Genomic DNA, 56,805 nt, shown 5'->3' with positions numbered 1-56,805 from the left:
CGACGCCCACCTCGACTCCGGCGCGCGAGCCACGGTCGCCGGCATCCGCCAGCCGATCTCGCTGGCCGATCAGTTCGGTGTCATCGACGTGGATCCCGAGGACCCCACCCGCATCCGCGACTTCCTCGAGAAGCCCACCGACCCCACCGGTCTCGCCGACGCTCCTCACGAGGTGCTTGCATCGATGGGCAACTACATCTTCGACGCGGACGCCCTCATCGAGGCGGTCGAGGCGGACGGTCAGGTCGCCACGTCGAACCACGACATGGGCGGCGACATCGTGCCGTACTTCGTCGAGCGGGGCGAGGCCGGTGTCTACGATATGAAGCGCAACGATCTGCCCGGCGCCACCGACCGCGATCGGGCGTACTGGCGTGACGTGGGCACGATCGATTCGTTCTTCGACGCGCACATGGACCTGATCTCGACGCTGCCCGTGTTCAACCTCTACAACATGGACTGGCCGATCCACTCGCAGGCGATCAACTCGCCGCCCGCGAAGTTCGTGCGGGACTCGGTGGGCCGGATCGGGAACGCGATCGACTCGATCGTCTCCCTCGGCTCGGTGCTCTCCGGCACCCACCTCGAGCGCAGCGTCGTCGGCCCGTGGACGCTCGCCGGCGGCGGATCGACGATCACGGACTCCGTGCTGTTCGACTACGTGCACGTCGGTCCCGGCGCCCGCATCCACCGCGCCATCCTCGACAAGGGGGTGGTGCTCGACGCCGGCGCCACCATCGGCGTCGACCGCGAGCGGGACCTGGCCCGGGGCTTCACGGTGACGGACTCGGGCATCACGGTCGTCGGCAAGAACGTCCGCGTCGACGTCTAGCGACCGGGCTCGGCGGATCCCACGCAGGCGGGCGGCTAGCCTCGGAGAGTGATCACCGAACGACCGCGCCTGCTCGTCGTGCTCGACGCCGACTCCACCCTCATCCGCAACGAGGTCATCGAGCTTCTCGCCGATGAAGCCGGCCGGGGACCCGAGGTGACCGCCGCGACCGAAGCGGCGATGCGCGGCGAGGTCGATTTCGCCGCGAGCCTGCGCTCGCGGGTGCGGGCGCTCGAGGGCGTCCCGGTGTCGGCGATCGAGCGGGTGATCGCGCGGGTGGAGCCCACACCGGGCGTCGACCGGCTCATCGCCGCGGCGCATGAACGCGGCGGGATCGTCGCCGTGGTCTCGGGCGGCTTCCACGAGATCCTCGACACCGTCGCCCCCGGACTGGGCGTCGACCGCTGGCGGGCGAACCGCCTGTCCCAGCGCGACGGTGCGCTGACGGGGCAGGTCGACGGCGAGATCGTGGATGCCGCGGGCAAGGCGCGCGCGCTGCGCGCCTGGGCGGACGAGTACGGCGTTCCCCTCGCCCGCACCATCGCGATCGGCGACGGCGCGAACGATCTCGAGATGATGGGCGTCGCCGGGCTCGGACTCGCCTTCAACGCCAAGCCGACGGTGCGCGCACAGGCCGACCTGGTGATCGGCCGCGTCGACCTGGCCGAGGTGATCCCCCTTCTGCCCGCATAGGCCGCAGGTAGGCTGGTCCGGTTCGACCCCAGAGCACCCGGGAGCAGCATGACCTCAGCACGTGTCGTCCTCGTCACCGGCGGGAACCGCGGCATCGGCCGCGCGATCGCCGAACGATTCATCGCGCAGGGCGACAGCGTCGCCGTCACCGCGCGATCGGGCTCGGGACCGGAGGGCGCCCTCACCGTGCACGCCGACGTCACGGATCCCGAGAGCCTCGACCGTGCGTTCGCCGAGGTCGAGGCCGAGCTCGGCGCGGTCACCGTCGTCGTCGCCAACGCCGGCATCACGCGCGACACGCTGCTGCTGCGCATGAAGGACGAGGACTTCGACGATGTCGTCGACACCAACCTGGGTGGGGCGTTCCGCGTCGTCAAGCGCGCGACGAAGGGCATGATGAAGGCCCGGTGGGGCCGGGTGGTCCTGGTCTCGAGTGTCGTGGGGCTGATGGGTTCCGCCGGCCAGGTCAACTACGCGGCATCCAAGAGCGGCCTGGTCGGGATGGCGCGGTCGATCACCCGGGAGCTGGCCGGGCGCGGAATCACCGCGAACGTCGTCGCCCCGGGTTTCATCGAGACCGACATGACGGCCGCATTGCCCGAGCAGACGCAGAACGACTACCGCAGCAGCGTCCCGGCGGGGCGCTTCGCGTCGCCCGACGAGGTCGCCGGCGTCGTCGCGTGGCTGGCGTCGGACGATGCGGCCTACATCAGCGGCGCCGTGATCCCGGTCGACGGCGGCCTGGGCATGGGGCACTGACCACGACGCGCCACAGCGTCGCCACATTGACACCGGACCTGCGGCACTGGGATTCTGGCCTTCTTCCCGCATGAGAGGACGTGCCCGTGAGCACTGAAAACCCCGGCAGCTCGACGCCGCAGAACCCGACTTCCGGCGGCTATCCCCCGCCGCCGCCCGCAGCGACGGGCCCGGCAGCCCCCACCACGAACACCCTGTCGATCGTCGCGCTCGTCGCCGGTCTCGTCGGACTGTTCATCCTGCCGTTCATCGGATCGATCGTGGCCGTCATCACGGGACACATGTCGCTCGGGCAGATCAAGCGCACCGGTGAGCAGGGCCGCGGTCTCGCCCTTGCCGGCACGATCATGGGCTGGGTCGGAATCGGGCTCGCCATCCTGGGCGTCATCCTCGTGCTCGCCCTGCTGCCGGCGTTCCTGACGATGGCCTCGACATCGGGGTCGATGTCCTGATCCGACGGGTCTCCCCTCCGGAGTGCGGCGTACTCTGGAGGTACCGTGAGAACCTCGTCGTCACACCTGTCATCCACGTCTCTGCCGCGAGCGCCGCAGGACGAGGCGGCGTCGCGTCTGCGCAAGTACACGATCACGATGGGCATCCGCATCGTCTGCTTCCTGCTGATGGCCTTCGTGACGCCGTACGGCTGGTGGACGTGGGTGTTCGCCGCGGGCGCGATCCTGCTGCCCTACGTCGCCGTCGTGCTCGCCAACGTCGGCAGCGACGCGCGAGAGGTGAGCGCCGAACCGCCCGGACGCGCCCTCACCGCTCCGGAGGCCCCCGCACCCGCGGACGCCTCCGAGCCGGTGCGCGTGATCCAGGTGGTCGAGACGCCTCGTCGCTCATCGGATCCGACGTCGTGACGGCCGCGGAGCCGTGCTCGCGGGCAGGATGCCGGGAGCCGGCGCACTGGCAGGTGCAGTGGCGCAACCCGCGCATCCACGGCCCGGAACGACGCAAGGTGTGGCTGGCATGCCCTGCCCACGTCGAGTATCTGCGCGACTATCTCGCAGCGCGGGACTTTCCCGTCGCGGTCGAGCCTTTCGGCGATGAAGCGGGGGCCGCCCCGCAGGAGGCCCCCTCGTGAGCCGGCGCGCGCGCAGCATGCAGAGCCTCCCGACCGCGGGCCGGTGGAGCGTGTACATCGCCCTGGCCGTGCTGTTCGCCGTCGCCTGCGCCTTCCTGGCGCACTGGCAGTTCGAGCGCAACGAAGAACGCGCCGCACAGCTCGCCCTGGTCGAGACCAACTACGACGCCGAGCCGATCGCGTGGGAGCAGGCGCTGGCCCAGGGACGCTTCGATCCGGCCCAGGAGTGGCTCCCAGTGGTCATGACGGGTCGCTACCTCGAAGCCGACCAGCTCGTCGTGCGCAACCGGCCCCACGGCGGCACGAGCGCGTTCGAGGTGCTCACTCCCCTGCTCACCGACGAGGGCGGCATCGTGATCGTGGACCGCGGGTGGGTGCGGCCCGCCGACGAAGGCACCGGCCCCGCAGCCATCCCCGCCCCGCCCTCCGGCGAGGTCACCGTCGTGGCGCGTCTGCGGCCGAGCGAGCCGCTCCCGACGTCAGGGCGCAGTGCGCCCGAGGGGCAGGTGCCCACCATCCACCTGCCCGTCGTCGCCACGCAGACGGGCGATGAGACGATCACCTCCGCCTACGGCATCCTCGTGTCGGAGGACCCTGCTCCCGCCGATGCGCCGCAGCCGCTGGAGGCGCCGACGGCCGATCCGGGACCGCACCTGTCGTACGCGATCCAGTGGATCCTGTTCGCCGTCATGGGCTTCATCTTCATCTTCTACGTCATCCGCACCGAGACGCGACACCGTCACGAAGACGACGAGGACACGTCCGCCCCGGGCCGACGCGACCGGGACGCCGACGACGAGGATGCGATTCTCGACGCCGCCGGCCCGCGGCGCTGAGCGAGCGTCAGGCGAGCGCGATGAGGTCCGCGTACTCGCGGTTCCAGATGTCCTCGACGCCGTCGGGAAGGATCAGCACACGCTCTGGGTTCAGCGCTTCGACGGCGCCCTCATCGTGCGAGACGAGCACGACGGCGCCCTCGTAGTGCGACAGGGCCCCGAGGATCTCTTCGCGAGAGGCCGGATCGAGGTTGTTCGTCGGCTCGTCGAGCAGCAGCATGTTCGCGCTCGAGACGACGAGAGTCGCCAGCGACAGCCGCGTCTTCTCCCCCCCGGAGAGGACACCCGCGGGTTTGAGCACATCGTCTCCCGTGAACAGGAACGACCCGAGCACCTTGCGCGCCTCGGTCGCCGTGATGTCGGGCGCGGCGGACATCATGTTCTCGAGCACACTGCGCTCCACGTCGAGATTCTCGTGCTCCTGGGCGTAGTAGCCGATCTTCAGGCCATGCCCGGGTTCGAGCTGTCCCGTGTCCGGCTTGTCCACGCCCGCAAGCATCCGCAGGAGCGTGGTCTTGCCCGCGCCGTTGAGCCCCAGCACGACGACCTTCGACCCGCGGTCGATGGCCAGGTCCACGTCGGTGAAGATCTCCAGTGACCCGTACGACTTCGACAGGCCCGAGGCCATCAACGGCGTCTTGCCGCAGGGCGCGGGTTTGGGGAACCGCAGCTTGGCGACGCGCTCTTCCTGCCGCACCTCGTCGAGCCCGGACAGCATCTTCTCGGCGCGCGCGACCATCTGGTGCGCGGCAGCCGCCTTCGACGCCTTCGCACCGAATCGGGCCGCCTGGTTCTGCAGAGCGCTGGCCTTCTTCTCGACGTTGACGCGCTCCTTCTTGCGGCGCTCCTCGTCGGCCACGCGCTGGCGCTGGTAGTTCTTCCAGCTCATGTTGTAGATGTCGATCACCTGGCGCGTCGCGTCCAGGTAGAACACGCGGTTCACCGTCTCGCCGACGAGCTCCACGTCGTGGCTGATCACGACGAGGCCGCCCCGGTAAGCGCCGAGGAACTCGCGCAGCCACACGACGCTGTCGGCGTCGAGGTGGTTGGTGGGCTCGTCGAGGATCATCGTCTCGGCATCCGAGAACAGGATGCGGGCGAGTTCGATACGGCGCCGCTGCCCGCCCGAGAGCGTGCGCAGGGGCTGATCCAGGATGCGATCCGGCAGCGACAGGTTGTGCGCGATGGCCGCCGCCTCCGCTTCGGCCGAGTAGCCGCCGAGCGTCTCGAACCGCTCCATCAACTGCCCGAAGCGGCGCATCGCGCGGTCGGCCGTCTTCGCGTCCGGATCCCCCATCGCCTCGGTGGCCCGCTGCATCTCCAGGGCGAGATGGCCCAGGCCCCGTGCGTCGAGGATGCGCGTGCGCGCCAGCTCGTCGGGGTCGCCGGCACGGGGGTCCTGCGGGAGGTAGCCCAGCTCACCGCTGCGGTCCACACGCCCGTCCGCCGGTGGGATGTCGCCCGAGAGCACTTTGGTGAGCGTGGTCTTGCCGGCGCCGTTGCGTCCGACCAGGCCGATCTTGTCGCCGGGGCCGACACGGAAGGAGACCCCGGACATGAGCATGCGCGCGCCCACGCGGATCTCGAGGTCGTGCACGGCAAGCACAGCGGATATCCGTTCTGTCGGTGGGTGGGAGACAAAGAGGCTTGAAGGCCAGCCCCCTAGTATAAGTCGGGAGCGGTCCGCGTTCTCCGCGGACAGCCCTCGCCTGTTCGACGCCGAAGGAGCCCCATGTCGTCCCTCGCCGCACCATCCTCGTCGCCGTCGCCCCGCCGCGTGCTGGTCGATGTCCTCTCCCGGCCGTCTTCCCGCGCTCGCGCGCTCGCCACCGATGCGGCTCTCGTCGCCGCCGGCGTCGCCGTCGTCGCGCTGCTCGCGAAGGTGTCGTTCTTCATCGGCCCTGTCCCGATCACGGGACAGACCCTCGGCGTCATCCTCGTGGGCGCTGCGCTCGGGTCCGCGCGCGGCGCGGCGAGCCTGACCTCGTACATGCTGCTGGGGCTCGCGGGCCTGCCCATCTTCGCCGGGCCGATCGCCGGACCGGCCTACGTGCTCTCGCCCTCGTTCGGCTTCATCCTCGGCTTCATCCCCGCGGCGTTCCTCGCGGGTTGGTTCGCCGAGCGCGCCTGGGACCGCCGACCGGTGCTGGCCTTCGTCGGCTTCGTCACCGCGAGCATCGTGCCGTTCCTCGTCGGCGTGCCGTACATGGCCCTCATTCTGGCCACGGTGGTCGGCTCCGAGATCACGTTCGGGTCGGTGATGGCCGCCGGTGTGCTGCCCTTCATCCCCGGCGGCATCCTCAAGGCCGCCGTGGCGGCCCTGCTGATCCCGCTCGTCTGGCGCGGCGTGCACGCCCTCGACACGCGTCGCTGACCGGGCCGGACGCCGCTCAACGACCCTTCAGGTGAGGGTGCCGATGCGCTCCACGGCCTCACGGAGCACATCGGGCGAGCACCCGATGTTGATGCGCACGTGCCCGCGTCCCTCCTCGCCGAAGGCGGGGCCGGGGTTCAGGGCGACGCGCGCGTCCCGCAGGATGCGCGCCGACGGGTTGTCGCCCCATCCGGCGGCGCGCAGGTCGACCCAGGCGAGGAAGCCGGCATCCGGCATGCGGTAGACCGCGCCGGGGAGGTGACGCTGCAGAAGATCCGCGAGCAGGCGTCGGTTCTGGTCGATCGTGGCGAGCAGCCCGTCGAGCCAGGCATCGCTGGCCGGGTCGAACGCCGCGACGGCCGCCATCGCGCCGAACAGTCCTGTGCGCCACTCCACCTCGGCGGGCATTCCGCGCACGGTCTTGGCGCGTTCTGGATCGGCCGTCACCATCAGTGCGCACTTCAGTCCGGCGAGGTTGAACGCCTTGCTGGCGCTGACGACGGCGAACCCGACCCTCGCGGCAGCGTCCGAGGCGGTGAGGAACGGCACGAACCCGGCGCCCGGCTGCGTCAGCGGCGCGTGGATCTCGTCGCTGACGACGTACGCCCCGTGCTTCTCCGCGATCTGCGCCAGTCCCGCGAGCGACTCACGGGAGTGCACGGTGCCCGTCGGATTGTGGGGACTGCACAGCAGCACCGCACGGGCCCCGGCGGCCAAGGCACGGTCGATGCCCTCAAGGTCGAGCGTGTGCCCCTCCGAGCCGCGCAGCAGGGGCACCCGCTCGACGATCGCGCCCGCCTCGGGCACCGCGTCGTAGAAGGGCGGGTACACGGGCGGGGTGATCACGACACGGTCGCCGGGGGCGACGACGCGTCGCAGCACCTCGACGACGCCCATGACGACGTCACCCGTCGACCGCACCTGCGCCGGGTCGACCTCCCACCCGAAACGGCGGCGGGCGAAGCCGGCGAACCCCTCCCGCAGACCGGGCTCGGGCGGTGTGTAGCCGGTGTCACCGAGCGCTACGGCCTGTTCGAGGCGGCGCGTGATGGCCGGCGCGAGGGCGAAATCCGTCTCGGCCACGAACAGCGGCAGCACGTCGTCGGGGTACACCCGCCACTTGGTGCTCGAGCGTTCGCGCAGGCGTTCGAGAGGGAGGGCTTCGAGGGGCTGTGCGTCGACAGGCAGTGCAGTCACGCCCCGAGCCTACCGACCTGCGTCAGATGGCGAATCCCAGCGCGCGCATCATCTCGCGGCCGTCGTCGGTGATGCGCTCGGGCCCCCACGGCGGCATCCACACCCAGTTGATGCGGAAGCGATCCACCACATCGTCGAGCGACTGTGCCGTCTGCTCCTCGAGCACGTCGGTCAGCGGGCAGCCCGCACTCGTGAGGGTCATGTGGATCACCAGGGCGTCGTTCTCGTCGTCCCAGGAGAGGTCGTAGATCAGGCCGAGGTCGACGACGTTGATCCCCAATTCGGGGTCCATCACGTCCTTCAGCGCTTCGGTGACCTCGTCGAACTTCTGCGGATTGAGCGTCGCGGTCATGGCAGAAGCCTACGCCTGTACGCCCGCGGTGGGCTCGATGAATCGGTCGTAACCCTCATCCTCGAGACGGTCGGCAAGCTCCGAGCCGCCCTCTTCGACGATCTTGCCGGCGATCATGACGTGGACGAAGTCCGGCTTGATGTAGCGCAGGATGCGGGTGTAATGCGTGATCAGCAGCACGCCGAGGTCGCTCTCGGCCTTGGCGCGGTTGACGCCCTCCGAGACCACCTTGAGCGCGTCGACGTCGAGGCCGGAGTCGGTCTCGTCAAGCACCGCGATCCGCGGCTTGAGCAGTTCGAGCTGAAGGATCTCGTGACGCTTCTTCTCGCCCCCCGAGAAGCCCTCGTTGACGTTGCGCTCGGCGAACTTGGGATCCATGCGCAGATCGGTCATCGCCCCGCGCACGTCCTTGATCCACGTGCGGATGCCGGGGGCCTCGCCGTCGAGGGCGGTCTTGGCGGTGCGCAGGAAGTTGCTCACCGTGACGCCGGGGATCTCGACCGGGTACTGCATCGCGAGGAAGAGCCCGGCGCGGGCACGCTCGTCGACGGTCATCTCGAGGACGTCTTCGCCGTCCAGCGTGATCGAGCCGGAGGTGACGGTGTACTTGGGGTGACCCGCGATCGTGTACGCCAGGGTCGACTTGCCGGAGCCGTTGGGACCCATGATCGCGTGCGTCTCGCCCGTGCGGATCGTGAGGGTGACGCCGTTGAGGATCGGCGAGGGCCCCGCCTCGGTGCTGACGGTGACGTGGAGGTCGCGGATTTCGAGGACAGACATAAGGAGGTTCCTAACGGTCAGACGGCGAGAGTGGCGTCGGGGTCGATGAGCACGTCATCGCCGTCGATCTGAACGGTGTACACCGGAACGGGCTCGTACGCCGGGAGGTTGAGGGGCTTGCCGGTGCGCAGCGAGAAGGCGGAGCCGTGCGCCCAGCATTCGAGGGTGTCGCCTTCGACGAAGCCGTCCGAGAGCGAGATGTCGCCGTGCGTGCAGGTGTCGCCGATGGCATGCACGACGCCCTCGGCATCCTTGACGACCGCGATCGGCACGCCGCCCAGTTCGACACGCATGGCGGTGTCCTGTTCGAGTTCGCTCAGCGCGCAGGCACGCTGCAGGGTCATTCGCCCTCTCCCTCCGCCAACTCGGCCTCGATCAGTTCGAAGAGTTCTGCTTCGAGGGAGGGGATGCCGATCTTCTGGACGATCTCGGCGAGGAAGCCGACGACGACGAGCCGGCGGGCCTCATCCTCGGGAATGCCCCGCGCCTGCAGGTAGAACAGCTGCTCGTCGTCGAAGCGCCCGGTCGCGCTCGCGTGCCCGGCGCCGGCGATGTCGCCGGTCTCGATCTCGAGGTTGGGGATGGAGTCCGCCCGAGCGCCCTCGGTGAGCACCAGGTTGCGGTTGGCCTCGTACGAGTCGGTTCCGACCGCGTCGGCTCCGATCAGCACGTCGCCGATCCAGACGGTGCGGGCACCCACGCCCTGCAGTGCGCTCTTGTAGAGAACCTCGCCGCGGGTGTGCGGGCCCTTGTGGTGCAGAAAGACCTGACTCTCGAGGTGCTGCGGCGCGTCGGCGAACGACACCCCGTACAGCTCGCCCTGCGCGCCGGCGCCGGCCAGTTCGACCGACGGATCGACCCGCACGACGCCGCCACCGAAGGTGACGACCGTGTGGCGCAGGAAGGCGTCGCGCTCGACGCGCGCCTGGTGGGATGCCGCATGCACGGCGGTGTCGTCCCAGCCCTGCACCGAGACGACGTCGAGCTTCGCGCCGTCACGGACAATGATCTCGACGTTCTGGGCGAAGCGGGCCGCGCCGCTGTGGCGCAGCACGACGGTCGCGCGCGAGTTGACGCCGGCCTCGACGACGACGTGGGCGTGCGCGAGCAGGTCGGCGCCACCGCCCGTGAACTCGACGAGGATCGGCTCGTCGTACTCGGCGTCCGCGGGCACCGCGATGTAGAGCGCTTCGGCCGCGCGGGCCCAGGCGATCGCGGCGGGCAGGTCCTCGGGAACGAAGACCTCACCGCGAGGGGCGGTTCCGATCGCGAGGCCCGCACCGGCGACGGGCCCGGTGACCGAGACGCTCACGGCGCCTTCGTCACCGGCGGCGTCGTCGAGCAACGGGGCGAGCTGGGTCAGCGGCGTGTGCTTCCAGTTCACCTCGCGACCGGTCGGTTTCCCGAAGTCGGACGGGGTGTAGGAGCGCGGGCGCTGCGATCGGGTCTGCACCGGAACGAAGGGCGCAGCATTCTGCCCCCATCCTCCGTCGGCGTGCGGCTCGGATCCGGGCACGGGGCGGGGGGTGGTTGTCGTGGTCATCTAGCCGACGGATCCTTCCATGCCCATCTCGATGAGCTTGTTGAGCTCGAGTGCGTATTCCATCGGCAGCTCGCGGGCGATCGGCTCGATGAAGCCGCGCACGATCATGGCCATCGCCTCGTCCTCGGGCAGACCGCGCGACTGCAGGTAGAACAGCTGCTCCTCGCTGACCTTCGAGACCGTCGCCTCGTGGCCGAGCTGCACGTCGTCCACGCGGATGTCGATGGCGGGGTAGGTGTCGCTGCGCGAGATGGTGTCGACCAGCAGGGCGTCGCACCGCACGGTGTTGGCCGAGTGGTGGGCCTGCGGCTCCACACGCACCTCGCCGCGATAGCCCGCTCGCCCGCCGCCGCGCGCGATCGACTTCGACACGATCGACGACTGGGTGTACGGCGCCATGTGCACCATCTTCGCGCCGGCATCCTGGTGCTGACCCGGGCCGGCGAAGGCGACCGACAGGGTCTCGCCCTTCGCGTGCTCGCCCATCAGATAGATCGAGGGGTACTTCATCGTCACCTTGGAGCCGATGTTGCCGTCGACCCACTCCATCGTCGCGCTCTCGTGGGCCACAGCCCGCTTGGTGACGAGGTTGTAGACGTTGTTCGACCAGTTCTGGATCGTCGTGTACCGCACGCGGGCGTTCTTCTTCACGACGATCTCGACGACGGCGGAGTGCAGCGAGTCGCTCTTGTAGATCGGGGCGGTGCAGCCCTCGATGTAGTGCACGTAGCTGCCTTCGTCGGCGATGATCAGCGTGCGCTCGAACTGCCCCATGTTCTCGGTGTTGATCCGGAAGTAGGCCTGCAGCGGGATGTCGACGTGCACGCCCTTCGGCACATACACGAACGATCCGCCCGACCACACGGCCGTGTTCAGCGCGGCGAACTTGTTGTCGCCGGAGGGGATCACGGTGCCGAAGTACTCCTCGAAGAACTCGGGGTGCTCGCGCAGCGCCGTGTCGGTGTCCATGAAGATGACGCCCTGGGCCTCGAGGTCCTCGCGGATCTGGTGGTAGACGACCTCGGACTCGTACTGGGCAGCCACGCCCGACACGAGGCGCTGACGCTCGGCCTCGGGGATGCCGAGCTTCTCGTACGTGTTGCGGATGTCCTCGGGGAGGTCCTCCCACGTCTGCGCCTGCTTCTCCGTCGACCGCACGAAGTACTTGATGTTGTCGAAGTCGATCTCGGAGAGGTCGGCTCCCCACGTGGGCATCGGCTTGCGGCCGAACAGCTTGAGGGCCTTCAGACGGCGCTCCAGCATCCATTCGGGTTCCTGCTTGAGAGCCGAGATGTCGCGCACGACGGCTTCGTTGAGGCCACGCTTGGCGATGGACCCGGCGGCATCCTCGTCATGCCAGCCGAACTCGTACTCCCCCAGGCTCTTGAGCTCGGGTCGGTCGATCAGTACCTCGGTCATGTCACACTCTCCTCTCGAGCCTCAACGGTGTCATCCGCCCCGGTATTCCGTCCTCACCCGGGCGCGTGGGCGAGGCGTCATGCCGTCGGTGGGCCCTCTCAGAGGCGCTGGTGTTCGCGCCTACACTGGTTGCGGCACGTGTCATTCATTCGCGCGCGCACTGCAACCCCTCGAATTCTACAGGTACGGCTCCGGCCGCCGGGCCGGTCCGCCCGAGCGACGAGCGTCCTCGCCAGGAGGCGACCCCGCATGCCCGACTCCCCCGCCGTCAGCGACGCGCCCGGCCTCGCCCAGCGACTGTGGCGGATGCTGCCGGAGCACGTCGACCGCCGCGTCATCGCCGCCGTGTGGGCGACGTTCGTCGTGCAGGTCGCGATCGTCGGCACGGGCGGCCTGGTGCGTCTGACCGCCTCGGGGCTCGGATGCCCCACCTGGCCGCGCTGCACCGACGAGTCCTTCGTGAACACCCCGGAGATGGGCGTGCACGGCGTCATCGAGTTCGGCAACCGGCTGCTCACCTTCGTGCTCGTCGCCGTCGCGATCGTGACGTTCGTGCTGGTGCTGCGAATGCGCCGCGAACGCCGTGACCTCTTCTGGCTCGCCCTGCTGATCGGCCTCTACGTGCCGCTGCAGGCCGTGATCGGCGGCATCACCGTCCTGACGCAGCTCAATCCCTATGTCGTGGGGCTGCACTACTTCGCGTCGGTCGTGCTCGTCGCGCTCGCCGCCGCACTGGTGTACCGCGCGTACACGGGACCGGGTGCACGCGTGCGCGCCGTGCCGGGGTGGTATGCGGGCCTCGCGCATCTGACGAGCGCCGCCGTGCTCGTGACGGTCGTCGTCGGCATCCTGGTCACCGGCTCGGGCCCGCACGCGGGCGACGCGGGAGCGGCACGCAACGACCTCGATCCCGAGCTGATGCAGCACCTGCACTCGTGGCCGGCGTACGTCACGCTCGCACTGACCGTGGCGCTGCTCGTCACAGGATGGCGGCTGCGGCGACCGCTGCGCTTCTGGGTCGGGATGCTGCTCGCGGTCGAGGTGCTGCAGATCGCCATCGGCCTGTGGCAGGCTCGGACCGGCCTGCCCATCGTCCTCGTGAACATCCACATGGTCCTCGCCGTGCTGCTGGTGGGTGCGATGACGGCCGTCGTACTCAATCTGAAGCAGCCGGAGGAATCCACAGCCCACGCATAGGCAACGGATAGTCTGTGCTCGCCACGGAGCGCCAGAGTCGGTACCCCAGGCACCACAACGAACGGGAGAACCATGACCATCCGCCCCCGCCTGAGCCGCAGCATCCCCTTCTGGATCCTGCTCGTCGGCTCCGCCCTCGCCACCGCGCTCGGCGCATGGTTCACGTTCGACACGCTCGGCACCATGTCGACCACGCTGCTGGATGGGACGGCCACCGGCGTCGACGTCTATGTCGGGCAGGTCTGGGCCGTCTTCGGCGCGATCCTGCTCGCATCGGGTCTGATCGGCTTCGCCCTGGCCCTCACCCTCGGCGCGGCATCGACGCTGCTGCGCCCCACGGTCGCAGCGCTCACGGATGCCGAGCCCGAGGCCGTGAGCGTTCCCGACCAGCGCGCCGAGACCTCGGCGCTCGAGACGTCCGACGCGCGGGACGACGAGCCCGCCGAGCAGGAGCAGCCCCTCACGCACGACGAGCCCGCGATCCAGGACGGCACGACCGGCGCCACGCCGACGCGCGAGACAGACACCCGCTGACGCGGCTGCTCGATGCGCCGCGGCCGCAGCTGCGCATCGAGCGTCGGAGATGAGATCGGGGTCGGAACTCCTCTTGGGGGGAGGTTCCGACCCCCGACTCATGCCCGACGCCCGTCGCACGTCACGGTGCACGCCCCACGGTGCACGCCACGATGCACGCCCCACGGTGCACGCGGATGCCGACAGGCGTGGCGCGGCAGTGGGTCAGGACGCCCGGTGCCGACCCGCGGCGACGGCACGTGCGATCACGTCCTGGACGGCCGGCCAGTCGTCGATCACCTGCTCGTACGACAGCCGGATGACGTGGTAGCCGGCGGCGAGGAGCGCCGCGTGGTGGGCGATGTCGCGCGTGCGCTGCGCACCCACGTGGTGTCCCCCGTCGATCTGCACCACCAGGCGCTCCCCGATGAGGAAGTCGACCCGGTGGCCGAGCAGCCATACCTGCGGGATGATGCGCACACGCAGCCACCGCAGCCGCACGCAGAAGAGCGTCTCGAGCCCTGAGTCGGAGAAGGGCGTGGCGGTATCGAGAAGCTCGCGGGCGGGCGCCTTCAGCGGCAGCGCGGCGAGCTGTGCGCGATCGACGAGGCCGGCGTTCAGGGCGGACTCCCACACCACGAGTGCACGCTCGCGGGGCTGGCACGAGGCGACGAGCGCGAGCACGTTCTCGATCGGGTCCTCGAGGTCGTCCGGATGCCGGGGCACGAGCGGTGCGGACCAGTGCACGATCGCGTCGGCCGACCTGGCCCCGCGGGAATGGCGCCCCGCCGCGACATGCGGGCATTCCTCGCCCAGGACCCACAGCCCCCGACGGCGAGCCTGCGTGAGGCAGGACAGCACCACGCCGTGGCGCGCCGCCGATACCCGCTCTACGTCGGCGTCGGGGAGCGCGACCCAGACGCGGCGCACGCGCTGGAGCAGACCGGCATCCACGGCCTCGGCGATGCGCCGGGGTGAGTGTCCGGTGTGACGCAGCGTCATCGCCCGCGCGACGCCGCCGCGGCGCCGCACCTCGGCGAGCAGTCGGGCGGTCGCGGGTCCCGCAGATGGCAACGGCTCCATGCGCCGATCTTGACGCGCGTCCCGAAGAAGCGGCCCGCGGCATCCGACCTCTTGGGGACTCATCCGGAGTTGCGGGGCGGGGCAGGACGACTCAAGCGCGTCGAGCGTCGGAGATGCACCGGACGTCGGATGAGAGCCCGCGGATGCGTCCGACGCTCGACGCATCGCCGACGCCGGACGCGGCGGCCCACGCGCGACCGACCGACGCCGGGCTCAGCTTTGCCACCGGGGCACGGGCGCACCCGGCTGTGTCAGAAGGGCAGCAGCGGGTCGACCGCGATGGCCACGAACAGCAGCGTGAGATAGGTGATGGATGCGTGGAAGACACGCATCGGCGCCGGCTCGGTGCCGCGGACGGCACGGTTGTAGAGCCGGTGGGACTCGTAGATGAACCAGCCTCCGAAGACGAGCGCCGAGGCCGTGTAGACCAGGCCCATCCCCGCGACGGGGATCAGCAGCAGCGAGCACGCCACGGTCGCCCAGGCATAGAGGATGACCTGCAGCCCCACCTGCGCGCCCGAGCGAGTCGCCCCGAGCATGGGCACGTGCACCTCGTCGTACTGGGCCTTGTACTTCATCGACAGCGGCCAGTAGTGCGGCGGCGTCCAGAGGAACACCAGCGCGAAGAGGATGAAGGGCGTCCACGACAGCGAGCCCGTCACCGCGGACCAGCCGATCAGCACCGGGAAGCATCCGGCGATCCCACCCCAGACGATGTTCTGCTCGGTGCGCCGCTTCAGGATCATCGTGTAGATGACGACATAGAAGAAGATCGCCCCCGCCGAGAGCGCGGCCGCGAGGATGTTCGCCGTCGCCGCGAGCCAGAGGGTCGAGAACACGGCGAGAGTCCACGCGAACACGAGCGCACCGCGTGGCGACACCTCGCCCGTCACGAGCGGCCGATTCTCGGTGCGCTGCATGTGCGCGTCGATGTCGCGGTCGAGGTACATGTTGAACGCGGCCGCCGAGCCCGCACTCAACGAGCCGCCGATGACGGTGGCGAGCACGAGGCCGAGGTGCGGCATCCCGCCCTGGGCGAGGATCATGACCGGAACGGTCGTCACCAGCAGAAGCTCGAGCACGCGCGGCTTGGTGAGCGCGACGTAGGCGCGCACCGTACGGCCGACGGAACGCGGACGAACGGATGCGGGTGCCTGAGGCGCCGTCGAGATGTCCATCGCCCCCCAGTCGTCCCGCATGACAGATCCGCCCCTCAGTCTATGCCAACGCCGGGGGTGGCACGCGCGGCGTCGACGCCGTGCCGAACAGCAGACGGATGCGGCTCTCGGGGTGGCCCGCACGGGCCCCTTCGCTATGCTGAAAATGCACGCGCGCCCTCGCGCCGAAACCCCGCACCCCCGCTGACGCGGTGAGCGAGCGCGGACTCGCGACGGGCGCTCCCCACAAACGACGAAGGGCGGTCCCGTGTCGGAACTGCGTTGGGACGAGATCGATGACCAGGCCGTGGACACCGTCCGCGTACTGGCGGCGGATGCGGTGGAGAAGGTCGGCAACGGCCACCCCGGCACCGCGATGAGCCTGGCGCCGGCGGCGTACCTGCTCTATCAGAAGGTGATGCGCCACGACCCCGCCGACACCGGCTGGCTGGGCCGCGACAGGTTCATCCTGTCCGCCGGCCACTCCTCGCTGACCCAGTACATCCAGCTCTACCTGGGTGGATTCGGGCTCGAGCTCGATGACCTGAAGGCGCTGCGCACCTGGGGCTCCCTGACCCCGGGGCACCCGGAGTACCGGCACACCCGCGGGGTGGAGATCACCACCGGTCCGCTCGGGCAGGGGCTCGCGTCGTCGGTCGGATTCGCCTACGCCGCCCGCTATGAGCGCGGCCTGTTCGATCCGGATGCCGACGCCGGCACGTCCCCGTTCGACCACTTCGTCTACGTGATCGCGTCCGACGGAGACATCCAGGAGGGCGTGACGAGCGAGGCGTCGTCGCTCGCCGGTCACCAGCAGCTCGGCAACCTGATCGCGATCTACGACGCGAACCAGATCTCGATCGAGGACGACACCGACGTTGCGTTCACCGAGGACGTCGCCGCCCGGTACGAGGCCTACGGGTGGCAGGTGCAGACCGTCGACTGGAAGAAGACCGGCGAATACGTCGAGGACGTCGCCGAGCTGCATGCCGCGATCGAGGCGGCCAAGGCCGCCACGGACAAGCCGTCGCTGATCGTGCTGAAGACGATCATCGGCTGGCCCGCTCCGAACAAGCAGAACACGGGCAAGGTCCACGGATCCGCTCTCGGGGCGGACGAGCTCGCCGCGACCAAGAAGGTGCTCGGCTTCGATCCCGAGACCACGTTCGAGGTGCGCGACGAGGTCATCGCCCGCACCCGCGCGCTGTCGGATCGGGTCTCGGCGGAGCGCACCGCCTGGCAGCAGGACTTCGATGCGTGGGCCACGGCCAATCCCGACCGCAAGGCGCTCCTCGACCGGGTGCTCGCGGGCGAGCTCCCCGACGATCTCGAGGAGGCGCTGCCGTTCTTCGAGTCCGACAAGGACGTCTCCACGCGTGCCGCGTCCGGCAAGGTCATCAACGCGCTCGCCGCGAAACTGCCGGAGCTCTGGGGCGGATCGGCCGACCTCGCCGAGTCGAACCTCACGACGATCAACGACGCCCCCTCGTTCATCCCCACGCAGTGGTCGACGGGCGAATGGTCGGGCAACCCGTACGGCCGGGTGATGCACTTCGGCATCCGTGAGCATGCCATGGCCGCCATCATCAACGGCATCGTGCTCCACGGTCCCACGCGGGCCTTCGGCGGCACGTTCCTGATCTTCAGCGACTACATGCGGCCGTCGGTGCGGCTGGCGGCGCTGATGGACATCCGCAGCATCTTCGTGTGGACGCACGACTCCATCGCGCTCGGCGAGGACGGCCCCACCCACCAGCCCATCGAGCAGCTCGCCACGCTGCGGGCGATCCCGAACTTCACCGTCGTGCGCCCGGCGGATGCCAATGAGACGGCGGCGGTCTGGCTCGAGCTGCTGCGCCGTCAGGGCGGACCCGCCGGGATCGCGCTGACGCGGCAGAACATCCCCGTGTTCGAACGCGGCTCGGGCGAGGCCACGGGCGACACCCTCGCCGCAGCCGCCGGCGCCGCACGCGGGGCCTACATCCTCGCCGAGGCGGCGAACGGCTCCCCCGACGTCATCCTCATCGCCACCGGTTCCGAGGTGCAGATCGCCGTTGCCGCCCGCACCGAGCTGGCGAAGCAGGGCGTGCACGCCCGGGTCGTCTCGGCACCGTCGCTGGAATGGTTCGCCGAACAGGATGCCGCCTACCGCGACGCCGTGCTGCCGCCCCACATCGGCGCACGGGTCTCGGTCGAGGCGGGGATCGCCCTGACCTGGCGGGACATCGTCGGGGACAAGGGCCGCTCGATCTCGATCGAGCACTTCGGCGCGTCCGCCGACTACAAGACCCTCTTCGCCGAATTCGGCTTCACTCACGAGGCCGTCGTCGCGGCGGCTCACGAGACCATCAAGGAGAACGCATGACCACTCCCACCGCACGTCTGGCCGAGCACGGTGTCAGCATCTGGCTCGACGACCTCTCGCGCGACCGCATCCTGACGGGCAACCTCGCCGATCTGATCGCCACGCGCAACGTCACGGGCGTCACGACGAACCCCACGATCTTCGCGTCGGCGCTCAGCAACGGCGCCGCCTACGAGGCGCAGGTCTCGACTCTCGCCGCCCGGGGTGCCGACACGGCGGAGGCCATCTTCGAACTGACCACCGACGACGTCCGCTCCGCCTGCGACGTCTTCGCCCCGGTGTTCACGGCCACCGACCGCGTCGACGGCCGCGTCTCGATCGAGGTCTCCCCCGACCTCGCCCACGACGCCGACGCCACGATCGCCGAGGCCAAGAAGCTGGCCGCGACGGTCGACCGCCCCAACGTCCTGATCAAGATCCCGGCGACCATGGGCGGGCTGCCGGCGATCACCGAGGTGATCGGTGCCGGGATCAGCGTCAACGTGACCCTGATCTTCAGCCTCGACCGCTACGCGGCGGTCATCGACGCCTACCTGGCGGGCCTCGAGAAGGCGCAGGCCGCCGGCATCGATCTGGCCGGCATCGAGTCGGTCGCCTCGTTCTTCGTCTCGCGCGTCGACACCGAGGTCGACAATCGCCTCGACGCGATCGGCGGCGACAAGGCCGCCAGCCTGAAGAGCAAGGCCGGGATCGCGAATGCGCGGCTCGCCTACGAGCTCTACGAGAAGGCCTTCGCGACGGATCGCGCCAAGGCCCTGCTCGAGGCCGGCGCCAACCTGCAGCGCCCGCTCTGGGCCTCGACCGGCGTGAAGGACCCCGCGCTGCCCGACACGCTGTACGTCACCGAACTCGTCGCACCCGGAACCGTCAACACGATGCCCGAGAAGACCCTCGAGGCGACGTTCGACCACGCCGACGTCACGGGCGACGCCGTGACGGGCGCGTACGACGGGGCACGGGAGGTCTTCGATGCGCTCGCTGACGCCGGCGTCGACCTCGCTGACGTGACCGAGGTGCTCGAGCGCGAGGGCGTCGAGAAGTTCACCGCGTCGTGGCGCGAGCTGGAGCAGACCGTCACGGCCGCGCTCGAGAAGGCGACGGAGAGCGCGCGATGAGCTTCGAGATCCACCTGTCGGGCGCGCCGAAGGCGGCAGCCGACGAGCTGGTGCCGACCCTGGTGGCGGAGCTCGTCGCCTCGGGGATCACCAACGGCGACTCCTCGCTGTGGGGCGCCGCGGCCGAGGACGAGGCATCCAAGCGCCTGGGGTGGGTCAACGCGGTCTCGGTGTCGCGTCCGCTCGTCGACGAGATCCTGCGTGTACGCGCGGAACTGCACCACGGTGGAGTGGACCGGATCGTGCTCGCCGGCATGGGCGGGTCGTCGCTGGCCCCAGAGGTCATCGCCCAGACGGCCGGCGTCCCGCTCGTGATCCTCGACTCGACCGCGCCGGGGCAGGTGCTGGCGGCCATCGACGGAGACATCGACTCGGGCGGGCTCGCCCGCACGGCGCTCGTGGTGTCGTCGAAATCGGGATCGACGGTCGAGACCGACTCGGCGCGGCGCGCGTTCGAGGCCGCCTTCCGCGACCTCGGCATCGATCCCGCCGAGCGGATCATCGTGGTCACCGATCCCGGATCACCTCTCGAGGCATCCGCCCGCGATGCGGGCTACCGCGTCTTCACCGCCGACCCCGAGGTCGGCGGCCGCTACTCCGCACTGACGGCGTTCGGTCTCGTGCCCGCGGGCCTGGCGGGAGCGGACATCGGCGAGCTGCTCGACGAGGCCGAGGCGACGCTGCTCGAGGTCGCGATCGACAGCCCCGAGAACCCCGCGCTCACCCTCGGCGCCGCCATTGCGGCATCCGCCGGCCCCTCCGGCGTTCGTCGCGACAAGCTGGGCCTGGTACCCGACGGCACCCACATCCAGGGTCTGCCCGATTGGATCGAGCAGCTCATCGCGGAATCGACGGGCAAGGACGGCAGCGGCATCCTGCCGATCGTCCTGCTGCCGGTCTCGCCCGAGCTGGAGGCCGTGCTGCACGACGTGCAGATCGTGCGACTCGTCGACGACGCCGAGCACTTCCACGTGCTCGAGCGCCACCCGGGCGAGATCCTCGTCAGCGGCTCACTCGGCGCACAGTTCATCGTGTGGGAGTACGCCACCGCCATAGCCGGGCGCCTCCTCGGGATCAACCCGTTCGATCAGCCCGACGTCGAATCCGCGAAAGTGGCCACGCGGGGGCTGCTCGAGCAGCGACCGGAGCAGGAACCGCCCGCGTTCGTCGTGGACGGGGTGGAGGTGCGTGCAAGCGATCCCGCGCTCACCGCCTCCGGCACGATCGCCGGCGTGCTCGACGCCCTGTGGGAGCGCTTGGGTCCCGACGGGTACGTGTCGATTCAGGCATATGTCAACCGTCTGCAGATCCCCCAGCTGCAGGGTCTGCGCGAGATGGTGGCCGCCGACGCGAACCGGCCCGCCACCTTCGGCTGGGGTCCCCGCTTCCTGCACTCGACGGGTCAGTATCACAAGGGCGGTCCCGCGACGGGTGTCTTCCTGCAGATCACCGAGCGCACGGATATCGACCTCGAGATCCCGGGGCTGCCGTTCACGTTCGGCCAGCTGATCGAAGCGCAGGCCGCGGGCGACGCCTCCGTCCTCGGCGAGCACGGCCGGCCCGTCGTCACGCTGACCCTCACCGACCCGGGCGTCGAGGTGCTGACGCTCTTCGAAGCAGCCCAGTAGCCCGTCAGCCCGTCCTGGGCAGAACAGAGACACCCCTTCTATGCCACCTCTTGAGATCTCCCGCGGCCACAACCCTCTGCGTGATCCCGACGACCGGCGCCTCAACCGGATCGCGGGGCCCAGCGCCCTCGTGATCTTCGGCGTCACCGGCGACCTTTCACGCAAGAAGCTGATGCCGGCCGTCTACGACCTCGCCAATCGCGGCCTGCTGCCGCCCGGCTTCGCCCTGGTGGGATTCGCGCGCCGCGATTGGGAGGACCAGGACTTCGCGAACGTCGTCCGCGAAGCCGTGGAGCAGCACGCCCGCACGCCCTTCCGTGAGGAGACGTGGCACCAGTTGCTGCAGGGCATCCGCTTCGTGTCGGGAGAGTTCGGGGATGCCGACGCCTTCCGCCGTCTGCGGGAAACCGTCGAGAAGCTCGACGTCGAGCGCGGCACGATGGGCAACCATGCCTACTACCTGTCGATCCCCCCCAAGGACTTCCCCCTGGTGGCGACGCAGCTGCGTGATTCGGGCCTGGTCGATGAGAACGCCGACGGCGACGATGCGTGGCGACGGGTCGTGATCGAGAAGCCCTTCGGCCACGATCTCGAGTCGGCCCGCGCGCTGAACGAGTCCCTCGAAGTCGCGTTCCCCGCCGACTCGATCTTTCGGATCGACCACTACCTCGGCAAGGAGACGGTGCAGAACATCCTCGCGCTGCGCTTCGCGAACGAGCTCTACGAGCCGATCTGGAACCGGAATTTCGTCGACCACGTGCAGATCACGATGGCCGAGGACATCGGCGTCGGCGGCCGGGCCGGCTACTACGACGGCATCGGGGCGGCGCGGGACGTCATCCAGAACCACCTGCTGCAGCTCCTTGCACTCACCGCAATGGAGGAGCCGATCTCGCAGGACGCGACGAACCTGCGCGCCGAGAAGGAGAAGGTCCTCGCGGCGGTGCAGCTGCCCGACGACCTCTCCCAGGCGACGGCCCGGGGGCAGTACGCCGGTGGATGGCAGGGCGGCGAGCAGGTGCACGGCTTCCTCGACGAAGACGGGATGCGCGCCGACTCGACCACCGAGACCTACGCCGCACTCAAACTCGAGATCGCGACCCGCCGCTGGGCCGGCGTGCCGTTCTACCTGCGCACCGGAAAGCGGCTCGGCCGTCGGGTCACCGAGGTCGCCGTGGTCTTCAAGCGGGCTCCGCAGCACCTGTTCGCCCGGAGCCAGACGCCGGAACTCGGCCAGAACGCCCTCGTCATCCGCATCCAGCCCGACGAGGGTGTGACCATCCGCTTCGGTTCGAAGGTCCCGGGCGCGGGCACACAGGTGCGCGACGTCACGATGGACTTCGGGTATGGGCACGCCTTCACCGAGGCCAGCCCCGAGGCGTACGAGCGCCTCATCCTCGACGTGCTGCTCGGCGAGCCACCGCTGTTCCCCCGCCACGAAGAGGTCGAGCTCTCGTGGCGGATCCTCGATCCCGTCGAGAAGTACTGGGCCGAGCAGGACGGTGCACTCGAGCAGTACAGTCCGGGTTCGTGGGGCCCGGCATCCGCCGACGCCCTCCTCGCCCGCGACGGCCGCGTCTGGAGGCGTCCATGATCATCGACCTGCCCGAAACCACCGTCAGCAAGGTCGCCCGTGCCCTGGTGAGCACCCGCGAGGAGGGCGGCGCCGTCGCCCTCGGCCGCGTGCTCACGCTCGTCATCGCCACGGACAGCGGTCGCGAAGAGGACGCCATCGAAGCCGCGAACGACGCCTCTCGCGAACACCCGATGCGCGTGATCGTGCTGCTCACCGACGACGACGCTCCCGCACAACTCGACGCGCAGATCCGGGTCGGCGGCGACGCCGGCGCCAGCGAGGTCGTCGTGCTCCGCGCCTCCGGCGACGCTGCGTCCAACGAGGAGTCGCTCGTCACCGGTCTGCTGCTGCCCGACGCGCCCGTCGTCGTCTGGTGGCCCGACGACGCGCCGGACGATCCCTCTGCCGCGCCGCTCGGGCGCATCGCGCAACGCCGCATCACCGACGCCTCGACGGGCTTCCGGCCCGCCCATCTCGACGTGCTCGGAGAGGTGTATGAGCCGGGCGACACCGACCTGGCCTGGACGCGTCTGACGCGCTGGCGCGAGCAGCTGGCCGCCGTGCTCGACCAGCCGCCGTACGAGCCGGTCACCGAGGTCGAGGTGATGGGAGCGAGCAGTTCACCCTCGACGGCGCTGCTCGCCGCCTGGCTCCGCAGCAGCCTCGATGTGCCGGTGAGATGGCGATGGATGCCGGCGGAGGAATGGAGCGAGGGCATCAAATCCGTACGCCTGACCCGCGCCTCGGGCGATATCCTGCTCGAACGCTCCAACCCCGAGATCGCCTGCCTGACACAGCCGGGCCAGCCCGCCCACGACCTGGTGCTGCCACGCCGCACGCTGCGAGAGTGCCTGGCGGAGGAGTTGCGCCGGCTCGATCCCGACCTGTTGTACGGCCGCGTGATCCGCGAGGGCTGGCATCTGCTCGATGCACCCGAGAGCGGTGAACCGCATGTCGTCTGACGCGGGCACCGACCGCCGGGTCGTCGTCGGAGCCGATCGCGACGTCGTCGTCTCGGTCGTCGCGATGCGCCTCGTCGAGATGCTGACCGAGCTCGTCGAGCAGAAGGACCCCGTGCACGTGTCGCTGACCGGCGGAGGCGCCGGCATCGGCGTGCTCGCCGAGATCGCGGCTCACCCCGCGGCGCAGCGCCTGCCGTGGGACCGTGTGCACTTCTGGTGGAGCGACGAGCGATTCGTCGCCCACGACGACGACGAGCGCAACGAGAAGCAGGCCCGCGTTGCGCTCCTCGATGCCCTTCCCGTGCCGGCGGCGAACATCCACGCCATCGCGGCCTCGGACGAGGTCGGCAGCGCCGAGGATGCCGCCGCGGCCTATGCAGAAGAACTCGCGCGGTTCCCCTCCCCCGGCACCGGCGCACAGCTCGCGTGGCCGAGCTTCGATGTCTGCCTGCTCGGGGTGGGGCCGGACGCTCACGTCGCCTCGCTGTTCCCCGACCGCGCGGAGATCTCGATCACGGATGCCGCCGCCGTCGCCGTGCACGATTCACCCAAGCCGCCGCCCGTGCGGGTCACCCTCACCCGCCCGGTGATCAACGCGTCGCGCCACGTGTGGCTCGTGCTGACGGGAGCGGAGAAGGCGTCGGCGCTCGGGCTGGCTCTCGCGGGCGCGAGCTATCAGAGCGTCCCGGTGGCGGGAGCGAAGGGGCGCGAGAGCACCGTCTTCTTCGTCGACGTGGATGCCGCCGCCGAGGTGCCCGAAGACCTGATCGATCCCGACTGAGCGGGGTCGCGTCCGCTCAGCTCTGGCCGCGGCGCTCGCGCAGCTGGCGCAGCGCGTCGTCGAGCAGCTGGGTCGCCTCTTCGTCGGTGCGCCGCTCTTTGACGTAGGCCAGATGCGTCTTGTAGGGCTCGGTCTTGGACACCGCGGGAGGATTGCTTCGATCACGCCCGGCCGGCAGGCCGGTGTGGGGGCTGTCGATCACCTCGGGGATCTCATCGTCGGGGATGCCTGCGGCGAAGTGCCGCACGATCTCATTGCCCGTCGCGTCCCAGTAGGACACCGCGACGCGGTCGGCGTGATAGCCGTGGTCCTGTTCTCCCATAGGTCCGGCGCCCACTCGGGTGCCACGGATCGCATTGCCGCCTGTCGCCATGATCTACAGTCCTTGGTACTTCGTGATGAGCCCGAGTCCGACGATCGTGATGAACCACGCCAGGGCCAGCACGATCGTGAATCGGTTGAGGTTGCGCTCGGCCAGACCCGACGAACCGAGGGCGGAGGTCATGCCGCCGCCGAACATGTCCGACAGTCCCCCGCCGCGCCCCTTGTGAAGGAGGATCAGCAGGGTCAGCAGCAGGCTCGTCAGGCCGAGCACCACCTGGAGAACGAACTCGAGAATCTGCACCGGGTAAGCCTTTCACGTCGCGCCCCGTCATCTGGGCACGCCGTCGTCAAGTATACGTGCTCGCGTCAGACGCCGACGTGCTTCTGGAAACGGATGATCGCCGAGAACTCGTCGACCTTGAGACTCGCGCCTCCCACCAGCGCACCATCGACGTCCGGCTCGCGCATGAAACCGGCGATGTTCGCTGCGGCGACCGACCCCCCGTAGAGCACACGCGTCTTCGCCGCGGCATCCTCTCCGAGCGTCTCGGAGACAACCTCGCGCAAGGCCGAACACACCTGCTGCGCCTGCTCGGGCGTGGCCGCCTGCCCCGATCCGATCGCCCAGACCGGTTCGTAGGCGACGACGATGTCGGCCCCCGCGGTGACGCCCTTCAGCGCCCGCCGCAGCTGTGCCGCGGGCACCGCGCTGGCACCGTGCTCCTCGAGGTCGGCGGCCGTCTCCCCGACGCAGATCACCGGCACGAGACCATGCCGGAGGGCCGCCGCGGTCTTCGCCGCGACGACGTCATCGGACTCGTCGTGGTGCTGGCGCCGTTCGGAGTGCCCGATGATCACGTACGAGCAGTCCAGCTTGGCCAGGAACTGGCCGGAGATCTCGCCGGTGTAGGCGCCCGAGTCGTGCGCGGACAGATCCTGCGCGCCATGGGCGAACTCGATCTTGTCGGCGGCGATCAGCGTCTGCACGCTGCGGAGGTCGGTGAAGGGCGGGAAGAGGGCCACCTCGACGCTGCCGCTCTCGTGTCCGGCGTCGCGCAGCGACCAGTCCAGCTTCTGCACCAGGGCGATGGCCTGCTGGTAGTCGAGATTCATCTTCCAGTTGCCGGCGATGAGCGGTGTGCGTGTGGCTACTGCCATCCGAGGACCTCCAGTCCGGGGAGTTGCTTACCCTCGAGGAACTCGAGGCTGGCGCCTCCGCCCGTCGAGATATGTCCGAAGTCCTCGTCCGCGAACCCGAGCTGCCGCACCGCCGCCGCCGAATCGCCCCCTCCGACGACCGATAGACCGTCGACCTGAGTGAGGGCCTTCGCGACGGCGGTGGTGCCGGCGGCGAACGCCGGCATCTCGAACACCCCCATGGGGCCGTTCCAGAACACCGTGCGGCTGTCGCGGATGGCGTTCGCAAAGGTCGCAGCGGTGTCCGGGCCGATGTCGAGGCCGATGCCGGATGCGCCGAACTCCGTGTCCTCCAGTGCCACGGCGTCCGCGACGACGTGAGGCGCGTCCGCCGCGAACCCGGCCGCGACGACGGCATCCGTCGGCAGGATCAGCTCTACCCCGCGTTCACGTGCATCGGCGATATAGCCCTTCACCGTCTCGAGCTGGTCGGACTCGAGCAGGCTTGCACCCACCTTGTACCCCTGCGCGGCGAGGAAGGTGAACATCATCCCCCCGCCGACGAGCAGGCGATCGACGCGCGGCAGCAGGTGCGAGATGACCCCGAGCTTGTCACTCACCTTCGACCCGCCCAGCACGACCGTGTAGGGGCGCTGGGGGTTCTCGGTCAAGCGGTCGAGTACCTCGAGTTCGGCAGCGATGAGAAGGCCCGCGGCGGAGGGCAGCATCTCGGCCAGCTCGTAGACGCTCGCCTGTTTGCGATGCACGACCCCGAACCCGTCCGAGACGAGAGCGTCGCCCAGCTCGGCCAGCCGGCGGGCGAACGTCTGCCGTTCGACGACGTCCTTTGACGTCTCGCCGGGGTCGAAGCGGAGGTTCTCGAGCACCGCGACGTCGCCGTCTTCGAGCGCCGCGACCGCGTCGCGTGCGGATTCGCCGGCCGTGTCCCGACCGAACGCGACGGGCATCCCGAGCAGCTCCGACAGGCGCTGCGCCACCGGCTCCAGACTGTACGCCGGGTCGGGGCTGCCGTCGGGCCGCCCCAGGTGGGAACACACGACGACCCGGGCGCCGGCCCGGATCAGTGCGTTGAGCGTGGGCAGCGACGCACGCACGCGGCCGTCGTCGGTGATCACGCCGTCCCGGAGCGGGACGTTCAGATCACAGCGGACGATGACGCGCTTGCCCGCGAGCGACCCCAGTGATTCGAGGGTGCGCAGAGCCATTGCCGGGGCCTAGAGGCGCTCGGCGACGTACTCGGTGAGGTCGACGAGACGGTTGGAGTAGCCCCACTCGTTGTCGTACCAGCTCGAGACCTTGACGAGGTTCCCGCTGACGTTCGTCAGCTCCGAGTCGAAGATCGACGAGTGCGGGTTGAGCTGGATGTCGCTCGAGACGATAGGGTCTTCGGTGTACTCCAGGATGCCGTTGAGCCGGCCCTCCGCCGCGGCGGCCTTGTACGCGGAGTTGATCTGCTCGACGGTCAGGCCCTCCGTGGGCGTGACGATCGTGAGGTCGACGATCGATCCCGTCGGCACCGGGACCCGGTACGACGATCCGCTGAGCTTTCCGTTCAGCTCGGGCAGCACGAGACCGATGGCCTTGGCTGCACCCGTGGATGCCGGGACGATGTTGATCGCCGCGCCGCGGGCGCGGCGCAGGTCGCTGTGCGGGCCGTCCTGCAGGTTCTGGTCGGCGGTGTAGGCGTGCGCCGTCATCATGAAGCCGCGCTCGATGCCGAAGTTGTCGTTGAAGACCTTCGCGAGCGGGGCGAGACAGTTGGTGGTGCACGACGCGTTCGAGATGATGACGTCGTTCGCGGGGTCGTAGGTCTCTTCGTTGACGCCCATGACGATGGTCGCGTCGTCGCCCGTGGCGGGAGCGGAGATGAGCACCTTCTTGGCGCCACCGGCGATGTGCTTCTTGGCGTCCTCCGCCTTGGTGAAGCGTCCGGTCGATTCGACGACGATGTCGACTCCGAGCTCACCCCACGGCAGGTTCGCGGGGTCGCGCTCGGCGAAGACCTTGATCGTCTTGCCCCCGACCGTGATCGACTCCTCGTCATAGGAGACATCGGTCGACAGCGGTCCACCGACCGAGTCGTAGGTGAGCAGGTGGGCGAGGGTCTTGTTGTCGGTGAGGTCGTTCACCGCCACGATGTCGAGGTCTGCACCCTGCGCGAGAGCCGCGCGAAGGTAGTTTCGTCCGATCCGGCCGAAGCCGTTGATGCCGATCTTCACAGACACGGTTGTCTCCCGATTCTCGTCGCGCTTCGAAGCGCCTTCTTCGACGCGGTGGTGAAGCGCGCCGTGGTGGAGGGGAAGAGGATGCCGGGGCCCCGAAATGCGGGGCCCGGCGGCATCCTCACCTGGTCAAGACCCTAGCAGCAGACCCTTCGTCTGCTCACGGGCGGTCTGGAAACGCTTCTGCACATCGGCCCAGTTCGCGATGTTCCAGAACGCCTTGACGTAGTCGGCGCGGACGTTCTTGTAGTCGAGGTAGTACGCGTGCTCCCACACATCGAGCAGCAGCAGCGGCACGGTGCCGGCGGCGAACTGCGACTGCTGGTCGAAGAACTGCTGGATGATGAGGTTCTCGCCGATCGAGTCCCAGAACAATCCCGCCCAGCCGGAGCCCTGCACGCCCAGCGCAGCCGCGGTGAAGTGGCTTTGGAACTTGTCGAAGGAGCCGAAGTGGTCGTCGATCGCCGACTGCAGGTCGCCGGTCGGCTTGTCGCCGCCCTCGGGCGAGAGGTTCGTCCAGAAGATCGAGTGGTTCGTGTGCCCGCCCAGGTTGAAGGCCAGATCCTTCTCGAGCTTGTTGACGTACGCGAAGTCGCCCTTCTCGCGGGCCTCGGCCAGCTGCTCGAGGGCCGTGTTGGCGCCGGAGACATACGCCTGGTGGTGCTTGTCGTGATGCAGCTGCATGATCGTCGCGCTGATGTGCGGCTCGAGCGCTGCGTAGTCGTAGGGCAGATCGGGCAGAGTGTACGTCGCCATAGTCGCCTTCTTTTCGTGTCGAGGCCGCGGCCCGCAGGACGGGCGCGGCGCGCGTTGCGGATGTACGTCCGACGCCATCCTACTGACCACCACCGACGACGACAGGGGGTTGCGGGCGATCGCCGCGTTCACCTACGGGCGAACAGCGCCTCAGGCCCCGTCCATGCCCGGGGGAACAGCCGCCTCGGTTCCGGGGAGGCCGCGCTCCTCAGCCCGCTTGTCGGCCATCGCGAGCAGGCGGCGGATGCGGCCGGCGACCGCGTCCTTGGTCAGTGGCGGGTCCGCGTGGTGCCCGAGCTCGTCGAGGCTCGCCTCCCGGTGCGCCAGACGCAGGCGGCCCGCCTCGAGCAGGTGGTCGGGGGTGTCATCGCCGAGGAGCTCGAGCGCGCGTTCGACCCGCGCGCACGCCGCGACCGCGGCCTGGGCGGATCGGCGCAGATTCGCGTCGTCGAAGTTGACCAGACGGTTGACCCCCGCGCGCACTTCGCGCCGCTGGCGGAGCGACTCCCAGTCGGCCGCGGCCTGCGCGGCGCCCATGGCATCCAGCACGGCGCGGATGGCGTCGCCCTCGCGCACGACGACGCGGTGCACGGAGCGCACCTCCCGCGCCTTCGCCGCGATGTCCATGCGGTGCGCGGCGCCGACGAGCGCCATCGCCGCCTCGGACGACGGACACGTCACCTCCAGCGCCGCGGAGCGACCGGGATCGGTCAGCGTGCCGGCGGCGAGGAAAGCGCCCCGCCAGACGGCGGCCAGATCGTCGCGCGTGCCCGTGGTGAGGCGGTTCGGCAGACCTCGGACGGGACGCCGGCGCTGATCGAGCAGACCCGTCTGCCGCGCGAGGGTCTCTCCCCCGTCGCGAACCCGCACGACGTAGCGGGGCTCCTGGCGCGATGACGACGCCTGCACCCGGCCCAGCTCGGGGCGCACGCCGTACAGGTCGATGATGTCGCGGGCCGCGCGCCGCGCGAGCGTCTCGGAATCCAGCTCCGCCTCGATCGCGATCCGCCCCGCGATGGAGTGCAGCCCGCCCGAGAACCGCAGCAGGGACGTCACCTCTGCGACGCGAGCCTGCGGACGCGGGTCGCGCACAGACATGAGCTCTGCCTTGACATCGGCGGTGAGTGGCACTGCTCTCCTCGGGTGGGGACCGGGGTGTACGGGGAACCTTGGTAGCTTACTCGCGCCCCAGATCGCGGTGCTTCACGCGGACGGCCACACCGGGCAGCTCGCCGAGTCGCTCGGCGAGCTCCACGGCCATCGCGACGGAGCGGTGCTTGCCGCCGGTGCATCCGACGGCGACGGTGGAATGGCGCTTGTTCTCGCGCTGGTATCCGGCCAGCACCGGCTGCAGCGCCTGCGCGTACGCGTCGAGGAAGGGGGCGGCGCCCTCCTGGGCGAGCACGTAGTCGCGTACCGCGGCATCCTGCCCCGTGAGGGCTCGAAGCTCGCCGTTCCAGAACGGATTGGGCAGGAATCGCATGTCGGCGATGAGATCGGCATCCGGGGGCACCCCGTATTTGAAGCCGAAGCTCAGCACGGTGAGCGTGTGGCGCGCGGCGCCGATCTCGGAGAAGAGCTCGCCCACCGTCGTGGCCAGCTGGTGGATGTTGAAGGTGCTCGTGTCGATGATCAGGTCGGCGCTCTCGCGGATCGGCCGCAGGCGCAGCCGCTCTCGCGTGATGCCGTCGACGAGGGTGCCCTCGTCTTGCAGGGGGTGCGGCCGGCGCACGGCTTCGAACCTGCGCACCAGCACCTCGTCGGACGCGTCGAGGAAGACCACCCGGAGCTTGCGCCCCTCGCGCAGCCCGCTCATCACGTCGGGGAGGCTCTCGAACATGTCGCCGCCGCGCACGTCCACGACGGCGGCGACGCGGGGCAGAGCCCCGCCGACCATGCCCGAGAGGTCGAGCAGCGGGCGCAGCATCTGCGGCGGCAGGTTGTCGACGACGTACCAGCCCAGGTCTTCGAGCGCGTTGGCGACCGTCGAGCGCCCCGCGCCCGACATGCCCGTGACGATGAGAACCTCGCCCGCGTCGTCCGTGTCCGTCATCACCCCACCTGGTTGGTCGATCCCGTCCACCCTACTGACTCGTGCCGGCCTCGACGCCCGCCTCGTCGGGCGTCGCCGCCGCCTTGCCCGCGTCGGCGTCGGTCAGGCCCTGGTGAATCGCGGCGGCGAGCCCCGGGCCGATGCCCTTGACCTCGCCGATCTGGTCGATAGAGGCCGAACGCAGCGCCGCGACCGAGCCGAAATGGCGCAGGAGCACACGGATGCGCTGGGCGCCGAGACCCGGGATCTCCGACAGCACGCTCTGGATGTCGCGGCGGCGGCGCGTGCGCTGATGGCGGATGGCGAACCGGTGGGCCTCGTCGCGCAGCCGCTGGAGCAGATAGAGCGCCTCGCTCGTTCGGGGCAGGATCACCGGGTACTCCTCACCGGGCAGCCACACCTCCTCCAGCCGCTTGGCGAGGCCGCACAGCGCGAGGTCGGCGTGCCCCGCCTCGGCCAGCGCTCGAGCGGCCGCCTCGACCTGGGGCTGCCCGCCGTCGACCACGAGCAGCTGCGGGGGGTATGCGAACCGAGGGCGGGGCCGTGCCGTGGCCTCCCCCTGCGTTTCTGCGGGGGACGCGTCGTCCGCCTCGGGCGCGTCGAGGTACGCGACGCGGCGCGAGATGACCTGGTGGATCGAGGCGGTGTCGTCGGTCGTGTCGCGGATGCCGAAGGTGCGGTACTGGTCTTTGCGCGGCAGACCGTCTTCGAACACCACCATCGAGGCCACGACGTTCGTGCCGCCGAGGTGCGAGACGTCGAAGCACTCGATGTGCAGCGGCGCCTCGCGCATGCCGAGCGCCTCCTGCAGGTCGGTGAGCGCCTGCGTGCGCGCGACGTAGTCGCTGGTGCGCCGCGTCTTGTGGAGCATGAGCGCGTGCTGGGCGTTGAGCGTGGCCGTCTTCATCAGCTCGGCCTTGCCGCCGCGGCGCGCCACCTGCACCGCGACGGGGCGATCGCCGCGCCGGTCGCGCAGCCACTGCTCGAGCTCGGCGGCATCCGCCGGCAGGTGGGGCACCAGGATCTGGCGCGGGATGTCGGCGGCAGCGGCCTCACCATAGGCGCGCTGGAGCACCTGGTCGACCAGTTCGCCGCCCCCGATGTCGATCTCCTTCTCGATCGTCGACGCCCGCACGCCGCGCACCCGACCACCGCGCACGACGAACTGCTGCACCGTCGCGGCCAGCTCATCCTCGGCGATGCCGAACAGATCCGCGTCCACGTCCTCGGCGAGCACGAGTGCGCTGCGCGAGAGCACCGCATCGATCGCCGAGAGCTGGTCTCGGTAGACCGCCGCGGCCTCGTAGTCCATCGCGGCGGCGGCCTCCCGCATCCGTGCCGTCAGAAGGGTGGTGAAGCGCTTGTCGCCGCCCGCCATGAACGCCACGAAGTCGTCGACGATCGCGCGATGCTCCTCGATCGACACCTTCATCGAGCAGGGCCCGCCGCACTTGCCGATCTGGCCGGGAAAGCAGGGACGCCCGGTCTGCATGGCGTGGCGGTAGCTGGCGTCGCTGCAGGTGCGGATCGGGAACACCTTGATGAGCTGGTCGATCGTGTCATGCACCGCCCAGACCTTGGGGTACGGGCCGAAGTACTTCGCCCCTCTGATGCGGCGGTTGCGGGTGACGAGCACACGCGGCGCTTCGTCGGCCAGGGTCACCGCCATGAAGGGGTACGACTTGTCGTCGCGATAGCGCACGTTGAAAGGCGGATCGAACTCCTTGATCCACATGTACTCCAGCTGCAGCGCCTCGACGTCGCTGCCCACGACGGTCCACTCGACCCCGGATGCCGTGGTGACCATGCGCCGCGTGCGCTCGTGCAGGCTGTGCAGGGGCGCGAAGTAGTTGCTCAGGCGCGCGCGGAGGTTCTTGGCCTTGCCGACGTAGAGAACGCGACCCGCGTCGTCCCGAAAACGGTAGACGCCGGGTTGGGTCGGGATCTCGCCGGGCCCGGGACGGTAGGGCAGCGGTGAGCTCACGGATCAGCCTGCCTTGCGCCGTTCGGCGGCGGGCTGCTCCGCCAGCAGCACCTCGGCGAGGAAGCGTCCCGTGTGGCTGTCCTCGATGCCGGCGATGCGCTCGGGCGTGCCGGTGGCGAGGATCTCGCCACCCCCCGAACCGCCCTCGGGTCCGAGGTCGATGACCCAGTCCGCCGACTTGATGACGTCGAGGTTGTGCTCGATGACGATGACGGTGTTGCCTTTGTCGACCAGCCCGCCCAGCACCTCGAGCAGGCGCCGCACGTCTTCGAAGTGCAGGCCGGTCGTCGGCTCGTCGAGCACGTAGACGCTGCGTCCGTTGGAGCGCCGCTGCAGCTCGGTGGCGAGTTTCACGCGCTGCGCCTCACCGCCCGAGAGGGTCGTGGCGGACTGCCCCAGCCGCACGTAGCCGAGACCGACGTCGACGAGCGTGCGCAGGTAGCGGTGGATCGCCTGGATCGGCTCGAAGAAGACCGCGGCCTCCTCGATCGGCATCTCGAGCACCTCGGCGATGTTCTTGCCCTTGTAGTGCACCGCCAGAGTGTCGCGGTTGTAGCGCTTGCCGTGGCAGACCTCGCAGTCGACGTAGACGTCGGGCAGGAAGTTCATCTCGATCTTGATCGTGCCGTCGCCGGAACAGGCCTCGCAGCGCCCACCCTTGACGTTGAAGCTGAAGCGGCCCGGCTGGTACCCGCGCACTTTGGCTTCGGGCGTCTCGCTGAACAGCGTGCGGATGCGGTCGAAGACGCCGGTGTAGGTGGCCGGGTTCGACCGGGGGGTGCGGCCGATCGGCGCCTGGTCGACGTGCACCACCTTGTCGAGCTCGTCGGTGCCGGTCACGCGCGTGTGGCGGCCGGGGACGGTGCGAGCGCCGTTGAGCCGGGTGGCGAGCACCTGGTACAGGATGTCGTTGACGAGCGAGGACTTTCCCGAACCGCTCACGCCTGTGACCGCGGTGAACACGCCGAGCGGAAAGCTCACCGTGACGTCCTTGAGATTGTTCTCCTTGGCCCCGACGACCGTCACCATGCGCTTCTTGTCGATCCGGCGTCGCTTCTGCGGCGTGGGAATCGCTCGCCGGCCCGCGAGGTAGTCCCCCGTGATCGAATGCTCGTCCGCCAGGAGCGCGTCGTAGGGACCCGAGTGCACCACGCGTCCTCCCCCGACGCCGGCGCCCGGCCCGATGTCCACGACCCAGTCGGCCGCCTGGATCGTCTCCTCGTCGTGCTCGACGACGATGAGCGTGTTGCCCAGGTCGCGCAGCGCCTCGAGGGTTCGGATGAGTCGGCGGTTGTCTCGTTGGTGAAGCCCGATCGAGGGTTCGTCGAGCACGTAGAGCACGCCGGTCAGTCCGGATCCGATCTGGGTGGCCAGCCGGATGCGCTGGGCCTCGCCGCCCGACAGCGACCCGGCCGATCGGCTGAGATTGAGGTACGTGAGCCCCACCTGGATGAGGAAGTCCAGGCGCACCCGGATCTCGCGCAGCACCTGGGCCGCGATGTGCGCTTCGCGCTCGGTCAGCTGGAGCAGCTGCATGAAGTCCCGCGCGTCACCCAGGCTGAGGTGCGAGACCTCGGCGATCGAGTGTCCGTGCACCAGCACCGCGAGCACTTCGGGCTTCAGCCGGTTGCCCTGACAGGCGGGGCAGGGCACCTCGCGCAGGTACTGCCCCCAGCGCTGTCGCTGGGTGTCGGACTCGGCCTGCAGCCACTGCCGCTCGATGTACGGGACGACCCCCTCGAATCCGGACGCGTAGCGCATCTCACGGCCGTACCGGTTCTTGAACTTGACGGTGACCTTGTAGTTGTCCCCGCGCAGCACGGCCTCGCGGATCTTCGCGGGCAGCTTGCGCCACGGCGTGTCGAGCGAGAAGTCCAGATCGGCGGACAGCCCTTCGAGCAGCCTCTCGTAGTACTGGAACAGCCCCTTGCCCTGCGTGGTCCACGGCACGATGACGCCCTCGCGGATGGAGAGCGCGTCATCGCCGAGCAGCAGGTCGACATCCACCGCCATCCGCGTGCCGAGACCCGAGCAGGTCGGACATGCGCCGAAGGGGGCGTTGAAGGAGAAGGTGCGCGGCTCGATCTCGGTGAGCTGCAGCGGGTGACCGTTGGGGCACGCGAGCTTCTCGGAGAAGCTCTGCCAGGCCGCATCGCCCTCCTCGTCGACGAAGTTGACCTGCACGACCCCTCCGGCAAGCCCGAGAGCGGTCTCGACCGAGTCGGTGACGCGCCCGAGGATGTCCGGGCCCGCGACGAGGCGGTCGACGACCACCGCGATGTCGTGCTTGTAGCTCTTCTTCAGCACCGGCGGCTCGGCCAGCTGGATGAGATCGCCGTCCACGATGGCGCGGGAATAGCCCTTCGCACCCAGCTCCTTGAAGAGGTCGACGAACTCGCCCTTCTTCTGACTGACGATCGGCGCGACGATCTGGTAGCGCGTGCGCTCGGGCAGCTCCATCAGCTGATCGGCGATCTGCTGCACCGTCTGCCGCTGGATCCGCTCGCCGCAGGTGGGACAGTGGGGCACGCCGATGCGGGCCCAGAGCAGGCGCATGTAGTCGTAGATCTCGGTGATCGTCCCGACGGTCGAGCGCGGGTTGCGGTTGGTCGACTTCTGATCGATCGACACCGCGGGGCTCAGCCCCTCGATGAAGTCGACGTCGGGACGATCGACCTGCCCGAGGAACTGCCGCGCGTAGGCGCTCAACGACTCGACGTAGCGGCGCTGACCCTCGGCGAAGATCGTGTCGAAGGCCATGCTCGACTTGCCCGAGCCGGACAGGCCCGTGAAGACGACGAGCGAGTCGCGGGGGATGTCCAGATCGACGTCCTGCAGGTTGTGGACACGGGCACCGCGGACGCTGAGGGTGGACGAGGAGGCGACGGGGACGATAGGCACCCGTCAAGTGTAGAAGCGGCATCCGACACCGGATCCGCCGCCTCTCAGCTCACTCACGGTTGCGGCGGCACTTTCCGGCGCGGGCGGCGGCGAAATGCGCAGCCGGCGCCGAAAAGTGCCGCCACACCGCAGGTGGTGGCGGTCATCGCAGGTGGTGGCGGTCGCCGCAGGGGGTGACGGTCACCGCAGGGGTGGCGGTCAGGTGCGGGGCATCCGGCCGGCGAACGGGGCGAGGGCGTCGCGGAGGGCCGCGAGCGCGTCGGCATCGAGACCCACGGCGGCCATGACCTGCCCGGGCACATCGAGCGCCCGCGTGCGCAGCGCGGCGCCGCTGCCGGTCAGGGTGATGCGCAGCATCCGCTCGTCCTCCGGCGACCGCTCGCGGCTGACCAGCCCCTGGGCTTCGAGCCGCTTGACGAGGGGGGACAGACTCGCCGGCTCGAGCGCCAGCTCGTCGGCGAGTTCCCCGAGCGAGCGCGGAGCGCGCTCCCAGAGGGCGAGCATCACCAGATACTGCGGGTGGGTGAGGCCCAGGGGCTCCAGGATCGGTCGATAAATCGAGACCACGTTGCGCGCCGCCGTCACGATCGCGAAGCAGACCTGGTTGTCGAGCAGAAGAAGGTCATCGCGGGAATCCACGGCGTCAGCCTAGCAATCGATGAGTACACTAACTGTTATGACTCAAAGCATCCCTCTGAGGGAGCGCATCCGGCAGGGGGGCGGGCTCTACCAGTGGATCAATGCGTCACTCATCCGCGTGGCCGGTCCCGCCGCGGTCGGTCCCTATGACGACCCCGCCTCCGCACCCGACCGGCCCAGGGAATGCCCCGTGTGTCACGCGGCGATGGACGCGCATGTCATCGACCGCACCGGCCCGAAGACGCTCCTCACCTGTCCCCCGCGCACGCGTGACCGGCGGTGACGTCGGTCAGGCGTGTCCGGCGCGCTCCATCGCCCGCAGCTCCTTCTTGAGGTCCTGCACCTCGTCACGCAGGCGACCCGCGAGCTCGAACTTGAGCTCGGCCGCCGCGGCGAGCATCTGATCGTTCAGGTCGGCGATCGTGTCCTCGAGCTGCGTCGCACCCTCGGCCGCGATCCCCTCCCGGCGCAGGCGCGGGGTCGGGGCCTTGCCCTTCTTGTCGGGGGAAGCGAGCCCGCGCTTGAGCATGGCCGCCGTGTCGGCGCCCTCGCGCGCGAGCACCTCGGTGATGTCGGCGATGCGCTTGCGCAGGGGCTGCGGGTCGACGCCGTGCTCGGTGTTGTACGCGATCTGCTTCTCGCGTCGGCGGTTCGTCTCGTCGATCGCGTTGCGCATCGAGTCGGTGATCGTCTCGGCGTACATGTGCACCTGCCCCGAGACGTTGCGGGCGGCGCGACCGATCGTCTGGATGAGCGACGTGCCGCTGCGCAGGAAGCCCTCCTTGTCGGCATCGAGGATGGCCACGAGCGAGACCTCGGGCAGGTCGAGCCCCTCGCGGAGCAGGTTGATGCCCACCAGCACGTCGTAGACGCCCGCGCGCAGCTCTGTCAGCAGCTCCACGCGGCGCAGGGTGTCGACGTCCGAGTGCAGATACCGCACGCGGACCCCGTGCTCGCCCAGGAAGTCGGTGAGCTCCTCCGCCATCTTCTTGGTGAGCGTCGTGACGAGCACCCGCTCGTCGCGCTCCACCCGCTGCCGGATCTGCTCGAGCAGGTCATCGATCTGCCCCTTGGCGGGCTTCACGACGATCTGGGGGTCGACCAGCCCCGTGGGGCGGATGATCTGCTCGACGACGCCATCGGCGATGCCCATCTCGTAGCGACCCGGGGTCGCCGACAGATAGACCGTCTGTCCGATGCGGTTCTTGAACTCGTCCCAGCGCAGCGGACGATTGTCGAGCGCGCTCGGCAGACGGAAGCCGTGCTCGACGAGGGTGCGCTTGCGGGACGCGTCGCCTTCGTACATGGCGCCGATCTGCGGAACGGTCACGTGCGACTCGTCGATGACGATGAGGAAGTCGTCGGGAAAGAAGTCGAGCAGGCAGTGGGGCGGCTCACCCGGCGCGCGTGCGTCGATGTGACGCGAGTAGTTCTCGATCCCCGAGCAGAATCCGATCTGCTGCATCATCTCGAGATCGAACGCCGTGCGCATGCGCAGGCGCTGCGCCTCGAGCAGCTTGCCTTCGCCCTCGAGCTCGGCCAGCCGTTCGGTCAGCTCTTCCTCGATCGTCCCGATCGCGCGCTGCATCACGTCGGCACCCGCGACGTAGTGGGATGCCGGGAACACGGGCACCGAGTCCATCCGCTCGATGACGTCGCCGGTCAGCGGATGCAGTTTGTAGAGCGCCTCGATCTCGTCGCCGAAGAGCTCGATGCGGATCGCGTACTCCTCGTACACGGGGATGATCTCGACGGTGTCACCCCGCACCCGGAAGTTGCCGCGGGAGAAGTCCACGTCGTTGCGGTTGTACTGCATGGAGATGAACTTGCGGATGAGGGCGTCGCGGTCGTACCGCTCCCCCACCTGCAGCGCCACCATGGCCCGCAGGTACTCCTCGGGGGCGCCGAGTCCGTAGATGCACGAGACGGTCGAGACCACGACGACGTCCCGGCGGGACAGCAGCGAGTTCGTGGTCGAATGACGCAGCCGCTCGACCTCGGCGTTGATCGAGCTGTCCTTCTCGATGAACGTATCGGTCTGCGGCACGTAGGCCTCGGGCTGGTAGTAGTCGTAGTACGACACGAAGTACTCGATCGCGTTGTGCGGCATGAGGTCGCGGAACTCGTTGGCCAGCTGCGCGGCGAGCGTCTTGTTGTGAGCCAGGATCAGTGTCGGTCGCTGCACCTGCTCGATGAGCCACGCCGTGGTGGCGGACTTGCCGGTTCCGGTCGCGCCCAGGAGCACGACATCGGTCTCGCCGGCGTTGATCCTGGCGGCGAGGTCGGCGATCGCCTTCGGCTGGTCGCCGGAGGGCGAGTACTCGCTGACGACCTCGAACGGACGCACACTGCGGGTCGGCTGCATGAGGAAAGCCTAGGTCGCACCGCCGACATCGGGGGTCGTCAGCCGCCGCCAGAGCGCGTCAACCTGCTCGTGCGTCTCTTCGAGCCGACCGGCGGTGTCGATGACGACATCGGCCACGGCGAGGCGATCCTCATCCGGCACCTGCGCGGCGATGCGCCCCCGCGCCTCGTCCTCGCCGAGGCCGCGCTCCGAGATGAGCCGCTGCAGCCGCACCTGCTCGGGAGCATGCGCCACCACGATCAGGTCCCAGGGATCGTCGACGCGGGCCTCGACCAGGAGCGGGACGTCGTAGACGACGACCGCTGCCGGATCCACGCCGAAAGCCTCTTCGAAGCGGCGCGTCGACAACTCCCGCACGGCGGGATGGACGATCGCGTTCAGCCGAGCGCGGGCATCGGGGTCGCTGTCGGCGCCTCCGAAGACCAGGCGACCGAGGCCCGCCCGGTCGAGCGAGCCGTCCGGGAGCAGCATCTGCGGCCCGAACTCGGCCGCGATCGCGGAGACCACCGCGGAGCCGGGCTGCTGCACCTCGCGCACGATCGCATCCGCATCGACGACGACGGCGCCGTGCGCGGCCAGTCGCCCGGCGATCGTCGACTTTCCCGAGGCGATCCCGCCCGTCAGAGCGATGAGAGGCATCCCCCGAGCATGCCATGACCGGTCGCGCGGGATATCATCGCCCTGTCTGCACAAGTACTGTCCTCCGCGAGCGCGCGGCTGTGGACTCCCCCCGACTCGAGGAGTGACCGTGGCGGATCACCGCGTCGCCGTCGTCGTCGAAGACGACACCGACATCCGCTTTCTCATCTCGGCCGTCCTCGAGCAGTCGGGCTTCGAGGTGCACGAAGCGGCGGCGGGGCCGGAAGGCGTCGAAGCCGTGCGGACCCACGAGCCGCTGCTGACGACGCTGGATGTGAGCATGCCCGGGTTCGACGGGTACGAGGCGGCGCGCCGCATCCGTGAATTCAGCGACACCTACATCGTGATGATCACGGCGCGGGCCGAGGAGATCGACTCGCTGCAGGGCGTGCAGGCGGGCGCGGACGAGTACGTGACCAAGCCCTTCCGGCCACGGGACCTGCGCGCCACGATCACCGCGATGCTCGAGCGACCGCGCAACCCGGCCGCGGGATGAACGGGCTCAGCCCGTGCCGTCGATGATGACGGAGGCGTCGACGCTGGACTCGGACCGCCGCGCCGCGTCGCTGGCCCCCTCGACCAGCGCCCGCGCGTCGTAGCCGATCCGGTCGGTCAGCGCAACGCCGATGCCCATGACGGGGATGACGGCCGCACCCATGCGGGACAGGTCGTCGAGCATGTGACGATGCAGCCTGCTCGCCACGCGGCGGGCATCGCCGACCGACGTCGGCTCCAGCACCACGACGAGGCAGGCCGGGTCGCACTCCCCGATGAACGAGGATGTCGGTGCGTTGCGGCGCATACTCGCGCGCCACACCCTCCCCACCTGCTCGGCTTCAAGGGGGCCGAAGGCCGTGCCGATGCGCGGCAGATCATCCAGACGCACCGCAATGACCGCGAGCCGATCACCGTGGTGCTCGGCACGCTCGACGACCTGTTGAATCGCCCGTGCCAACCACGCGCCGTGCAGCAGACCGTCCTCGGTCAGGCCGACCTCACCGTCGCGACCGCCCAGGCGCCCACCGACGCGGTCGGCGCGCAGCACCGAGGTCGTGACCACCGCGACGATCAGCAGCACCACGGTCAGCAGCGCCACGGGGATCGAGCCGAACCAGGTGACGAAGAACGGATGCTCGGGGCCGAGGACGACGAACGCCACCGAGCGTCCGGCGAAGAAGAGCCCCTCGCTGATCAAGACGATGGTGAGCCCCCACGAGCTCGGGGTCGACCCCATGACACCGCGGCGCGATTCGATGCCGCCGAGCAGGGCGAACACGGCCATGACGGGGTAGAGCACCAGCACGCCCGCCCACTCCGCCTCCGGGTACAGGGGCAGGAGCGACACGACGAGAACGGCGAGGCAGGCCGCGGCACCGCTCGCGCCCGATGTGCCCACGGATCGGCCGTTGAACGAGCGCGTGCCGAGCCACATGAACACGGCCGACGCGGCGAAGGCGGTGTTGCCGACCGCGATCGCCACCCAGCCGCCGGCGGGTGCCACGACCCAGGCGAGGTAGCAGAAGGTGGTCAGGATGCCCGAGAGGTAGCCCAGTGCCCACAGCATGCCGGCGCCGGTGTCCTTGCGGATGACCGTCTCGACGATGAACATCGACCCCGTCATGAGGACGACGATGGTGGTCACGACCGAGATCGAGAGCAGATCCAGCTGCATCAGGCCTCCTCGCCTTCACTCGCCGGCAGCCGCACGACGAAGGTCGTGCCCTCGTCGACGCGCGTCTGCACCGTGACCTCGCCGCCGTGGGCGCGCACGATGTCGCGACTGATCGCGAGCCCCAGCCCGCTGCCGTGCGTCGTGCTCTGACGCACCGCATCCGAGCGGAAGAAGCGCTCGAACAGCTGCGGCAGCTCGTTCTCGGAGATGCCCGGACCGTCGTCGTGCACCGTGATCCACGCGTGCAGGCCGTCGGAGGTCACCGCCACGTCGACGTGGCCGCCGTCGTGGTTGTACTTGACGGCGTTGGAGATCAGATTGTCGACGACCTGCCGGATGCGGTGCGCATCGGCGTACGCGATGGTGGTCTCGACGCTCGACCCGTCGATCGTGATGCGGCGCTCGGCGGCACGGGGTGCGGCCGACTCGATCGCCGCGTGGATGACCTCGGCAAGATCGGTTCGCTCGGGATCGATCTTCATCGCCAGCCCGCTGCGGGCGGCGGCCGACATCGCGAGGATGTCGGCGACGAGTTCGAGGAGACGGCCGGCGTTGCGCTCGGCCACCTCGAGGCTGCGCCGCGACATCGGCGACAGCTCATCGTCGTCGAGCGCGAGGTCGAGGTAGCCCATGATCGATGTCAGGGGCGTGCGCAGCTCGTGCGAGACGGACGAGATGAGGTCCTCCCGGGCGCGGATCGCGAGCTCCTCGTTGGTGACATCGCGCGAGATGACGATCGTGCCGGCATCCGACCCGTCCAGGTCGCGCATTCGCCGCGCCGTGTTGTTCACCGCGCGCCGTTCCTCGCCGGGATCGCCGTACCAGATCAGCTCGTTCTCGAACGTCTCGCCCCGGCGGGCGCGCGGAAGGGGCAGATCGTTCTCACTCAAGGGAGTGCGTCCGTCGGCGGCATAGGCGGCCGCCGCGGCGTCTCCCCCACCTGCGCGCTGGAGGCGATGGTGCGCCTCGTTGCTCACCGCGATGGTTCCGTCGGCCGACATGCGCAGCAGCCCGAAATCGACCGCGTCGAGCACGTCGGTGACGATGTCCTCCTGGCGTCGAGCGCGCTCGACGGATTTCTGCAGGTGCCGGGACTGCTTCTCGAGCAGCGCCCGCTGCGCATCGCCGCGTCGTGCGGCCAGCAGCGAGATCACCGCGACACCCGTGACGGTCACGGGCAGCAGGATCACGCTGAAGCCGAACTCTTCGCCCGGGTCGATCGCGACGATGCCCCAGAAGAGCACCGAGACCGCGGCTGCCGACAGCATGGCACCGGCGAGCCCGTACGACCACGCGATCCACATGACCGGGAAGACCCAGAGGATGCCGAGATCGGAGCCCTCGCTGGATTCTCGGAGGAGCAGGATCGCCACGATGTCGACGGCCGGCAATATCGCACTCGCCAGGTGCGGAAGACGGTTCCACGGCACGATGAGGGCAGCCCCGGTGGCGAGGAATGCCGCGGTCGCACCGCTGACGAACAGGGCCGGTCGTTCGATATCGCCGATCCACAGCACGAGCAGCGTCGCCAGCACGACGACGCCACCCAGCAGGGTCTGGTTCAGGATGACGACGCGCTCGCGGGCGCCCCGGTCCACGCGCGCGGAGCGGGCGCGGTCCTCCTGAATCTCCATTCCTCGAAACTATCGCGCCGAGACGGTTTCGGCCGTCGCGTCGGCGCGCGTGTACTGCTCCACGAGCTCGCGTTCCCGTGCGTGCGAGGGCAGACCGAAGCCCACCAGCGCGGCGCCGAGCACGATCGCCACCGCGCCGACGAGATACGCCGCCAGAGCACCCGTGACAAGGCTCTGCGCGGCGGCGGCGAGGATCTGGTCCTGATACTGCGGGTACTGGTCGGCCACGTGCAGAGCCGAGGCGTAGGACGCCTGCAGCGCCTCGGTCACGCTCGCGCTGATCGACGACGCGTCGGAGCTCGCGGAGATCTGGCGGGCGAACGCGGCCGCAAAGCCGGAGGCCAGGATCGCGCCGAGGATCGCCTGCATGATCGACCCGCCCAGGTCACGCTGCAGATCCGACGTCGCCGAGGCCATTCCGACCCGCGCGACGGGGGTGGACTCGGTCAGGGCGCGCGAGGCGGGTGTCATCGCGAGGGCGGCGCCACCGCCGATGAAGAAGAACCCGACCCCGACGAGCCAGTAGGGGGTGCTCTCACGCCAGAACAGCATCGTGACGAAGCCGATGAGCACGAGAGCGTACCCGCACAGCATCGTGACGCGGGAGCCGCGAGCCGTGACCAGCCGCGCGGAGACGGGCGCCAGCAACAGCAGGCTGACGGCCGCGGGGACGACGGCGAGACCGGCCTCGAACGTGTCGTAGCCGAGGATGTTCTGCAGGAACTGCTGCCCGACGAACATCGCCCCCATCAGCGAGCCGAACACGATCATGCCGCCTGCCGCGGGCACCCAGAACATGCGGCGACGCGCAACGGTGAGGTCGTAGAGCGGATGCCGGGTCGCGCGCTGGCGGATGCCGAATCCGGCGAACAGCACGACCGCGACGACGAGCAGCACGGCGCCGAGCGTCGCCTGCCCCGGCGCGAACACCGTGCTGACACCGAGCACGAAGGCGGCGACGGCGAGCACCGACACGACACCACCCAGATGATCGACGGGGTCCGACGATTCATGCACGTGGGCGGGCACCGCCACCCACACCATCACGACGGCGACCGCGGCGATCGGCGCGGCGATGAGGAAGGCCGATCCCCACCAGAACGCCTCGAGCAGCAGACCCGCGAGCACCGACCCGATGACCGTCGCCATCGCGCTCACGGCGGACCACAGCGCGATGGCCTTGGTGCGCTCGGGACCGTTCGCCCACAGCGCGGTGATGAGGGAGAGCGTCGTCGGATAGGCCATGCCGGCGGCGATGCCGGTGAAGATGCGCGCTGCGATGAGCATCTCGACCGTGACCGAGAACGCTGACAGGAAGCTCGCGACGACGGTGAGCACCAGACCCAGCAGCAGCAGCTGCTTGCGGCCGTAGCGATCGGCCAGCGCGCCCAGATAGAGGACGGACATCGCCAGGCCCAGTGAGCAGCCCAGGGCGACCAGGTTCAGCTGGGTCTGGGTCGATCCGAAGGCATCACCGATCTCGGGCAGCGCGATGTTGGCGGCGGCCAGATTGATGTTGCAGACGAGCGCCGCGAGGATCAGAGCGGACAGCACGAGGCGCGCACGCCGGGGAACGGCGGTCACGGTCGGGGCCGGCACGGCGGTCATGCTGCCACACTAGCGCCCCGCCGACACGGCTCTCGTCAGCGCGTGGGCTCGCCGATCGAGAGCATCAGCCGGTTCGCCCAGTTGAAGAATGCGCCGGCCATGACGGCATCCAGCACCTCGAGCTCGTCCATCCCGGCCTGCTCGAGTGCGGCCACCTCGTGGCCCGAGAACGTCGGCGGCGTGGCGGTGAGAGCCGCCGCGGCATCGATGATCGCGTCCCAGCGCGGGTCGAGTCGCACCGAGACGCCCTCGTCGAGCAGACGCTGCACATCCTGTTCCCTGGCGGAGTGATGGGTGGCGAAGCCCGCGTGCACGGATGCGCAGTACACGCACCCGTTCACACGCGACGCGACGGTCGCGGCGATCTCGCGGCCGGCGCGGTCGAGGCCGGCGTCGGTGTTGAAGAAGATGTCGAAGTCGGTCAGCGTGCGCTCGCGGAGCACATCGGGATCGCGGGCGAGCAGCCGGAAGTACTCATTGCGCACGCGTGAGCGCTGCACGAGCGCCTCGTAGTGCCGCTCCTCGAATTCCTCCTCCGGCAGCGGGTGCAGCCACGGGCGCCAGTTGAGCAGCTGCTGCGTGAACGCCGGCGGCGGGTCGAGGGGCGTCTCGGGGGCGAGCGAATCGGTCATGACGCGTCCTTTCCGCGCAGCACGATCAGGCCGTGCGCGACACGAAGCTGGAAGGCGAGGAACGACACCAGCTGCGAGATCGTGACGATGCCGGTCGTCGACCATCCGGCATCCAGCAGCTTCTGCAGATGTGCGCGAGAGGCGTCCCGCGGGTGGAGCGTGAGCATGTGGGCGTGCTCGATCGCCGCGACGAGTCGCTCGCCGAGCACGTATACCGTCTCGACGCCCGACATCTCGTGCTCGGGTCCGGCCACGCTCTCGTCGGCGTTGTCGAAGAGGAATCTGCCGTAGGGACCCGGGTGCGCTCCGAGCTCGGCCTCGGCGAGCACGATGTCGGCGAGATGCGCGCCCGCCTCGTCGGCGCGAAGCGCGTCGCCGTAGAAGGACACGCCCGGCCCCGACCGATGCAGCGCCGCCACGAACAGGGCGAGGGCCCGCCGCTCGACGAGCGAGACGGCCGAGGTGTCGTCGGGCTCGAACAGCGCGAGGTAGGCCCCCTGCGCGTGCTCGCGCGCCTCGGGCCGACGAGCGCGCAGCAGGTCGAGACGATCGCCGGGCCGGATGCCGGCGAGCACGTCGATCACGTCCGGGGTCTGCGTGCCGGGAAGGTGGGGCACGGTGCTCCTCTCGCTCATGCGGCGCTCTGGCCCAGGTAGGCCTCGCGGATGTCGGGGTTGGCCAGCAGCTGCGCCGCGGAGCCTTCCAGCCGGACGACGCCGTTGACGAGCACGTAGCCGCGGTGCGCGATCGAGAGCGCCAGCTCGGCGGACTGCTCGACGATGAACACGGCCACGCCGAGCTCGGCGTTGATGCGCTGGATCGTCTCGAGCACCTGGTCGACGATGATCGGCGCCAGCCCCATCGTGGGTTCGTCCATGCAGATCAGCCGAGGTCTCGACATGAGCGCCCGCGCGAAGGCGAGCATCTGCTGCTCGCCGCCAGAGAGCGTGCCCGCCTGCTGCCGCCGCCGCTCGGCGAGACGCGGGAACATCTCGTACTGCGTCTGCACGTCTTCGCGCAGCCGGGCGGTCGACACGCGCCGGGTATAGGCCCCGACGAGCAGGTTCTCCTCGATCGTCATCTCGGGGAACACGCGCCGCGCCTCGGGCACGCTCGCGATCCCCGACCGCACGACCTGCGCCGTGGAATCGCGCAGGATGCTCCGCCCGTCGAACTCGATCTCGCCCGCACGCGGCGTGACCAGGCGCAGGATCGTCTTCATCGTCGTCGACTTTCCGGACGCGTTGCCGCCGAGCAGCGACACGATCTCGCCCCGGCCGATGGTGTAGCTGACCGATTGCAGGGCATGGAACTCGCCGTAGTACACGTCGACATCGCGCACCGACAGCAGCGGGGCGCCGGTCTCGGGCGCACTCATCACTTGTCCTCCTCGGTTCCGTGCAGCACGGCGCCGGCGACGTCGTGCGTGCGCGCGGCGACGTGGCCTCGGCGCTTGCCGAGATAGGCCTCGATCACGCGCTCGTCGTTCTGCACCGCCGCGGGCGGACCGTCGGCGATGATCCGGCCGCCGTCCATCACGACGACCCGATCCGAGACGGTCATCACGAGTTCGAGCTTGTGCTCGACGATCACCATCGTCTGACCCTGGGCCTTCAGCTCCAGCAGCTGACGGATGACCTCCTTGGTCTCGGCGGTGTTCATGCCCGCGGTGGGCTCGTCGAGCAGCAGGACAGCGGGGTCCGAGGCGAGCGCGCGCGCGATCTCGGTGCGGCGGCGGTTGGCGTACGACAGCGTCCAGGCGGGATGGTCGCGTCGTGGGGCCAGGCGGGTCTGAAAGCGCGCGAGCTGGGTCGTCACGCGTTCGCGCATCTCGCGCCGCTCGCGACGAAGCGCGGGGCTTCCGACGGTCGCCAGCACGGTCTCGGCGACCAGGGCGACCCAGCGCACGACGGGGATGCCGCGCAGCGCGGGCAGCGGAGTGGCGGCGCGCGCGAGGGGCACCTGCCCCACCAGCACGTTCTCCTCCACCGTCGCGTTCGCGAAGACGCGGCCGTTCTGGAACGTGCGCCGCATGCCGCGGCGGGCCATGGCGTCGGCGCTGCGCCCCGCGACGTCCTCGCCGGCGAAGCGGATGCTGCCGGCATCCGGGCGCAGGTCGCCGCTCAGCAGATTGATCGTCGTGGTCTTGCCGGAGCCGTTGGGGCCGATGATGCTGACGACCTCGCCGTCATCGACGTGGAACGCGGCATCGTCGACGGCGCGCAGGGCGCCGAACGTGCGCGTGAGACCCGAGACCTCGAGGACGCGACTCATCGTCTCTTCCCTTCCTCTGGATGCCCGGCGGCGCTCCCTGCACCGGGTGCCGCAGGCGCGAGCGTGCCCGGAAGCTCCGGTTCGGCGCCCGCGGCGTCGGCATCGTCGACCTGGGACGAGTCCGCGCCCCCGGAGCGGTCACGGCCGGTCAGGCGACGCACGAGACGCGCGAAGGGAAGCGGCAGCGTCCACAGACCCTGGGGGCGCAGCCGCACGAACACCAGCAGCACCAGCCCGTAGATCAGCAGGCGCGTGTCCGCGGCGACGCGGAACAGCTCGAGGCCGCCCACGAGGATGACCGCCCCGAGCACCGCACCGAAGGGGCGCAGCATGCTGCCGAGCACGGCGATGATGACGATCTGGAACGACAGGTTCGGAGTGAAGATCTTGGGGTCGAGGAAGCCGTACTGCGCGGCCCAGAAGGCACCGGCGACGCCCGCGATGAACCCACCGACGGCGAACGCGAGCGACTTGTACTGCGGGGCGGCGATGCCCGCCGCACGCGCCGCGACCTCGTCATCGCGCACGGCCCGCCAGTACAGCCCGAGGTGCGAACGGCTCATCCGGTGCACGAGCAGGATGATCAGCAGCAGCAGCCCCAGACCCAGCGCGTACAGCTGGGTCGGCGAGCTGAGGACGAACCCGAACACCTCCGGCAGCGGGATCAGCGACAGTCCACTCCCTCCGCCCGTGAGGGGCTCGGCCACGAGGATGACCGCGACGATGGCGGCCCCCGTGGCGAGCGTCGCGATCGCCGGGTAGTGGCCCGACAGCTTCCACGACGGCGTGTTCAGCAGCGCGATCAGCACGGCGGCGATCAGGCCCGCGACGAAAGCGGCCGCGAGGAACGGCATGCCGGCGTTCTTCATCAGCAGCGCCGCCGCATAGGCGCCGATCGCGACCGGCCCCGCCTGCCCCAGCGAGAGCTGGCCGGCTTGGCCGCCGATCACGGTCATCGACAGCGCGATCATCGCGAAGGCGATGATCTGGATGCCGACCTGCACCGCGTACCCGTTGAACAGGCCCGGGATGGCGGGCAGGAGTGCGAGCGCGACGAGCACCGCGATCTGCCAGCGTCGCATGACGAGTGGACGTGCCTGAGAGAAGAAGGTGCCCGTGAGCGGCTCGCGCTTGACCGTCTTCTTGCCGAGCAGACCCTCCGGCCGGATCCAGAGCACGGCCAGCAGCACGCCGAAGGTGATCAGCTGCCGCACGGAGTCACCCCAGAGGCCGACGCCGATCGCCTCGAGCACGCCCAGGATCAGCCCGCCGATGACGGCGCCGAGCAGCGATCCGAGGCCACCGAGGGTCGCAGCGGCGATGCCGGCGAGCCCGATCTGGAAGCCCTGCGTCGGCGCGATCGTCGTGAAGTAGGCCGCCACCAGCACACCCGCCAGTCCCCCGAGCGCGGAGGCGACCATGAAGGCGATCGACTGCACACGGGCGACGGGAACGCCCATCTGCGCCGCCGCATCGCGATCCTGCGAGGTGGCGCGGATCGCGCGACCGATGCGGGTGAACCGCAGCGCGAGCGCGAGCACCGTCATCAGCGTGACGCCCGTGACGAGGATGATGACATCGATCAGCCCGAACGTGAGCCCGCCCACCTGGAAGGTGACCGGCGGCAGGCCCGAATCGAAGCGCCGCACCTCGGGTCCGAAGACGATCTGCAGCAGGTTGTCGAGGATGATCATGACCGCGATCGTCGAGAGCACCGCCGCGATCGGGGCACGGCCGGCGAACGGACGCACGGCGACGAGGTTGATCAGGTACCCGAGGGCCCCGGTCACGACCACCGCCGCCAGTGCGCCCGCCCACAACGGCATGCCGAAGGTGGTCGTGACCAGCCAGCCGACCATCGCGCCGACCGCGAAGAGCGATCCGTGCGCGAAGTTGACCACGTTCGCCACGCCGATCACGAGCGACAGCCCGAGCGCCACGAGGGCGTAGGCGTTGCCGTTGATCAGGCCGGCGAGGAGTATGTCGAACAAGCGGACTCCTGGTTCGGCCGGCTAGTCAGCCGAGGTCGTCGGTCTCGACGAAGGCGCCGTCCTGAACCTGCAGCCAGGTGAAGGGCGGGTCGTCGATGCGACGCTCGTCGTTGTACTGCGTGTCGCCGTAGATGATCGAGGGGATCGCCTCCCCGTCGCGAAGAGCGTTGCGGATGCCTTCGCGATCGAGGGTCTCGGCGTTCTCGGCCGCCCACGCGAGCTGCTTCAGACCATCGTAGGCGTAGGCCGCGAAGAGGTTCGGCGCGTAGCCGAACTCGTCGGTGTACGACTCGACGAAGGACGTCACGGCGGGGTCGTCGGCCTCGGGGAAGAACGACGTGTCGACGTAGATGCCCTCGGCGGCGTCACCCGCGAGATCGAGCAGCTGCTGCGAGTAGTTCGACCCGACCGCCACGTAGGGCACGTCGAGACCGACCTGCTCGGCCTGCTGCGCCAGCAGCGCCGCCGTGGAGTAGTACGTGTAGATGATCGCGACGTCGGCCCCGGAATCGCGTGCCTGCACGAGCTGGGGGCGGAAGTCGGTCGAGGTCTCCTCGACGGCCGTGGAGTAGACGATCTCGTCGCCGTTGGCGGCGATCTGGTCCTCGAGCACGTCGTTGGCGGTGTTGCCCCAATCGGTGTTCAGATAGAACACGGCGATGTCGTCCCCGAGCTCGCCGGCGGCGTCGGCGACGACACGCGCCTCGACCTCCTGCGTGATGCTGGGGCTGAAGACGTAGTCGCCGGTCTCGGTGAAGTCCGGGTGCGAGTTCGTGATGCCCAGCTGCAGCAGACCGCCGCGCTGGTAGAGCGGGCTCGCGACCATCGACGTCGCCGACGAGAAGTCGCCGAGCACGGCGAGGATGCTGTCGTCGCTGACGAAGCGCTGTGCGATCGTCGTGGCCTGGGCGGCCTCGCCCTGGCTGTCCTGGAAGTCGAGCTCGACCTCGCGACCGTCGATTCCGCCGTCGGCGTTGATCTCTTCGAGGGCGATCTGGAAGCCCTCCTGCCAGTTCTCGCCGTACTCGGCCTGGTTGCCCGTGAGCGGACCCGAGACGCCGAAGACGATGGGCTCGTCGGAGGCCCCTGGTGTGCCGCTGCCGGCGTCGCCCGCGCACGCCGCGAGCACCATCGTCGTCGCGGCGGCAGCGGCAGACCAGGTGAGAAGGCGGCGTGTGGGTGTCATGGGAGTTTCCTTGTCGAAGCGAGGGATATCAGCAGGTGGTGCAGACTCCATCGTCGGCGAGCGGGGACCGCGCGCCGAACCGGCGCGTAACACAAGGCCATGTGACGATGCGCTGCGGCCCCCGGCCCCGTAGAAAAGAGACATGTCATTCCTCGCGCGCCCGACCCTCGCCCTGGTCGGTGGCGGCCCCCGCGCGGTGTCATTGCTCGAACGGATCGCCGCCAACGCGCCGCCCGACGCCGACCTGGATGTGCATCTGATCGACGACATGCAGATCGGCGCGGGTCGCATCTGGCGCACCGACCAGCCGCGCGAGATGTGCATGAACACTCTCGCCCACGCCGTCACGCTCTTCACGGACGCATCGGGCACGATGGCGGGGCCCATCCGCCCCGGACCGACGCTGCACGAGTGGTCGTTGCTGGTGCACGACCGGGCGTTCGGATCGGAGGGCGAGTCGGCGCAGCGGGTGGCCGCGATCCCTGCCGCCCACGTCGCCGCCTTCGACGAAGTATCGCCGCGCCCGGGAGTGGCCCAGGCGTACCGGGACGAGCTGTCGACCCAGCGACCCGAGTCCCACCCCAGCCGCGCCCTCTATGGCGAGTATGCGCTCTGGTGCTACGCGCATGCGCGCGCGCGCCTGCCCCCCGGCATCCGCGTCGTCGAGCACCTGGACCGCGTCATCGACGTGACCGAGCGGGACGGCCGTCAGGTGCTCGGTCTCGCCTCGGGCGTCGAGCTGGTCGCCGACGCCGTCGTGGCCGCGACCGGGTGGATGCCGCGTGCGCTGACCGACGAGGAGCGCGAGATCGTCGAGGCCCGCGCGGCCGACCCGTCGCTGCTCTGGGTGCGCCCCGACAGCCCGATCGACCAGGATCTCGGGGGCGTCGAGCCCGGCGAGCACGTGATCGTGCGGGGCCTCGGGATGGGCTTCTTCGACACGATGGCGCTGCTCACGCTCGGGCGCGGGGGACGCTTCGTGCCGGACGACGACGCGCCGGGCGGCCTCGCCTACGTGGCGTCGGGCGCGGAGCCGGTGCTGCATGCGACGTCGCACCGTGGTCTGCCCTATCGCGCGAAGACGCTCTACGGGTCGCTGCCGCCGCGCGCGGCGCAGCGCCATCTGCGCGGCATCGATTGGACGCGGGTGCCCCGGCCTATAGATTTCGACGCGGACGTATGGCCGCTGATCCTCAAGGACGCGTTCGCGGACTACTACGAGACCCTCGCCCGCGTGCGTCCCGGCGCACTCGCCGGGTCGCTGTCGCATGTGCTCGCGGCGATCGACCGGTCCCCCGGCCGCATCGATGCGCTCGAGGAGGCCGTCGCGCCACTCGTCCCGTCGCCCGGCGACCGGCTCGACCTCGCCTCGGCACTCGCCCCCGTGGGCCGAGAGTTCGCGTCACCCGAGCAATACCAGGCGTGGGTGGCGGCGTTCGTCGAGGCGGATCTGGCCGAGGCGGAACGCGGCGCCGACGGCCCGCTCAAGGCGGCGCTCTGGTCGATCGCCTCCGCACGCGGTCCCGTGGGAACGATCGGGGCCTTCGGCGGTTTCGACGCCGAGTCCCGCCGCGGCGGATTCCGCCTGCTCCACAGCGCCGGCGGCATGTTCGGCTCGGGGCCCCCGGCGTTCCGCAACCGCCAGCTGCTCGCGCTGATGACCGCGGGAGTCGTTCGCATGATCGGCCCGGGCGCGTCGGTGCGGGTCGCCGACGGCGCCTTCTCCGCGTCGTCGCCGTCGGTGCGCGGCTCCGAGGTGCAGGCTCGCGCCCTGATCGACGCCTGGATGCACGTCCATGACGTCTCGGCGAGCGCTGACCCGCTCACCCATGCCCTGCAGAGCGCAGGACGGATGCGGCCCTTCCGCATCGCGGCGCGCGCGGGCGGCACCGTGGCGACCGGAGGTTTCGACATCGACCCTCAGACGGGCCTGCTCGTGCATCCCGACGGTGAGCTCGACAGGTCGTTCCACGTGGCGGGGATCCCCGTCGACGAGGTCATGCACGACGCCATCATCAGCCCGATGCCCGGCACCGATCCGACGATGCTGCGCGAGACCGACCGCGTCGCCCGCAGCGCCCTGCGCATCGCCCTCGCACCGCCCGCCGCCCTCACCGCACCCTCGACACCGCACGGAGCAGCACATGAGTGACGTCCCCCCGGTTCCCGCCCGCCCCACCGCGCTCGTGACCGGGGCGACCGGGGGCATGGGCTCGCGCATCGTCGCCGACCTCCGTCGCACACACGGCGTGGTCGCCCTCGGTCGCGACCCGGAGCGGCTGAGAGCCCTCGCCGAGAAGACCGGATGCCGCGGCGAGCGGGTCGATGTGACCGACCCCGACGCGGTGGCCGACGTCGTGGCCGGGCTGCCGCGACTGGACGTGCTCGTGCATGCGGCGGCGGTGGCGCAGGCGCTGCCCGTCGACGCCGCATCGGCGCAGGACTGGCACCGGCAGCTCGACACCAACGTCGTCGCGCCCGCTCTGCTCACGCGCGTGGCGCTGCCCCTGCTGCGCCAGGCGCAGGGCACGGTCGTGTTCATCGGGTCGGGCGCGGGCACGAGACCCGTGCCGGGCAGCGCCGTGTACTCGGCGAGCAAGCACGCCCTGCGTGCTCTGGCGGATGTGCTGCGCATCGACGAGGAGCCGCACCGCATCCGTGTCGTCACGATCGCGCCCGGGCAGACCGACACCGCGATGCTGCGGGGCATGATCGAATCCGGCGGCGGCGACTACCGGCCGGAGCTCTACATCCGCCCCGAATCGGTCGCCCAGACCGTGCGGTTCGTCGTCGACGCCCCCGGCGACGTGCACCTGACCGATGTCGCGGTGCGACCGCGGGTCGAGATCTCCCGCCTCTAGAACGACCGAAGGGGCCGGGACCCGAAGGTCCCGACCCCTGTCGTGTGTTCGCGGATCAGCGTCCGGCGAGCTTCTCCCGCAGTGCGGCGAGGGCCTCGTCGTCGGCGAGGGGACCGGCGCTGCCGACCACGTCGTTCGAGAAGCCGGAGCCGGCGGCGCCGAAGTCGGCACCGGCCTGAGCCTCGGCCTCCATCGCCTTCGCGACCTGCATCTTGTGGGCCTCCCAGCGCTCCTGGGCAGCGGCGTACTCCTGCTCCCAGGCCACGCGCTGCTCGTCGAAGCCTTCCTTCCACTGGTTGGTCTCGGGGTCGAAGCCCTCGGGGTACTTGTACTCGCCCTGCTCGTCGTACTCGGTCGCCATGCCGTACAGCGCCGGGTCGAACTCGGTGCCGAGCGGGTCGACCGAGTCGTTGGCCTGCTTGAGCGAGAGCGAGATGCGGCGACGGTCGAGGTCGATGTCGATCACCTTGACGAAGACCTCTTCGCCGACCGAGACGACCTGCTCCGCGAGCTCGACGTGCTTGCCGGAGAGCTCGGAGATGTGCACCAGGCCCTCGATCCCGTCGGCCACCCGGACGAACGCGCCGAACGGCACGAGCTTGGTGACCTTGCCCGGTGCGACCTGACCGATCGCGTGGGTGCGGGCGAAGATCTGCCAGGGGTCCTCCTGCGTCGCCTTGAGCGACAGCGACACGCGCTCGCGCTCCAGGTCGACCTCGAGGATCTCGACGGTGACCTCCTGGCCGACCTCGACGACCTCCGACGCGTGCTCGATGTGCTTCCACGACAGCTCGGAGACGTGCACGAGACCGTCCACTCCGCCGAGGTCGACGAACGCGCCGAAGTTGACGATCGACGAGACCGTGCCCTTGCGGACCTGCCCCTTGTGCAGGGCGTTGAGGAAGTTCGAGCGGGTCTCGGACTGCGTCTGCTCGAGAAGCGCACGACGCGAGAGCACAACGTTGTTGCGGTTCTTGTCGAGCTCGAGGATCTTCGCCTCGATCTCCTGGCCCAGGAACGGCGTCAGGTCGCGGACTCGACGCAGGTCGATGAGCGACGCGGGGAGGAAGCCGCGCAGGCCGATGTCGACGATCAGACCGCCCTTGACGACCTCGATCACCTGACCGGTGACGACACCGTCGGTGTCCTTGATCTTCTCGACGTCGCCCCAGGCGCGCTCGTACTGCGCACGCTTCTTGGACAGGATGAGGCGACCTTCTTTGTCCTCCTTCTGGAGGACCAGCGCCTCGACCATGTCACCGAGGTCGACGACTTCGTTGGGGTCGACGTCGTGCTTGATGGAAAGCTCGCGGGAGGGGATGACACCCTCCGTCTTGTAGCCGACGTCGAGGAGCACCTCGTCGCGGTCGATCTTCACGACGGTGCCTTCGATGAGGTCTCCGTCGTTGAAGTACTTGAGCGTCTTCTCGACCGCGGCCAGGAAGTCCTCGGCAGATCCGATGTCGTTGATCGCGACCTGCTTGGGGGCCGTGGCGGTCGTTGCGGTAGTCATGTAGTGGGTAGTCCTTGTTGGGTGGAGTTTCGGGCCCATGATCTGCGAATCCGTCGCGAAGACACGAGGCCTCTGCGATCTGGGCAGAGCGGATGTGGATTGTCGTGCACGCACAGCGAGAGAGCCATGCGAGTGACAGTCAAGGATAGCAGACGAGGCCGCGTGCACGCAGGGGCGCGGGCGCGTTTCGCAACGCTCAGCGCCGGCGGGCCGCCTCGACGCACGGAACACACCTCACGGCGGCGGGGCGTGCACGCAGCCGCCCCTCCGACAGCGGCTCGCCGCATCCCTCGCAGACGCCGTACCGGTCGGTGCGCAGCCGCTCCTCCGCGCGGTCGAGCTCGGCGAGCTCGGCGAGATGCTCGCCGCGCAGGCCCTCGGCGCGCGACCACTCCGTCACGAGCGTCGAGCCTTCGGGGTCGTGCTCGTCGTCGGTCCACTCCTCGCGCGCATGACGGATGCCGGTCAGCTGCTCCTCGAGCAGTGCCAGGCGCTCACGCACGGCCCGCCGGCGGTCGTCGATGAACCGCGCGTGCCGTGCGGCGGTCGCGCCGGCGGAGCTCTCTGCCATGCCTCCAGGCTACGGCCGCGGATCCCGCATGGGCCGGGCGCAATAGCGTGGAGCCATGCGCATGACCTCCGCGATCCGGGCGAGCCGGCGCACACCACTCCTGCAGGTGGCCAAGTCGGCGATCGCGACGATCGCCGCGTGGTTCGTCGCGGGGTGGCTCGTGCCCGGTCCGCCGCCGGTCTTCGCGGCGATCGCCGCGCTGCTGGTCGTGCAGCCGAGCCTCAACCAGTCGTATCTCAAGGCGATCGAGCGCAGCGTCGGCGTGGTCGTCGGGGTCGTCGTCGCGTCCGTGCTCGCGATGCTGCTCGGCGAGACGGCGGGCGTGGTGGCCGTCGTCATCGTGATCGCGCTCGTGATCGCCTGGGCACTGCGGATGACGTCCGGGACGGCGAACCAGGTGGTCATCAGCGCCCTGCTGGTGCTCGCGCTCGGCGCCGCGACGCCGAACTACGCGTTCGACCGGGTGATCGAGACGATCATCGGTGCGGCGATCGGCGTGATCGTCCACGTCGCGATCGTGCCGCCGGTGACGCTCGCTCCCGCGCGGCGGGCCGTCGCCGATCTCGCCGAGGAGCTCGCAGCATCCCTCGACCGTCTTGCCGACGCCCTGACGACACCGCGCAGCGCCGCTGAGCTGGACGAGCTGCTCGAGGACGCCCGGCGCATGCGCGACGCTCGTGACGAGGCCGCCGCGGCGATTGCCGACGCCCGCGAATCCCTGACGCTGAACCCCCGCGCCCGACGGCACCGTGACGAGCTCGCCGGTCTCAGCGCGCTCGTGGACCGGCTGGGACCGATCGTGACGCAGAGCGTGGGCATGACCAGAGCTCTCGACGACCGCTATGACGTCGGCGTGTGCGAGGAGCCGGCCGTCGGCGCGATCGGCGATCAGCTGCACCGCGCGGCGGGCGCGGTGCGGCGCGGACTCGCGCGGGTGCGGGCGGGGGACGCCGCGGCGTCCGAGCCGGTCGTGGACGAGCCGCCGGCGCTCACGGCGCCGCTGCAGACTCCCGCACCCTCACCGGATCACTGGGTGCTGATCGGGGCGCTGCTCGAGGACCTGCGCCGCATCCACGGCGCGCTCCGCGAAACCGGCTGACGCTCGCCGACGAGTCGACGGACGCGGTAGCAGAGCCGCACGACCTCGCGCAGCGGTGCCCCGATCGACAGCGCCACGAGCCCCGAGACCGACCGGTCGCGGCCCCCGAAGGCCAGTTTGTGCTCGAACGCGTCGCGCACGCGGCCGCCGGTGCGACGCAGGGGCGGTCGGGGCGGCAGCGTGCCCGCCCGACGACGGGCCACGAGTGCGGCGAGCGCCGGGACCCAGTCGTCATCGCCGGCGTCGTGCAGATAGTTCTCGCGCAGCCACGCCGCGTCGGGCAGACGCAGGTCACGCGCGATCACCGCATCCTCCCCCGCCAGCAGGCCGCTGCCGACGAAGACCGTGTTGATGAGGTCGTCTGAGACGCCGAACGTGTCGAGCGCGATCACGGGGATGCCGCGCGCGACCGCCTCGATCGCGGCGGTCGAGCTGACGGTGACCAGTCCCTGGGCGTTCTTGAGCGCCCGCGCCATC

At 69.8% G+C, this 56,805-nt stretch carries 55 protein-coding genes (2 of these 55 running past the window's edge); 21 read left to right on the top strand and 34 right to left on the bottom strand.

What is annotated here, in order from left to right:
* The 7 genes from M4I32_RS00515 to M4I32_RS00485 form a co-directional block, all read left to right on the top strand.
* A protein-coding gene (locus M4I32_RS00515) for a glucose-1-phosphate adenylyltransferase (protein WP_319032535.1) crosses the window boundary here: on the top strand, window positions 1-832 show its 3' portion. The gene continues 413 nt to the left of window position 1, outside the view; the window shows 832 of its 1,245 coding nt (coding positions 414-1,245); its start codon lies off the left edge, out of view; its stop codon occupies window positions 830-832.
* Window positions 833-880: 48 nt separating this feature from the next.
* Entirely contained in the window at window positions 881-1,525 is a 645-nt protein-coding gene (gene serB / locus M4I32_RS00510; RefSeq protein WP_319032534.1) for a phosphoserine phosphatase SerB, read from the top strand.
* Window positions 1,526-1,573: 48 nt separating this feature from the next.
* Entirely contained in the window at window positions 1,574-2,284 is a 711-nt protein-coding gene (gene fabG / locus M4I32_RS00505) for a 3-oxoacyl-ACP reductase FabG (protein WP_319032533.1), read from the top strand.
* 86 nt (window positions 2,285-2,370) lie between these two features.
* On the top strand, window positions 2,371-2,736 hold the full coding sequence (locus tag M4I32_RS00500) for a DUF4190 domain-containing protein (RefSeq protein WP_319032532.1): 366 nt from the start codon (window positions 2,371-2,373) through the stop codon (window positions 2,734-2,736).
* A 45-nt stretch (window positions 2,737-2,781) separates the two neighbouring features.
* The gene (locus M4I32_RS00495; RefSeq protein WP_319032531.1) at window positions 2,782-3,144 is read left to right on the top strand and encodes a DUF3099 domain-containing protein; all 363 of its coding nucleotides are present in this window, start codon (window positions 2,782-2,784) and stop codon (window positions 3,142-3,144) included.
* Entirely contained in the window at window positions 3,141-3,368 is a 228-nt protein-coding gene (locus tag M4I32_RS00490) for a hypothetical protein (RefSeq protein WP_319032530.1), read from the top strand. The genes M4I32_RS00495 and M4I32_RS00490 overlap by 4 nt, the downstream gene beginning before the upstream one ends.
* Before the next feature lie 17 nt (window positions 3,369-3,385).
* On the top strand, window positions 3,386-4,204 hold the full coding sequence (locus tag M4I32_RS00485; RefSeq protein WP_413466767.1) for an SURF1 family protein: 819 nt from the start codon (window positions 3,386-3,388) through the stop codon (window positions 4,202-4,204).
* A gap of 7 nt (window positions 4,205-4,211) precedes the next feature.
* On the opposite strand, the gene M4I32_RS00480 is transcribed toward M4I32_RS00485, so the two are convergent.
* Window positions 4,212-5,810 (bottom strand): ABC-F family ATP-binding cassette domain-containing protein, encoded by a 1,599-nt coding sequence (locus tag M4I32_RS00480; RefSeq protein WP_319032528.1) that lies wholly within the window; start codon window positions 5,808-5,810, stop codon window positions 4,212-4,214.
* A gap of 126 nt (window positions 5,811-5,936) precedes the next feature.
* On the opposite strand from M4I32_RS00480, the gene M4I32_RS00475 reads away from it, so the two are divergent.
* Window positions 5,937-6,578, top strand: a complete 642-nt coding sequence (locus M4I32_RS00475; RefSeq protein WP_319032527.1) for a biotin transporter BioY — start codon at window positions 5,937-5,939, stop codon at window positions 6,576-6,578.
* 27 nt (window positions 6,579-6,605) lie between these two features.
* Here M4I32_RS00475 and M4I32_RS00470 read toward each other — a convergent pair whose 3' ends face one another.
* The 6 genes from M4I32_RS00470 to sufB are packed head-to-tail and all read right to left on the bottom strand — an operon-like array spanning window position 6,606 to window position 11,869.
* Window positions 6,606-7,775 carry a MalY/PatB family protein gene (locus M4I32_RS00470; RefSeq protein WP_319032526.1) on the bottom strand — a complete coding sequence of 390 codons (1,170 nt, stop codon included), beginning with the start codon at window positions 7,773-7,775 and terminating at the stop codon, window positions 6,606-6,608.
* Between the two features lie 22 nt (window positions 7,776-7,797).
* Window positions 7,798-8,127, bottom strand: coding sequence for a metal-sulfur cluster assembly factor (locus M4I32_RS00465; protein WP_319032525.1), 330 nt, complete (start codon window positions 8,125-8,127; stop codon window positions 7,798-7,800).
* A gap of 9 nt (window positions 8,128-8,136) precedes the next feature.
* Window positions 8,137-8,907, bottom strand: a complete 771-nt coding sequence (gene sufC / locus M4I32_RS00460) for a Fe-S cluster assembly ATPase SufC (RefSeq protein WP_319032524.1) — start codon at window positions 8,905-8,907, stop codon at window positions 8,137-8,139.
* Between the two features lie 17 nt (window positions 8,908-8,924).
* The gene (locus tag M4I32_RS00455) at window positions 8,925-9,251 is read right to left on the bottom strand and encodes a non-heme iron oxygenase ferredoxin subunit (protein WP_319032523.1); all 327 of its coding nucleotides are present in this window, start codon (window positions 9,249-9,251) and stop codon (window positions 8,925-8,927) included.
* Complete coding sequence (gene sufD / locus M4I32_RS00450) at window positions 9,248-10,450, bottom strand: Fe-S cluster assembly protein SufD (RefSeq protein WP_319032522.1); 1,203 nt, start codon at window positions 10,448-10,450, stop codon at window positions 9,248-9,250. Before sufD ends, M4I32_RS00455 begins: the two co-directional genes overlap by 4 nt.
* A complete protein-coding gene (gene sufB, locus M4I32_RS00445) occupies window positions 10,451-11,869 on the bottom strand; it encodes a Fe-S cluster assembly protein SufB (protein ID WP_319032521.1) in 1,419 nt (472 codons plus the stop codon). It abuts the gene before it with no gap.
* 249 nt (window positions 11,870-12,118) lie between these two features.
* Here sufB and M4I32_RS00440 point away from each other — a divergent pair, with 249 nt between their 5' ends.
* A complete protein-coding gene (locus M4I32_RS00440) occupies window positions 12,119-13,066 on the top strand; it encodes a COX15/CtaA family protein (protein WP_319032520.1) in 948 nt (315 codons plus the stop codon).
* Between the two features lie 72 nt (window positions 13,067-13,138).
* Window positions 13,139-13,600, top strand: a complete 462-nt coding sequence (locus M4I32_RS00435; protein WP_319032519.1) for a dinucleotide-utilizing enzyme — start codon at window positions 13,139-13,141, stop codon at window positions 13,598-13,600.
* 204 nt (window positions 13,601-13,804) lie between these two features.
* On the opposite strand, the gene M4I32_RS00430 is transcribed toward M4I32_RS00435, so the two are convergent.
* Both M4I32_RS00430 and M4I32_RS00425 read right to left on the bottom strand, forming a co-directional pair.
* Window positions 13,805-14,662, bottom strand: coding sequence for a type IV toxin-antitoxin system AbiEi family antitoxin domain-containing protein (locus M4I32_RS00430; RefSeq protein WP_319032518.1), 858 nt, complete (start codon window positions 14,660-14,662; stop codon window positions 13,805-13,807).
* Between the two features lie 251 nt (window positions 14,663-14,913).
* Entirely contained in the window at window positions 14,914-15,834 is a 921-nt protein-coding gene (locus M4I32_RS00425; protein WP_413466766.1) for a heme o synthase, read from the bottom strand.
* Between the two features lie 253 nt (window positions 15,835-16,087).
* On the opposite strand from M4I32_RS00425, the gene tkt reads away from it, so the two are divergent.
* From tkt to pgl, 6 genes are read left to right on the top strand one after another with little or no spacing between them, the layout of a single operon-like run.
* Complete coding sequence (tkt, locus tag M4I32_RS00420) at window positions 16,088-18,184, top strand: transketolase (protein ID WP_319032517.1); 2,097 nt, start codon at window positions 16,088-16,090, stop codon at window positions 18,182-18,184.
* Window positions 18,181-19,299: a transaldolase gene (gene tal / locus M4I32_RS00415; RefSeq protein WP_319032516.1), complete on the top strand. Its 1,119-nt coding sequence runs from the start codon at window positions 18,181-18,183 to the stop codon at window positions 19,297-19,299. Before tkt ends, tal begins: the two co-directional genes overlap by 4 nt.
* Window positions 19,296-20,927 carry a glucose-6-phosphate isomerase gene (locus tag M4I32_RS00410; RefSeq protein WP_319032515.1) on the top strand — a complete coding sequence of 544 codons (1,632 nt, stop codon included), beginning with the start codon at window positions 19,296-19,298 and terminating at the stop codon, window positions 20,925-20,927. Before tal ends, M4I32_RS00410 begins: the two co-directional genes overlap by 4 nt.
* 40 nt (window positions 20,928-20,967) lie before the next feature.
* Window positions 20,968-22,521: a glucose-6-phosphate dehydrogenase gene (zwf, locus tag M4I32_RS00405; RefSeq protein ID WP_319032514.1), complete on the top strand. Its 1,554-nt coding sequence runs from the start codon at window positions 20,968-20,970 to the stop codon at window positions 22,519-22,521.
* A complete protein-coding gene (locus tag M4I32_RS00400; protein WP_319032513.1) occupies window positions 22,518-23,465 on the top strand; it encodes a glucose-6-phosphate dehydrogenase assembly protein OpcA in 948 nt (315 codons plus the stop codon). The genes zwf and M4I32_RS00400 overlap by 4 nt, the downstream gene beginning before the upstream one ends.
* Window positions 23,455-24,246 carry a 6-phosphogluconolactonase gene (pgl, locus tag M4I32_RS00395; protein ID WP_319032512.1) on the top strand — a complete coding sequence of 264 codons (792 nt, stop codon included), beginning with the start codon at window positions 23,455-23,457 and terminating at the stop codon, window positions 24,244-24,246. Before M4I32_RS00400 ends, pgl begins: the two co-directional genes overlap by 11 nt.
* Window positions 24,247-24,262: 16 nt before the next feature.
* On the opposite strand, the gene M4I32_RS00390 is transcribed toward pgl, so the two are convergent.
* The 11 genes from M4I32_RS00390 to M4I32_RS00340 all read right to left on the bottom strand — a co-directional run bounded on the left by M4I32_RS00390 (window position 24,263) and on the right by M4I32_RS00340 (window position 36,283).
* A complete protein-coding gene (locus M4I32_RS00390) occupies window positions 24,263-24,619 on the bottom strand; it encodes an RNA polymerase-binding protein RbpA (protein ID WP_319032511.1) in 357 nt (118 codons plus the stop codon).
* A gap of 3 nt (window positions 24,620-24,622) precedes the next feature.
* Window positions 24,623-24,871 carry a preprotein translocase subunit SecG gene (gene secG / locus M4I32_RS00385; RefSeq protein WP_319032510.1) on the bottom strand — a complete coding sequence of 83 codons (249 nt, stop codon included), beginning with the start codon at window positions 24,869-24,871 and terminating at the stop codon, window positions 24,623-24,625.
* Window positions 24,872-24,936: 65 nt separating this feature from the next.
* The gene (gene tpiA, locus M4I32_RS00380) at window positions 24,937-25,728 is read right to left on the bottom strand and encodes a triose-phosphate isomerase (RefSeq protein WP_319032509.1); all 792 of its coding nucleotides are present in this window, start codon (window positions 25,726-25,728) and stop codon (window positions 24,937-24,939) included.
* A complete protein-coding gene (locus M4I32_RS00375) occupies window positions 25,719-26,933 on the bottom strand; it encodes a phosphoglycerate kinase (protein WP_319032508.1) in 1,215 nt (404 codons plus the stop codon). The genes tpiA and M4I32_RS00375 overlap by 10 nt, the downstream gene beginning before the upstream one ends.
* Before the next feature lie 9 nt (window positions 26,934-26,942).
* Window positions 26,943-27,953, bottom strand: coding sequence for a type I glyceraldehyde-3-phosphate dehydrogenase (gene gap, locus M4I32_RS00370; RefSeq protein WP_319032507.1), 1,011 nt, complete (start codon window positions 27,951-27,953; stop codon window positions 26,943-26,945).
* A 126-nt stretch (window positions 27,954-28,079) separates the two neighbouring features.
* Window positions 28,080-28,706 carry a superoxide dismutase gene (locus M4I32_RS00365; protein ID WP_319032506.1) on the bottom strand — a complete coding sequence of 209 codons (627 nt, stop codon included), beginning with the start codon at window positions 28,704-28,706 and terminating at the stop codon, window positions 28,080-28,082.
* 150 nt (window positions 28,707-28,856) lie between these two features.
* Complete coding sequence (whiA, locus tag M4I32_RS00360; RefSeq protein WP_319032505.1) at window positions 28,857-29,837, bottom strand: DNA-binding protein WhiA; 981 nt, start codon at window positions 29,835-29,837, stop codon at window positions 28,857-28,859.
* 46 nt (window positions 29,838-29,883) lie between these two features.
* A complete protein-coding gene (gene rapZ / locus M4I32_RS00355; RefSeq protein ID WP_319032504.1) occupies window positions 29,884-30,759 on the bottom strand; it encodes an RNase adapter RapZ in 876 nt (291 codons plus the stop codon).
* A 31-nt stretch (window positions 30,760-30,790) separates the two neighbouring features.
* Window positions 30,791-32,743 (bottom strand): excinuclease ABC subunit UvrC, encoded by a 1,953-nt coding sequence (gene uvrC, locus M4I32_RS00350; protein ID WP_319032503.1) that lies wholly within the window; start codon window positions 32,741-32,743, stop codon window positions 30,791-30,793.
* A gap of 3 nt (window positions 32,744-32,746) precedes the next feature.
* On the bottom strand, window positions 32,747-35,644 hold the full coding sequence (gene uvrA, locus M4I32_RS00345) for an excinuclease ABC subunit UvrA (protein ID WP_319032502.1): 2,898 nt from the start codon (window positions 35,642-35,644) through the stop codon (window positions 32,747-32,749).
* 198 nt (window positions 35,645-35,842) lie between these two features.
* Entirely contained in the window at window positions 35,843-36,283 is a 441-nt protein-coding gene (locus tag M4I32_RS00340; protein ID WP_319032501.1) for a MarR family transcriptional regulator, read from the bottom strand.
* Window positions 36,284-36,320: 37 nt separating this feature from the next.
* Here M4I32_RS00340 and M4I32_RS00335 point away from each other — a divergent pair, with 37 nt between their 5' ends.
* On the top strand, window positions 36,321-36,566 hold the full coding sequence (locus M4I32_RS00335; RefSeq protein ID WP_319032500.1) for a hypothetical protein: 246 nt from the start codon (window positions 36,321-36,323) through the stop codon (window positions 36,564-36,566).
* Between the two features lie 6 nt (window positions 36,567-36,572).
* Here the strand turns inward: M4I32_RS00335 and uvrB are convergent, their stop codons facing one another.
* Complete coding sequence (uvrB, locus tag M4I32_RS00330; RefSeq protein WP_319032499.1) at window positions 36,573-38,648, bottom strand: excinuclease ABC subunit UvrB; 2,076 nt, start codon at window positions 38,646-38,648, stop codon at window positions 36,573-36,575.
* Between the two features lie 9 nt (window positions 38,649-38,657).
* Window positions 38,658-39,287 (bottom strand): dephospho-CoA kinase, encoded by a 630-nt coding sequence (gene coaE, locus M4I32_RS00325; RefSeq protein ID WP_319032498.1) that lies wholly within the window; start codon window positions 39,285-39,287, stop codon window positions 38,658-38,660.
* 109 nt (window positions 39,288-39,396) lie between these two features.
* On the opposite strand from coaE, the gene M4I32_RS00320 reads away from it, so the two are divergent.
* On the top strand, window positions 39,397-39,783 hold the full coding sequence (locus M4I32_RS00320) for a response regulator (protein ID WP_319032497.1): 387 nt from the start codon (window positions 39,397-39,399) through the stop codon (window positions 39,781-39,783).
* Between the two features lie 6 nt (window positions 39,784-39,789).
* Here M4I32_RS00320 and M4I32_RS00315 read toward each other — a convergent pair whose 3' ends face one another.
* Genes M4I32_RS00315 through M4I32_RS00275 form a run of 9 tightly spaced genes read right to left on the bottom strand, consistent with a single transcriptional unit; the run spans window position 39,790 to window position 50,284 of the window.
* Window positions 39,790-40,959 carry a hypothetical protein gene (locus M4I32_RS00315; protein WP_319032496.1) on the bottom strand — a complete coding sequence of 390 codons (1,170 nt, stop codon included), beginning with the start codon at window positions 40,957-40,959 and terminating at the stop codon, window positions 39,790-39,792.
* Window positions 40,959-42,593 (bottom strand): HAMP domain-containing sensor histidine kinase, encoded by a 1,635-nt coding sequence (locus M4I32_RS00310; protein ID WP_319032495.1) that lies wholly within the window; start codon window positions 42,591-42,593, stop codon window positions 40,959-40,961. Before M4I32_RS00310 ends, M4I32_RS00315 begins: the two co-directional genes overlap by 1 nt.
* A gap of 9 nt (window positions 42,594-42,602) precedes the next feature.
* Complete coding sequence (locus tag M4I32_RS00305) at window positions 42,603-44,201, bottom strand: MFS transporter (protein WP_319032494.1); 1,599 nt, start codon at window positions 44,199-44,201, stop codon at window positions 42,603-42,605.
* A 35-nt stretch (window positions 44,202-44,236) separates the two neighbouring features.
* Window positions 44,237-44,833: an alkylhydroperoxidase domain protein gene (locus M4I32_RS00300; RefSeq protein ID WP_319032493.1), complete on the bottom strand. Its 597-nt coding sequence runs from the start codon at window positions 44,831-44,833 to the stop codon at window positions 44,237-44,239.
* Window positions 44,830-45,450, bottom strand: a complete 621-nt coding sequence (locus M4I32_RS00295) for a CMD domain protein (RefSeq protein WP_319032492.1) — start codon at window positions 45,448-45,450, stop codon at window positions 44,830-44,832. The genes M4I32_RS00300 and M4I32_RS00295 overlap by 4 nt, the downstream gene beginning before the upstream one ends.
* A 14-nt stretch (window positions 45,451-45,464) precedes the next feature.
* A complete protein-coding gene (locus tag M4I32_RS00290; RefSeq protein WP_319032491.1) occupies window positions 45,465-46,211 on the bottom strand; it encodes an ABC transporter ATP-binding protein in 747 nt (248 codons plus the stop codon).
* Window positions 46,211-47,107 (bottom strand): ABC transporter ATP-binding protein, encoded by an 897-nt coding sequence (locus tag M4I32_RS00285; protein ID WP_319032490.1) that lies wholly within the window; start codon window positions 47,105-47,107, stop codon window positions 46,211-46,213. Before M4I32_RS00285 ends, M4I32_RS00290 begins: the two co-directional genes overlap by 1 nt.
* Window positions 47,104-49,098, bottom strand: coding sequence for an ABC transporter permease (locus M4I32_RS00280; RefSeq protein ID WP_319032489.1), 1,995 nt, complete (start codon window positions 49,096-49,098; stop codon window positions 47,104-47,106). The genes M4I32_RS00285 and M4I32_RS00280 overlap by 4 nt, the downstream gene beginning before the upstream one ends.
* 25 nt (window positions 49,099-49,123) lie before the next feature.
* Window positions 49,124-50,284, bottom strand: coding sequence for an ABC transporter substrate-binding protein (locus M4I32_RS00275; protein WP_319032488.1), 1,161 nt, complete (start codon window positions 50,282-50,284; stop codon window positions 49,124-49,126).
* A gap of 142 nt (window positions 50,285-50,426) precedes the next feature.
* On the opposite strand from M4I32_RS00275, the gene M4I32_RS00270 reads away from it, so the two are divergent.
* Together M4I32_RS00270 and M4I32_RS00265 are read left to right on the top strand one after the other, a co-directional pair.
* A complete protein-coding gene (locus tag M4I32_RS00270; RefSeq protein ID WP_319032487.1) occupies window positions 50,427-52,436 on the top strand; it encodes an FAD/NAD(P)-binding protein in 2,010 nt (669 codons plus the stop codon).
* Window positions 52,429-53,145: an SDR family oxidoreductase gene (locus M4I32_RS00265; protein WP_319032486.1), complete on the top strand. Its 717-nt coding sequence runs from the start codon at window positions 52,429-52,431 to the stop codon at window positions 53,143-53,145. Before M4I32_RS00270 ends, M4I32_RS00265 begins: the two co-directional genes overlap by 8 nt.
* Before the next feature lie 55 nt (window positions 53,146-53,200).
* Here M4I32_RS00265 and rpsA read toward each other — a convergent pair whose 3' ends face one another.
* The gene (gene rpsA, locus M4I32_RS00260) at window positions 53,201-54,658 is read right to left on the bottom strand and encodes a 30S ribosomal protein S1 (RefSeq protein ID WP_319032485.1); all 1,458 of its coding nucleotides are present in this window, start codon (window positions 54,656-54,658) and stop codon (window positions 53,201-53,203) included.
* A gap of 196 nt (window positions 54,659-54,854) precedes the next feature.
* A complete protein-coding gene (locus M4I32_RS00255) occupies window positions 54,855-55,229 on the bottom strand; it encodes a TraR/DksA family transcriptional regulator (RefSeq protein WP_319032484.1) in 375 nt (124 codons plus the stop codon).
* 55 nt (window positions 55,230-55,284) lie between these two features.
* Between M4I32_RS00255 and M4I32_RS00250 the strand changes: the two genes are divergently transcribed.
* A complete protein-coding gene (locus tag M4I32_RS00250; protein ID WP_319032483.1) occupies window positions 55,285-56,328 on the top strand; it encodes an FUSC family protein in 1,044 nt (347 codons plus the stop codon).
* Here M4I32_RS00250 and M4I32_RS00245 read toward each other — a convergent pair.
* Window positions 56,256-56,805 carry the final stretch of a DUF6716 putative glycosyltransferase gene (locus M4I32_RS00245; RefSeq protein ID WP_319032482.1) on the bottom strand. It continues 773 nt past the right edge of the window, so 550 of the gene's 1,323 nt are visible here — the last part of the coding sequence; its start codon lies off the right edge, out of view — the gene reads right to left on this strand; the stop codon is at window positions 56,256-56,258. The two genes, M4I32_RS00250 and M4I32_RS00245, sit on opposite strands and share 73 nt — an antisense overlap.

The sequence above is a fragment of the Microbacterium sp. LRZ72 genome, from assembly GCF_033792225.1.
In the GTDB taxonomy this organism is placed as follows: domain Bacteria; phylum Actinomycetota; class Actinomycetes; order Actinomycetales; family Microbacteriaceae; genus Microbacterium.
The sequence above is the reverse complement of the archived record's forward strand: the minus strand, read 5'-3'. Positions and strand labels throughout refer to the sequence as shown.

Excerpts from the sequence above, each read along its gene's own strand:
- fabG (WP_319032533.1), top strand. The coding sequence starts at position 1,574 with ATGACCTCAGCACGTGTCGTCCTCGTCACCGGCGGGAACCGCGGCATC.
- M4I32_RS00485 (WP_413466767.1), top strand. The coding sequence starts at position 3,386 with ATGCAGAGCCTCCCGACCGCGGGCCGGTGGAGCGTGTACATCGCCCTG.
- M4I32_RS00475 (WP_319032527.1), top strand. The coding sequence starts at position 5,937 with ATGTCGTCCCTCGCCGCACCATCCTCGTCGCCGTCGCCCCGCCGCGTG.
- M4I32_RS00465 (WP_319032525.1), bottom strand. The coding sequence starts at position 8,127 with ATGACCGCGACGCTCAATCCGCAGAAGTTCGACGAGGTCACCGAAGCG.
- sufC (WP_319032524.1), bottom strand. The coding sequence starts at position 8,907 with ATGTCTGTCCTCGAAATCCGCGACCTCCACGTCACCGTCAGCACCGAG.
- M4I32_RS00455 (WP_319032523.1), bottom strand. The coding sequence starts at position 9,251 with ATGACCCTGCAGCGTGCCTGCGCGCTGAGCGAACTCGAACAGGACACC.
- sufD (WP_319032522.1), bottom strand. The coding sequence starts at position 10,450 with ATGACCACGACAACCACCCCCCGCCCCGTGCCCGGATCCGAGCCGCAC.
- sufB (WP_319032521.1), bottom strand. The coding sequence starts at position 11,869 with ATGACCGAGGTACTGATCGACCGACCCGAGCTCAAGAGCCTGGGGGAG.
- M4I32_RS00440 (WP_319032520.1), top strand. The coding sequence starts at position 12,119 with ATGCCCGACTCCCCCGCCGTCAGCGACGCGCCCGGCCTCGCCCAGCGA.
- M4I32_RS00435 (WP_319032519.1), top strand. The coding sequence starts at position 13,139 with ATGACCATCCGCCCCCGCCTGAGCCGCAGCATCCCCTTCTGGATCCTG.
- M4I32_RS00430 (WP_319032518.1), bottom strand. The coding sequence starts at position 14,662 with ATGGAGCCGTTGCCATCTGCGGGACCCGCGACCGCCCGACTGCTCGCC.
- tal (WP_319032516.1), top strand. The coding sequence starts at position 18,181 with ATGACCACTCCCACCGCACGTCTGGCCGAGCACGGTGTCAGCATCTGG.
- M4I32_RS00410 (WP_319032515.1), top strand. The coding sequence starts at position 19,296 with ATGAGCTTCGAGATCCACCTGTCGGGCGCGCCGAAGGCGGCAGCCGAC.
- zwf (WP_319032514.1), top strand. The coding sequence starts at position 20,968 with ATGCCACCTCTTGAGATCTCCCGCGGCCACAACCCTCTGCGTGATCCC.
- M4I32_RS00400 (WP_319032513.1), top strand. The coding sequence starts at position 22,518 with ATGATCATCGACCTGCCCGAAACCACCGTCAGCAAGGTCGCCCGTGCC.
- pgl (WP_319032512.1), top strand. The coding sequence starts at position 23,455 with ATGTCGTCTGACGCGGGCACCGACCGCCGGGTCGTCGTCGGAGCCGAT.
- M4I32_RS00390 (WP_319032511.1), bottom strand. The coding sequence starts at position 24,619 with ATGGCGACAGGCGGCAATGCGATCCGTGGCACCCGAGTGGGCGCCGGA.
- tpiA (WP_319032509.1), bottom strand. The coding sequence starts at position 25,728 with ATGGCAGTAGCCACACGCACACCGCTCATCGCCGGCAACTGGAAGATG.
- M4I32_RS00375 (WP_319032508.1), bottom strand. The coding sequence starts at position 26,933 with ATGGCTCTGCGCACCCTCGAATCACTGGGGTCGCTCGCGGGCAAGCGC.
- M4I32_RS00365 (WP_319032506.1), bottom strand. The coding sequence starts at position 28,706 with ATGGCGACGTACACTCTGCCCGATCTGCCCTACGACTACGCAGCGCTC.
- rapZ (WP_319032504.1), bottom strand. The coding sequence starts at position 30,759 with ATGACGGACACGGACGACGCGGGCGAGGTTCTCATCGTCACGGGCATG.
- M4I32_RS00335 (WP_319032500.1), top strand. The coding sequence starts at position 36,321 with ATGACTCAAAGCATCCCTCTGAGGGAGCGCATCCGGCAGGGGGGCGGG.
- uvrB (WP_319032499.1), bottom strand. The coding sequence starts at position 38,648 with ATGCAGCCGACCCGCAGTGTGCGTCCGTTCGAGGTCGTCAGCGAGTAC.
- coaE (WP_319032498.1), bottom strand. The coding sequence starts at position 39,287 with ATGCCTCTCATCGCTCTGACGGGCGGGATCGCCTCGGGAAAGTCGACG.
- M4I32_RS00315 (WP_319032496.1), bottom strand. The coding sequence starts at position 40,959 with ATGCAGCTGGATCTGCTCTCGATCTCGGTCGTGACCACCATCGTCGTC.
- M4I32_RS00310 (WP_319032495.1), bottom strand. The coding sequence starts at position 42,593 with ATGGAGATTCAGGAGGACCGCGCCCGCTCCGCGCGCGTGGACCGGGGC.
- M4I32_RS00305 (WP_319032494.1), bottom strand. The coding sequence starts at position 44,201 with ATGACCGCCGTGCCGGCCCCGACCGTGACCGCCGTTCCCCGGCGTGCG.
- M4I32_RS00300 (WP_319032493.1), bottom strand. The coding sequence starts at position 44,833 with ATGACCGATTCGCTCGCCCCCGAGACGCCCCTCGACCCGCCGCCGGCG.
- M4I32_RS00290 (WP_319032491.1), bottom strand. The coding sequence starts at position 46,211 with ATGAGTGCGCCCGAGACCGGCGCCCCGCTGCTGTCGGTGCGCGATGTC.
- M4I32_RS00285 (WP_319032490.1), bottom strand. The coding sequence starts at position 47,107 with ATGAGTCGCGTCCTCGAGGTCTCGGGTCTCACGCGCACGTTCGGCGCC.
- M4I32_RS00275 (WP_319032488.1), bottom strand. The coding sequence starts at position 50,284 with ATGACACCCACACGCCGCCTTCTCACCTGGTCTGCCGCTGCCGCCGCG.
- M4I32_RS00270 (WP_319032487.1), top strand. The coding sequence starts at position 50,427 with ATGTCATTCCTCGCGCGCCCGACCCTCGCCCTGGTCGGTGGCGGCCCC.
- M4I32_RS00265 (WP_319032486.1), top strand. The coding sequence starts at position 52,429 with ATGAGTGACGTCCCCCCGGTTCCCGCCCGCCCCACCGCGCTCGTGACC.
- rpsA (WP_319032485.1), bottom strand. The coding sequence starts at position 54,658 with ATGACTACCGCAACGACCGCCACGGCCCCCAAGCAGGTCGCGATCAAC.
- M4I32_RS00255 (WP_319032484.1), bottom strand. The coding sequence starts at position 55,229 with ATGGCAGAGAGCTCCGCCGGCGCGACCGCCGCACGGCACGCGCGGTTC.
- M4I32_RS00250 (WP_319032483.1), top strand. The coding sequence starts at position 55,285 with ATGCGCATGACCTCCGCGATCCGGGCGAGCCGGCGCACACCACTCCTG.